Origin of the sequence: Paraburkholderia sp. (assembly GCF_004298475.1) — a bacterium.
Lineage (GTDB): Bacteria > Pseudomonadota > Gammaproteobacteria > Burkholderiales > Burkholderiaceae > Paraburkholderia > Paraburkholderia denitrificans.
The window spans coordinates 1-57,671 of the sequence record NZ_SCRP01000010.1 but is presented as its reverse complement, the minus strand read 5'-3'; the positions used below and the strand labels follow the sequence as shown (position 1 = coordinate 57,671).

Here is a 57,671-nt window from a genome sequence, read left to right as displayed (position 1 = left end):
GGTAGCTTAACAGCGCTGTCGCGCGGGCTGGATATGCCACATACGCTAACGTGGATAGGCGTGGATTGTGCCGGTTGCGTGTGCGTGAATGCCGTGTTCCATCACCATCCCAGAATGAACCGAGCGGCAAATCCATTTGACGGCGGAAATAGTTTGCTAAAATGCTTGGCTCTTTTGACGGAACCGCGTCGCAAATCGCTCATTGCGGTGCAGCAGAGCGCACGCATGGGCGGGTTCCGGAGCGCGCAGGCGGCCTTGGTCGCGCGTGCGTGTGAAAGGCGGCGCGGGGTTGCCAGCGGGAGTTGCCAGCATTAGGCGCAGAAGCACCTGCAAGCGGCGCAACGAGGCGCAGGTGCTGCCGGTGCTATAGGTCGCCTCACAGCGTGCCCGATAGGGCGGCGGACCGCGGCACAGCAAAGATTACTGATTCACTCGAATAAATTTTAGGACGATTGAAGCCATGGCTAACGTTGTTGAAAACCTCGGCAAGCTCGAACGCCGCGTGACGATTTCCCTGCCGAAGGATGCCGTGCAGAAAGAAGTGGATTCGCGCATCCGCCAACTCGCGAAGAACGTGCGCATGCCGGGTTTCCGCCCGGGCAAGGTGCCGCTCAAGATGGTCACGCAGCAGTACTCGGGCCAGGTCGAAGCCGAAGTCCTGAGCGACAAGATCGGCAAGGAATTCTTCGACATCAGCCGCGCCGAAAACCTGCGCGTTGCCGGCCAGCCGAGCTTCGCCCCGAAGACCGAGGTCGCTGAAGGCGCCTACGCGTTCGACGCGACCTTCGAGGTCTATCCCGAAGTCAAGATCGGTGACGTCGCAACCGCCGAAATCGAGCGCACGACCACGTCGATCGCCGATACCGAAATCGATCGCACGCTCGACATCCTGCGCAAGCAGCGCGTGCATTTCCACGCGCGCGGCGACGCGGGCGAGCACGGTGACGGCGGCGCCGACACCGCAGCGAAGAGCGGCGACCGCGTGACGGTCGACTTCGTCGGCAAGATCGACGACGTCGCATTCCCGGGCGGCACGGCAGAAGGCTTCACGTTCGTGCTGGGCGAAGGCCGCATGCTGCCGGAATTCGAAACGGCTGCGCTCGGCCTGAAGCAAGGCGAGTCGCGCGAATTCGACCTGAGCTTCCCGGCGGACTATCACGGCAAGGACGTCGCGGGCAAGACCGCGAAGTTCACGATCACGATGCACAAGATCGAGTGGCCGCACCTGCCGGAGATCGACGCGGAATTCGCGAAGTCGCTCGGCATCGCCGACGGCGACCTCGTCAAGATGCGCGCCGAGATCAAGGACAACCTGGAGCGTGAAGCAAAGCGCCGCACCCAGGCCATCGTCAAGAACCAGGTGATGGATGCGCTCCTGAAGATCTCCGAACTCGACGTGCCGAACGCACTCGTCGAGCAGGACCAGCAGCGCCTCGTCGAAATGGCGCGCGCGGACCTCGTGCAGCGCGGCGTTCCGAACGCCAAGGACGCGCCGATTCCGGCCGAGATGTTCAAGGACCAGGCTGAGCGCCGCGTCAAGCTGGGCCTCGTGCTGGCCGAGCTCGTGAAGGCGAACAGCCTTGAGGCGAAGCCGGAGCAGATCCGCGCCGAAGTCGACGAATTCGCGAAAAGTTACGAAGACCCGAAGGAAGTCGTGCGCTGGTATTATTCGAACCAGCAGCGTCTCGCCGAAATGGAAGCCTTCGTCGTCGAATCGAACGTTGTGGATTTCGTGCTCGACAAGGCCAGGGTGACGGACAAGCTCGTGAGCTTCGAAGAACTGGCAAGCGCAACGGCGCAGGCTTAAGGCGACCGCGCAGCGGCGTGCCGGCTGTCGGGGCTTCCGATGGCGAGCACGCCGTTTTTGCGTCCGCGTAATTTTCCCATTCGGCGAGTGTGGTTGAATTACGCGGGGTCCGCCTCCATACGGGGTAATCAGAAGAGATCTTCCAGACAAGGATGCACCGCATGACCATTCGCGCTCAATCGCTGGATACGTTGACCTCCCACGCATCGCGGGATCTCGAACCGCAAGCGCTCGGGCTCGTGCCGATCGTCGTGGAGACGAGCGGCCGCGGCGAGCGTTCGTACGACATCTACTCGCGCCTGCTCAAGGAGCGTGTGGTGTTCATGGTCGGCGAAGTGAACGACCAGACTGCGAACCTCGTTGTCGCGCAACTGCTGTTTCTCGAAAGCGAGAACCCGGACAAGGACATCAGCCTGTACATCAACAGCCCGGGCGGTTCTGTCTCGGCCGGCATGGCGATCTACGACACGATGCAGTTCATCAAGCCGGACGTTTCGACCCTTTGCATGGGCCTCGCGGCCAGCATGGGCGCGTTCCTGCTCGCGTCGGGTGCGAAGGGCAAGCGCTTCGCGCTGCCGAATTCGCGCGTGATGATCCACCAGCCGCTCGGCGGCGCGCGCGGCCAGGCGTCCGATATCGAAATCCAGGCGCGCGAAATCCTGTACCTGAAGGAGCGCCTGAACCAGCTGCTCGCGCACCATACCGGCCAGCCGGTCGAGCGCATCGCGCGCGACACCGACCGCGACAACTTCATGTCCGGTGAGGACGCGCAAGCGTACGGGCTCGTCGACCAGGTGCTCCACAAGCGCCCCTGATCCGGCCCGTTCTGGCGCGCCGCCCGCAATCGGCGGAGACTTCGGTCTCCGTGGAAAATGGGATTGGCGCTGCCGCGCGAACCGTGTGGAATAATCGGAAAACGCGCTCGCAGCCTGCGGCCCACACGCCGTCACAGCAAGCGGTTCATCCGCCTCCCGGTGTGGCCGGGGGAAACGGCGTATCATGTAAAAGAGTGTCCGGAGGCTCATCTATCCATGGCGGACAAAAAAGGTTCCAGCAGCGAGAAGCTGTTGTATTGCTCGTTCTGCGGCAAAAGCCAGCATGAAGTAAAGAAACTGATTGCGGGGCCGTCGGTGTTCATCTGCGATGAATGCATCGACCTGTGCAACGAGATTATTCGCGACGAAGCCGCAGGCGCTGGCGTCGACGCCGCGCTGTCGCGCTCGGACCTGCCGGGTCCGCAGGAAATTCGCGACATCCTCGACCAGTACGTGATCGGCCAGGAACGTGCGAAGAAGATTCTCGCCGTGGCGGTGTACAACCACTACAAGCGCCTGAAGCATCTCGACAAGAAGGACGACGTCGAACTTTCCAAGAGCAACATCCTGCTGATCGGGCCCACGGGCTCCGGCAAGACGTTGCTCGCGCAAACGCTCGCGCGCCTTCTGAACGTGCCGTTCGTGATCGCCGACGCCACCACGCTGACCGAAACCGGCTACGTGGGCGAGGACGTCGAGAACATCATTCAGAAGCTGCTGCAGAACTGCAACTACGAGGTTGACAAGGCGCAGCGCGGCATCGTCTATATCGACGAAATCGACAAGATCAGCCGCAAGTCGGATAACCCGTCGATCACCCGCGACGTATCGGGCGAGGGCGTGCAGCAGGCGCTCCTCAAGCTGATCGAGGGCACGATGGCGTCGGTGCCGCCGCAGGGCGGCCGCAAGCACCCGAACCAGGACTTCATCCAGGTCGATACGACCAACATCCTGTTCATCTGCGGCGGCGCGTTCGACGGCCTGGAAAAGGTCATCACCGACCGCACCGAAAAGACCGGCATCGGTTTTGGCGCGAGCGTGAAGAGCAAGCAGGAGCGCGACGCGGGCGAAGTGCTGCGCGAAGTGGAGCCGGAAGACCTGATCAAGTTCGGTCTGATTCCCGAACTGATCGGCCGCCTGCCGGTGGTCGCCACGCTCGGCAAGCTCGACGAAGCCGCGTTGATGAAGATCCTGGTCGAGCCGAAGAACGCGCTCGTCAAGCAGTATCACAAGCTCTTCAACATGGAGCGCGTGGAACTGGAAATTCGCCCGGCTGCGCTGCAATCGGTCGCGCGCAAGGCGATCCGCCGCAAGACCGGCGCACGGGGCCTGCGCTCGATCCTCGAGCAGGCGCTGCTCGACGTGATGTACGATCTACCGGCCATGAAGGGCGTGAGCAAGGTCATCATCGACGACAACGTGATCGACGGCGACGGCAAACCGCTGCTGATCTACGAAGACGCGCCGAAGGTGGCAGGATCGAACTAATGGCGGTGATCGGCTAAAGAGTTCCGGAAAGAAGCCGTTCATACAATGAGATGAACGGCTTTTTCGTTTGTCTGGTTTTGTCTGGTGGTCGATGGCGCACTATTTCTGGAGTCACTGAACTTTTCCCACACGCTCGAGGCTTGCAAACGCTGTCGCAGGCCTTACTTATCGAATGAATTGATTCCACTCATGGGGAAATGAAATGTCAGGAACCCAACTCCTCCCGCCGGAACGCACCACGCTCCCGCTGCTGCCGCTGCGAGACGTCGTAGTTTTCCCGCATATGGTGATTCCCCTCTTCGTGGGCAGGCCGAAATCGATCAAGGCCCTCGAAGCGGCGATGGAAGGCGGCAAGCACATCATGCTCGTCGCGCAAAAAACCGCCGCGAAGGATGAGCCGACCGAAAAAGACATGTACGAAGTGGGATGCGTTGCAAACATCCTGCAGATGCTGAAGTTGCCCGACGGCACGGTGAAAGTGCTCGTCGAGGGGCTGCAGCGCGCGAAGACGCTCTCGATCGAAGAGCAGGAAGCGCAGTTTTCGTGCGAGGTGATGCCGCTCGAACCCGATCATGCCGACGGCGCCGAAACCGAAGCGCTGCGCCGCGCGATCGTGTCGCAATTCGACCAGTACGTAAAGCTGAACAAGAAGATCCCGCCGGAAATCCTGACGTCGCTGTCGGGTATCGACGAAGCGGGTCGTCTTGCCGACACCATCGCGGCCCATCTGCCGCTCAAGCTCGACCAGAAGCAGCACATCCTCCAGATGTTCCCGGTCGTGGAGCGTCTCGAGCATCTGCTCGCGCAACTCGAAGCCGAGATCGACATTCTCCAGGTGGAGAAGCGTATCCGCGGCCGCGTGAAGCGCCAGATGGAGAAGAGCCAGCGCGAGTACTACCTGAACGAGCAGGTCAAGGCGATCCAGAAGGAACTGGGCGAAGGCGAAGAGGGCGCGGATCTCGAAGAGCTCGAGAAGCGCATCACCGCTGCGCGCATGCCCAAGGAAGCCAAGAAGAAGGCCGACGCCGAGCTGAAGAAGCTCAAGCTGATGTCGCCGATGTCGGCGGAAGCGACGGTCGTGCGCAACTACATCGACACGCTGATTGGCCTGCCGTGGCGCAAGAAGAGCAAGGTCAACAACGATCTCACGAACGCCGAGACCGTGCTCGACGAAGACCACTTCGGCCTCGAGAAGGTGAAGGAACGCATTCTCGAATATCTCGCAGTGCAGCAACGCGTGGACAAGGTCAAGGCGCCGATCTTGTGCCTCGTCGGGCCTCCGGGCGTCGGCAAGACCTCGCTTGGCCAGTCGATTGCGCGTGCAACGAATCGCAAGTTCGTGCGCATGGCGCTCGGCGGCGTGCGTGACGAGGCCGAGATTCGCGGTCACCGCCGCACGTATATCGGTTCGATGCCGGGCAAGATCCTGCAGAGCCTCACGAAGGTCGGCGTGCGCAATCCGCTCTTCCTGCTCGACGAAGTCGACAAGATGGGCATGGATTTCCGCGGCGATCCGTCGTCGGCGCTGCTCGAAGTCCTCGATCCGGAACAGAACCACACGTTCGCCGATCACTACATCGAAGTCGATTTCGACCTCTCCGATGTGATGTTCGTCGCTACGTCGAACTCGCTGAACATCCCGCCGCCGCTGCTCGACCGGATGGAAGTCATCCGCCTGTCGGGTTACACGGAAGACGAGAAGGTCAGCATCGCACAGCGCTACCTGCTGCCGAAGCAGAAGAAGAACAACGGCCTGAAGGCCGGCGAGGTCGAGGTCGCGGAAGGTGCAATCCGCGACATCATTCGCTATTACACGCGTGAAGCGGGCGTGCGTTCGCTCGAGCGCGAAATATCGAAGATCTGCCGCAAGGTCGTGAAGATGCTTCTGCTGAAGAAGGCGCAGGGCGCGGTGACGGTCGACGGCACGAATCTCGATACGTTCCTCGGCGTGCGCAAGTACGACTTCGGCCTGGCTGCGAAGGAAAACCAGATCGGCCAGGTCACGGGCCTTGCGTGGACCGAAGTCGGCGGCGATCTGCTGACGATCGAAGCGGCGGTCATGCCCGGCAAGGGCAACGTGATCCGCACGGGTTCGCTCGGCGACGTCATGAAGGAATCGGTCGAAGCGGCACGCTCGGTGGTGCGCTCGCGCTCGCGGCGTCTTGGCATCAAGGACGAGGCGTTCGAGAAGCAGGACATCCACATTCACGTGCCGGAAGGCGCGACGCCGAAGGACGGTCCGTCCGCCGGTATCGCGATGACGACCGCGCTGGTGTCGGTGCTCACGGGCATTCCGGTGCGCGCCAACGTCGCGATGACGGGCGAGATCACGCTGCGCGGCGAAGTGCTGCCGATCGGCGGTCTGAAGGAGAAGCTGCTCGCGGCGCATCGCGGCGGCATCAAGCTCGTGCTGATCCCGGAAGAGAACGTGAAGGATCTTTCCGAGATTCCGGACAACGTGAAGAACGCGATCGAAATCGTGCCGGTCCGCTGGATCGACAAGGTGCTCGAACTGGCGCTCGAACGTGTGCCGCAGGCGCTGCCGGAAGAGGAAGTGAAGGCGGACGTTGCAAAGGCCGCAGCGCCCGTCGCCGAACCGGCGGACGCCAGCGCGACCGAAGTGGTCAAGCACTGAGTTCGCTGCAGCAATGAGGCGGCCGGCGCGTCCTGCGCGCGGCCCGCGAAGTACCGAAAACCCGCGGTTCGGCCCGCGGGTTTTTTATTGCACGAACGAGGTGCAAACCCAGCGCAAACTCCGCCCGGACGATTGGCCGCGCCCTGGGGGAATTTCTCGAAAGTCCCGTTAAATCAGGCTGAACCCGGCTTGACACCGTCGATTCCGACCCGTTAAATGAGCGAGCCCGGCACAGCGCCGGGTCCGTCTTTTCCTGAATCCCGGCGCGCAAAGCGTCGCAATGATTACCCAAACACATTCTCGGGGGCTGGAATGAACAAAACGGATTTGATCGATCACATCGCTCAGCAAGCCGACATCTCGAAAGCGGCTGCGGGACGTGCACTCGACGCCGTGATCGGTGGCGTCAAGGGCACGCTCAAGAAAGGCGGATCGGTCACGCTGGTCGGCTTCGGCACGTTTGCCGTGGGCAAGCGCACGGCGCGCACGGGGCGCAATCCCCGCACGGGCGATGCGATCAAGATCAAGGCCGCAAAGGTCCCGAAATTCCGGCCTGGTAAAGCGCTCAAAGATGCGCTAAACTAGCGGGCTCGCTGGCCATCGTTGTGCAGTTTTCACTGTCCAGGTCGGCATTAGTGTGGTAAGTGCAGTGGAAAATGCGGTGAAAAAAAGCGTGCGCATAAATGCGCCGCGAAGCGCACCGAAAAGCACACTGAAAGAAGCACAAAAAGCAGTTCAGGAATCGCAAAGCTGGGTGCTTAGCTCAGTTGGTAGAGCGGCGCCCTTACAAGGCGTAGGTCGGGGGTTCGAACCCCTCAGCACCCACCAGTTTTCGGTTCCTCAGGCATCTGCATAAGTAGTCGCAGGATAGTTGCAGAATGCAACCGCACGGAGCGGTAGTTCAGTTGGTCAGAATACCGGCCTGTCACGCCGGGGGTCGCGGGTTCGAGCCCCGTCCGCTCCGCCAGATCTTTCTAAAGAAGGCGAACCGAAGGCAAACTGCGGTTCGCCTTTTTTATTGTCCTCTGAGGTAATATCGGGCGTTCTGTTTTTGGGCCCTCCCTTCGCTCTGTCACGCATGCTCGACTTTTTCCGCAATCACAAACGGCTGATGATGTTCCTGCTGCTCCTGGTGATCCTGCCAGGGCTCGGCTTCGTCGGCATTCAAGGTTTCCGCGGCTTCTTCGACGAAAGCGCAAATGTCGCAAGCGTCGATGGACACGACATTACGCGTGTCGAGTACGACAACGCCGCGCGTCAGCAACTCGATCAGGCTCGCCAGGTCATGGGCGCGAGCTTCGACCAGGCTCTGTTTGACACGCCGCAGCACCGCAAGGACATCCTCGACGGCATGATCCAGCAGCGCGTGCTCGCTGCCGAGACGCAGCGCCTGCACCTCAGCGCGTCGGACGATGCCGTACGCCGGGCGCTGCTGTCCGATCCGATCATCGCGTCGCTCAAGAAGCCCGACGGCTCGATGGACCTCGACCGCTACAAGGAAATGCTCGCCATGCAGGGCATGACGCCCGAGCAGTATGACGAGCGCGTGCGCTACAGCCTCGCGATGGAGCAGTTGCCCGCCGCGGTCATCAACAGCGCGTTCACGCCGAAGTCGCTCGCACAGCAGCTCATGGCGCTCTCCGAACAGCAGCGCGAAGTCCAGGCGCTTGCATTCCATGCCGCCGACTATGCGGCCAGGGTGCAGCCGACCGACGCGGAACTGCAGGCCTACTACGACGCGCACAAGAGCGATTTCGCAACGCCGGCAACGGCCCAGATCCAGTATCTGGTGCTGTCGGCGGCGGCGGTGGCGGCCACGGTTCATCCGTCAGACGCCGACCTCAAGCAGTTCTACAACGACAACCTCGCTCACTACCGCACCGACGAACAGGTGCGCGCAAGCCACATCCTGATCGCCGTGCCGAAGGATGCGAGCGCCGCCGACCGGAGCGCCGCGAAGCAGAAGGCGGAATCGATCCTCGTCGAAGTGCGGGCCCATCCCGACCAGTTCGCGCAGATCGCGCAGAAGGATTCGCAGGATCCGGGCTCGGCGTCGAAGGGCGGCGACCTCGGCTTCTTCGGCCGCGGCATGATCGCGGGCGGCGAAGCGTTCGACAATGCCGTCTTCAAGCTCAAGAAGGACGAAATCAGCGACGTGATCCAGTCGGACTTCGGCTATCACATCCTCAAGGTCACGGACATCAAGCCGTCGTCGACGAAGCCGTTCGAAGAGGTGAAGGCCGCGATCCTGAGCGACGTCAAGGCGCAACAGGCCACGAAGCTGCTCGGCGACGCTACCGAAGGCTTCACCTCGCTGGTCTATGAGCAGTCGAAGAGCCTGCAACCGGCCGCCGACAAGTTCAAGCTGACCATCCAGACCGCAACGGTCATGTCGAAGCCGAATCCGGCGCTGCCGCCGGACAGCCCGTTGAACAATCAAAAGTTCCTCGCCGCGGTGTTCGCGAACGACTCGGTGAACCAGCACAACAACACGCAGGCGATCGACGTCGGTAACAGCACGTTGATCTCGGCGCGCGTCACGAAGTTCCAGGCAGCCGCGACGCCGGAATTCGCCGCGGTCAAGGATGCCGTGCGTCAGCGCGTCAGCGCGCAGCAGGCCGCCGACCTCGCACGCAAGGACGGCCAGGCCAGGCTCGTCGATCTGCAGAAGTCGAAAGCGACCGCCGGATTCTCGGCGGTGGCGAAGGTTTCGCGCAATGATGCGCAGGGGCTGTCGCCTGCGGCGCTGTCGGCGGTCTTCAAGGCCGATGCGCAGAGTCTGCCGGTTTATGTCGGCGTCGATCTCGGCAGCGACGGTTTTGCGATCTATCGCATCAATGCCGTCACGAACGGCCCGGCCGCAGAAGGTCCGCGTCTCGCCGGTGCGCAACAGCAGCTCGCGCAGGTGAGCGGGCAATCGCAGGTGCAGGCCTATCTCGACGCGCTGCGTGATCGCTCGAAGGTGAAGTACTACGGCTCGCTCGGTCCGGCTGGCCAGTCCGGCGACGGACAACAGTAAGTCAGACGGCACGGTCCGCCGTGCCAGCAGCAAAAAAGCCCCGCAACGGGCTGCGCCGCCAGGCTGGATGCCGATCCAGCTTTGCGGTGCGGTTCGCGATTGCGGGGTTTTTGCCTTTTCAGGGCTTGCAGTGCGCGCAGCCGCTGCGATCAGAGGCAGGCGGTGATGGCGCTGGTGGCGTCGCGACCGTTTGCGACATTGGCGCCGCTACCGGCGCGGTAGCCAACCCAGGTTTTGTTATTCGGCGACCAGGACGGGCGCACTGTTGCGGCAGCGCCGTCGGGCGGCCGCTGGCCCGGCATATAAACATCGATTGCCTGGTTGTCAGCCGTCATCGTCTGCGAGATGACCTGCTGTTGCGAGCGATCAGCCCACTTTTGCGCGATGCACTGCGCAACGGCTACAGACGGATGCAGGCTCGTGCCGACCGATTCCGCACTCATCGGCAGCGGCTGGCTGGCACAGGCGTCAAGCGTCGCCACGACGAAAATAACGCACACGTACTTCACGCTTCTCTCTCCCGCCAGGGACGGACGGGTTCCGGCGAAAGCCACCGATCCCCCCAGGCTTCGTGGCCGCCCGCCCCGGGGCGCGCATGGCACAAACGGCCCTGCGTCGCACCGCGCAGCGACGCCAGCGATACCCGAGAAAAGCGAGCCGTACAGGCTAGTGCTGTGCGCCGCCAGCGAGGAGCGGTTTGAGCGTCGGCCACACGTTGTCGAGCAGCAAAGGCTGTGCCTGCTGCGTCGGATGAATCTGGTCCGACTGGAACAACTCGGGTTTGTCTGTGAGACCGGCAAGCAGGAACGGAACGAGCGGCACGTGCAATTCCTTGGACAAATGGCCATAGAGGCCATGGAATTGCTGCGTATAGTCGAGTCCATAGTTGGGCGGCACGTACATGCCGACGAGCATCGGCTTCGCGTTGCCCTTGCGGATCTGGGCGATGATGGCGCGCAGATTGCTCTCGGTCGTGGTGAGCGGGACGCCGCGCAGCGCGTCGTTGGCACCGAGCTCGACGATGACGATCGAGGGCTTGAGGCGCTGCATCACAAGCGGCAGGCGCGCAAGGCCGCCGCTCGTTGTGTCCCCGCTGATGCTCGCATTCGCAACGGTATAATCGATTCGCTTGTTCGCGAGCCGCTCGCGCATCAGCGCGACCCAACCCGTGTCGCGCGGCAGGCCGTATTCGGCGGAGAGACTGTCGCCGAGCACGACGATCACGGGCTTCGCCGTGTCGGCAGCGGCGGGCGGTGTGGCCGCGATTGCAGGCTGCGCGCCGGTGATCGGAAATAGCGCGCCGATCATGGCGACCGCGGTGACGAATCTGGCGCAGGCAATCGCGCAAGCAGTCGCCCAGGCAGCGCTGAAACCTGCGGCAAACGGCTCGCCGAGCGGCGCCTTGATGGCTAACCTGTGCTTGATCATATGCGAATGAATAGTGATCCAGTCATCGAAGTGCGCGGATTGTGCAAGCGGGTTACCGATGCCACCGGTGAGTTGACGATACTCGACGGTATCGATCTCACCGTCCACGCTGGCAGCAGCGTGGCAATCGTCGGCGCTTCGGGTTCGGGCAAGTCTACGCTGCTCGGACTGCTAGCGGGGCTGGATAGCGCGAGCGCGGGCTCCGTCCGGTTGCTTGGCGAGGAGTTGACCGGCATGGCCGAGGATCAACGCGCGGCGCTGCGCAACGGTTCCGTCGGCTTCGTGTTCCAGTCCTTCCAGTTGATGCCGCATCTCACCGCGCTCGAAAATGTCGCGCTGCCGCTTGAACTGCAGGGCGGCATGTCCACACGCGAGGCATTCGCACGCTCGCGTGCGCTGCTCGAACGCGTCGGCCTCGGACAGCGCACGGGGCACTATCCGAAACTCCTCTCAGGTGGCGAACAGCAACGCGTGGCGCTTGCGCGCGCATTCGTGACGCACCCCGCCATCCTCTTCGCCGACGAACCCACGGGCAGTCTCGACGCCGCCACGGGCCACGCGGTCATCGACCTCGTGTTCGAGATGAATCGTGCGAACGGCGCGACGCTCGTGCTGGTTACGCACGATATCGATCTTGCGCGCCGCTGCGATACGACTGTGACGATCGAAGCGGGGCGGCGCGTAATGCATGGCGAAGTGCTCGATTCCGGCAAGATCGAAGAAGCCGGGCGCTGAGTTACGTGCTCAGTGACGTGCCGCTTCTCTGGCGAAGGCCGGCGTGCGCCGCAGCGCACGCCGGCCTTCGCATCGTCAGGTACCCGCTTATTCCGCCTTATTCCGCACGCTTGAGTGCGGCGCGCGCTCGTGCGATCAACGTCGCCGTCGACGAATCGTGCTGCTTCACGTCGCCGGCAGCGGCGGTGAGATCGGCCTCGACCACCTTGCCGAGAATCTTGCCGAGTTCCACGCCCCACTGGTCGAACGGATTGATATTCCACACGGACGCCTGCACGAGCACCTTGTGCTCGTAGAGCGCGATCAGCGCGCCGAGCGTGCGCGCGTTGAGCGCATCGACCAGCAGCGTCGTGGTTGGCCGGTTGCCGGGGAACACCAGGTGCGACACGAGTTCGGGCTTGTCGGGTCCGGCCACCTTGCGCGCTTCTTCTTCGGTGCGGCCGAGCATCAGCGCTTCGCTTTGCGCGAAGCAGTTGGCGAGCAGCTTCGGATGATGGTCGGCAAGCGGATGTTCCGGCGTGAGCACCGCGATGAAGTCGATCGGCACGATCGTCGGTCCCTGGTGCAGCATCTGGAAGAACGCGTGCTGTCCGTTGGTGCCGGGCTCGCCCCAGGTGACGGCGGCGGTGGGGTAATCGACGAACCGTCCGTCGAGCCGCGCCGACTTGCCGTTGCTCTCCATTTCGAGTTGCTGGAGATAGGCGGGCAGGTAGTGCAGCGCCTCCGAGTACGGCGCGACCAGATAGCTCTGCGAGCCGAAGAAGTTGCGATACCAGACGCCGATCATCCCGAGGAGCACCGGCAGGTTGCGTTCGAGCGGCGCCTCGCGGAAGTGCTGGTCCATGTCGTGCGCGCCTGCGAGCAGTTCGTCGAATTGCGCGGATCCGATCGCGATCATGATCGAGAGGCCCACCGCCGACCACAGCGAATAGCGGCCGCCCACCCAGTCCCACATCTCGAAGACGTTCGTGGCGGCGATGCCGAACTTCACGACCTCGGCCGGATTCGCCGACACGCCCACGAAATGCTTCGCGAGCGCGCTTTCAGGGCAGCCGTTCTGCATGAACCAGTCGCGCATCGAGCGCGCGTTGGTCATCGTTTCGAGCGTGGTGAACGTCTTCGAGACGATGATGGCCAGCGTCTCTTCGGGGTCGATGTGCTCGATCACGCGCCACAGATCGGCACCATCGACGTTCGAAACGAAGTGCGAGCGGATTTCCGGCGCCGCCAGGTGTTGCAGCGCGTGCACGACCATCTTCGGCCCGAGATCCGAGCCGCCGATGCCGATGTTCACGACATGACGGATGCGCTTGCCCGTGTAGCCGGTCCATGCGCCGCTGCGCACGGCGTCGGCGAACTTCGCCATCTTCGCGCGCTCGGCGAGGATCTGGGCGTGGAACGGCGCGTCGAGCCCGGTCGCGCGCAACGCGGTATGCAGCGCCGCGCGGCCTTCGGTCGGGTTGACGATCTCGCCTGCGAACATCGCGTCGCGGCGGACTTCGACGCCCGCGTCACGCGCGAGCTGCGCGAGCAGATTCAGCGTGGCGTCGGTGATGCGGTTTTTCGACAAATCGGCCGCAAGACCGCCGCCGGTGAACGTGAAGCGTTCGGCGCGGGTCGGGGCAGTGTCGTTGGCGGGCGCGAACCAGTCGCGCAGGCGCTCATCGCGGATTTGTTCGTAGTGCGTCTGAAGCGCGGACCATGCAGGAAGCGGATTCGTCATGTTCGTCTGGCAAGGAAGCACGGTGGGAAGGCGGCGGATACCGTCCGCCGGTTGGGCGGAGGCATTTTGCGCGCGGCGCAGGTGCGCGGCCGCGCTCGATGACTGCCGGTGGCGTGGTGAGTCAGTATAGCGGGCTGTCGTGAACCTGCGCAGTCATGGTGGGGTGTGAAGGGGCGCTCCATAGACGCACGATCGTACGTTTGCGAGTTATCGCACATGCCGCGTATCCAGCAAGCGGCGTGCCGCCTCGCTTCGCTTCGCGTGAACTTAGTCGCGTGACGGATAGAACAGCCGGTTCATGAGCCGCCGCACCATCGGCGCGAGTTCGCCCGCCGCGAGACCGGCCGGTCCGCCGCCTTCCGCGCAGAGCGCCTCGGCGGCGAGGCCGTGCAGCCAGACGCCCGCGAGGGCCGCTTCGAACGGCGGCAGCCGCTGCGCGAGCAGCGCGCCGATCAGGCCGCCGAGCACGTCGCCCGTGCCGCCCGTCGCAAGTGCCGCGTTGCCGGTTGGATTGATGGCGATGCGGCCGTCGGGCGCCGCGATGATGGTGCCGCTGCCCTTGAGCACGGCCACCGCGGAGAAGCGCGCCGCCAGCGCGCGCGCAGCCGCGACGCGGTCTCGTTGCACGAAAGCCGTATCCGCAGCAAGCAGGCGGGCGGCTTCCAGCGGATGCGGCGTGATCACGCACGGCGTGCCGCGCGTGGCGATACGCGCGCCGAGCGCGTCGTCGCCCGCGACGAGATTGAGCGCGTCGGCATCGAGCAGCACGGGCACGTTCAACTGCAGGATCGCTTCGACGAGATTGTGTGCCGCAACGCTGCCGCCCATGCCGCAGCCTGCCGCAATCGCGTCCATGGCAGCGGTGTCGAGTGTGTCTGCCGCGTGCAGCATCAACTCGGGATGCGGCGGATCGTAGGGCGGCGCATCGCTGCCGACGAATCCCACATGGACCTTGCCCGCACCTGAGAGGAGCGCGGCACGGGCCGCCAGAATGGGCGCGCCGCACATGCCGGTGTCGCCGCCGATAACGGCCAGCGTGCCGAACGTGCCCTTGTGCGCCGCGTAATCGCGCGCGGGCAGCCAGGCGGCGAAGAGGGCGGGCGCATTGAGGCGCGCGGCCGATGGGTGAGCTTCCGTGTCGATGCCGATCGGTGCGACGCTCACGGCGCCCGCGTGGTCGCGGCCCGCGCCGGTATAGAGGCCGGGCTTGGCCGCGATGAACGTGACCGTGTGGGTTGCGCGCACGGCAGGCCCGCTGCCGACGACGTTGCCCGTGTCGCTGTCGAGGCCGCTCGGCACGTCGAGCGCAAGCACGTGGCCGTGGCGCCTCGCGCGTGCGGAGAGCCGTGAAGCGAGATCCGCGAATACGCCGTCGAGGCCGCGCGCGAGCCCGATGCCGAACATCCCGTCCACAAGCCAGCCATACGCGTCGAACGAGGCGGGCGGCGCGGCGGTGATGGGAACGCCCGCGGCGCGCGCAACGCTCAGCGCCCAGCGCGCGTCGTCGGGTTTGACCTCGACCGGCATGCAGACTTCGACGGCCACGCCCGCCCGATGCAGTTCCGTCGCGACGACGAGTGCATCGCCGCCGTTATTGCCGGGCCCGGCCGCGAACCAGACGGACTTGCCGGCTGCGGGCGAGGGCGCATGCGCGATCTGCTCGTTCAGGAAGCGGGCGGCGGCGGCCCCGGCGCGGGCCATGAGCGTGTGTTCGGGCAAACCAGCCTGCGCAGCGGTTTCGCAGACGCGCAATTCCTCGACGGTCAGGAGCGGCACGGGCCGGTCGTGGGGCGTGAGGAGCGTCGGCGCGGAGGAGGCGGGCAGCGGCGTGGCGGACATGGCGAGGACGGATCGTGATATCGACAGTGCAACGATACCCGAGCCATCGCGTCGTGGGGTTCCGGGTGCTTGTCGAAACCGGGGCTTACCCGCGATCCGGCCGCAGGGCGGCGACGGTGTCGTCCGGAAGATCGGGCTTGAGGCCCGTGATCTGCTGTGCGATGAGCTGTGCCGAGCCGAGCGCGAGCGCCCAGCCTGCCGGGCCGTGCCCGGCGTTGACGAAGAGCCGCGGATGACCGGCGTTGCCAACAGCAGGCAGGCCGTCCGCCGACAGCAGCTTCATGCCTTCCCACGCCAGTGCGGCGGAAATCCGCGCTGCGCCCGGCGCCCAGTCGCGCGAAGCTTCGCCGAGCAGCGTCAGCGCCTGTTCGGTGAGTGCTTCGGTGAGCGGTTCGTCGGCCTGGCGCGCGCGCAGCAGCACGCCGCCGCCCGAAATCCGCAGACGGTGATTCATGCGCGTGACCGCGACGCGCCTGGCGGTGTCGACGATCGTCGTGTGCGGCACGCATTCCTCATGCGCGACCGGCGCGTTCAATGTGTGCACGCGCAACGGATAAAGCGGCAGCTTGACGCCGAATGGCGCCACGAGGCGCGGCGTCTGCGCGCCCGCCGCCACGACCACGGCGTCGCCGGAGATGACTTCGACCTCGCGCGTGCGGGCGTCCTCGGGCAGGCGCGGCGCGAACTCGACGGCAGCGCGGCCGCTCTCGAGCCGGATCGCGCTGACTTCGCGGCCGGTCTGGAATTGCACGCCGCCGTTGTGGTCGAGCAGCTGCTTGAGCTGCTTCACGAAGAGCGGGCAATTCGCGACACGCCCCGAGTCGAAGTGCACGCCGCCCGCAAACGGGGGATCGTCGGGAATGTTGCGCTCGAACGCAACACACTCGGCTGCGCTCAATGCGTGATGCGGCACCTCGAAGCGGCGCAGCAGTTCGAGCGCCGGTTGCGTGAGCGCCCATTCGCCCGTGCTGCGCACGAGGTAGAGCAGGCCCTTGCGCTGTTCGTATTCGAGCTGGAAGTGGTTTTCGGCGTCGCCGAGCGCGCTTTCGGCTGCTTCGATCAGCGGGCGCAGCTGCGCGTAGCGGGCCGCGAAGGCTTCGGAGCCGTGCAGCGTGCGTAGCCGCTTGACGAACGCGCGTGCCTGGCCTCCAAATCCCGTCCTGCAGATTACGCCGCCCGCGCCGTGCCGTCCATCGCGCAAAAAGGTGGGGCCGAACCAGACGTCGAGCGGCGTGGGCAGCACGATGCCGCTGTGGCCATAAGTAGCGCCTTGCGCAACCGTCGCATGGCGTTCGACCACGCAGACGCGGTGACCCGCCGCGCGCAACTGGTAGGCTGTGGCGACGCCGGCGATTCCGCCGCCAATGACGATGACATCCATGACAATACGATCTGCAGGCGGACGGCGCGCCGACGGGAAAGGGGCGCCGTGCCAGGGGTGGGGCGTGCGGCGCGCGTTTTTTCGCGAGCCGATCGGGTGAAACGCGCAATCATAGCAGCCAAACGGGGCGGCTCGCCATGCGCGCAATGGGTAAGCGCTGCGTCTGCCGGGCCGGGAGAGACCTTCCGCGCTATAATTGCGGACTCCCTTTCGCCTTGCCGTCGCCGCCTTGCGCGACTCATCGCCGCCGCGCGAGGCGAATTCCATGACGCAATTTCGACGCAACCTCGACGCAACGTCCCAGTCCATGGCCCACTTCTCGTGTTTCCCCGGTGCTTCGGCCCTCTCCGACTTCCGTCAAACCCGCCTGCTCGAAACGCTTCAGCGTATCGGTGCAAACTTCGATGCCAACATCGTCGGCGTGTACGGGCAGTATCTGCATTTCGTCAATTCGGCTGCGCCGCTCGTCGCTGAGGACAGCGCGAAGATCGAGGCGCTGATGCACTACGGCGCGCCGTTCGCGGCGCCGCAGGAGCGCGGCAGCATGGTGACGTTCCTCGTCGTGCCGCGTTTCGGCACGGTTTCGCCGTGGGCGAGCAAGGCCACCGATATCGCGCATCACTGCGGCCTCGAACAGGTGCGCCGCATCGAGCGCGGCGTCGAATACACGGTGGTGCTGAAGTCGGGCATCCTCGGCGGCAAGAAAACGCTCTCCGACCAAGCGCGCGAAGCGGTTGCAGCGGCGCTGCACGATCGCATGACCGAAAGCGTGGCGGCCTCGCGCGACACGGCGTTGCACCTCTTCGACGAACTGCCCGCGAAGCCGATGCAGACCGTGGACGTGCTCGGCCACGGCCGCAAGGCGCTCGAGATCGCCAACGGCGAACTGGGCCTCGCGCTCGCCGACGACGAAATCGACTACCTCGTTGACGCATTCACGAAGCTCGAACGCAATCCCACCGACGTCGAACTGATGATGTTCGCGCAGGCCAACAGCGAGCACTGCCGCCACAAGATCTTCAACGCGAGCTGGACCATCGACGGCCAGGAGCAGGATCTGTCGCTCTTCGCGATGATCCGCAACACCGAAAAAATGAGTCCGCAGGGCACGATCGTCGCGTATTCGGACAATTCCTCGATCATGGAAGGCGCGGTTGCGGAGCGCTGGTTCCCGCGCAAGGCGGGTAGCGCGGGCGCGCCCGCCGAGCAGTACGGCCGCCACACCGAACTCACGCACACATTGATGAAGGTGGAGACGCACAACCACCCGACCGCCATCTCGCCGTTCCCGGGCGCCGCAACGGGCGCGGGCGGCGAAATCCGCGACGAAGGCGCGACGGGCCGCGGCGCGCGTCCGAAGGCCGGTCTCACGGGTTTCACGGTCTCGAACCTCGAACTGCCTGATGCGCGTGAATCCTGGGAGAACGCGCGCGACGCCGCCACGCCGCTCGCGCACCGCAATCCCGCCGACGAAGCCACCGCCTACGGCCGTCCGGACCGCATCGCATCCCCGCTGCAGATCATGATCGACGGCCCGCTCGGCGGCGCGGCGTTCAACAACGAATTCGGCCGCCCGAATCTCGGCGGCTACTTCCGCGTCTACGAGCAGAACGTTGCAGGCACCGTGCGCGGCTATCACAAGCCGATCATGATCGCGGGCGGCATCGGCAACATCAGCGCGCAGCACACGCACAAGCACGACTTGCCCGAAGGCTCGCTGCTGATCCAGATCGGCGGCCCGGGCATGCGCATCGGCATGGGCGGCGGCGCAGCCAGCTCGATGGCCACCGGCACGAATACCGCTCAGCTCGACTTCGATTCGGTCCAGCGCGGCAACCCGGAAATCGAGCGTCGCGCGCAGGAAGTCATCAACTCCTGCTGGCAACTGGGCGAGCACAACCCGATCCTGAGCATCCATGACGTCGGCGCGGGCGGTCTTTCGAACGCGTTCCCCGAACTCGTCGACGGCGCGGACAAGGGCGCGCGCTTCGAGCTGCGCAAGGTCCAGCTCGAAGAGTCGGGGCTGTCGCCGCGCGAAATCTGGTCGAACGAAGCGCAGGAGCGCTACGTCCTCGCGATCTCGCCCGCCGATCTGCCCATGTTCGAAGCGATCTGCACGCGCGAGCGCTGCCCGTTCGCCGTGGTCGGCGTGGCGAGCGCCGAGCGCGAACTGAAGCTCATCGACACCGACGAAAAGGCGCTGGCCGCGAACGGCAACCACCAGCCGGTGGACATGCCGATGGACATTCTGCTCGGCAAGCCGCCGCGCATGCACCGCGACGTCGAGCACGCGAGCACGCCGCTCGTTCCGGTCGACGTGACCGGCGTGGCGTTCGACGAAGTCGCGAAGAGCGTGCTGCGCCATCCGACTGTCGGCAGCAAGTCCTTCCTCATCACGATCGGCGACCGCTCGGTGGGCGGCACGAGCGTGCGCGACCAGATGGTCGGCCCCTGGCAGGTGCCGGTCGCCGACTGCGCGATCACGACGCTCGACTACGCGGGCTACAAGGGCGAAGCGATGACGATGGCCGAACGCACGCCGCTCGCCGTCATCAACGCGCCCGCGTCGGGCCGCATGGCCATCGGCGAGGCCATCACGAACATTGCGTGCGCACCCATCGCCTCGCTCGACAAGCTCAAGCTCTCGGCGAACTGGATGGCCGCGTGCGGCGCACCCGGCGAAGACGCCGCGCTCTACGACACCGTGAAGGCGATCGGCATGGAACTGTGCCCGGCGCTCGGCATCGGCATTCCGGTGGGCAAAGATTCGTTGTCGATGCGCACCAAGTGGAACGAGCAGGGCGTCGCGAAGGAAGTGGTCGCGCCGGTGTCGCTGATCATCTCGGCGTTCGCGCAAGTCGACGACGTGCGCCGCCATCTCACGCCGCAACTGCGCCGTGTCGACGAGGCTGGCGAATCGGTGCTGATCGTGATCGACCTCGGTCGCGGCAAGAACCGGCTCGGCGGCAGCATCTTCGCGCAGGTCACGCAGCAGGTGGGCCACGCGGTGCCCGACGTCGACAGCGCAGAAGACCTCAAGCAGTTCTTCACGGCAATCCAGCAACTCAACGCCAACGAGCAGCTGCTCGCCTACCACGACCGCTCGGATGGCGGCCTGTGGGCGACGGTGTGCGAAATGGCGTTCGCGGGTCACGTGGGCGTGTCGCTGAACGTCGACATGCTCGCGCTGGATACCGAGCACGAATCCGATTACGGCGATGCGAAGGACTGGACGCAACAGACGAGCGGCCGCCGCGAAGACCGCACGCTGCGTGCGCTGTTCGCAGAGGAACTCGGCGCCGTGATCCAGGTGCCCGCCCAGCAGCGCGATGCTGTGTTCGCGGTACTGCGCCAGCACGGCCTGTCGGTCTGTTCGCACGTGATCGGCCATCTGAACGACCGCGACGCCATCGAGATCTATCGCGACGCGAAGCGCATCTACCAGGCGCCGCGCGCCGAACTGCAGCGCGCGTGGAGCGAAGTGAGCTGGCGCATTGCGCGCCTGCGCGACAATCCGGCCTGCGCCGACGCCGAATACGACGCGCTCCTCGACGCCGCCGATCCGGGCATGACGCCGCATCTGACGTTCGATCCGTCCGACGACATCGCTGCACCGTTCGTCGCCACGGGCGCGCGTCCGCGGGTGGCGATCCTGCGCGAGCAGGGCGTGAACTCGCACCTCGAAACCGCGTACGCGTTCGACCGTGCAGGCTTCGACGCGCACGACGTCCATATGAGCGACCTGCTCGAAGGCCGCGCGACGCTCGCCGATTTCGCGGGCGCAGTCGCCTGCGGCGGCTTCTCGTACGGCGACGTGCTGGGTGCGGGCGAAGGCTGGGCGAAGACGATCCGTTTCAACTCGAAGCTCGCGGACATGTTCGCGGCCTTCTTCGCACGCGAGGATACGTTCGCACTCGGCATCTGCAACGGCTGCCAGATGATGTCGAGCCTTGCCTCGATGATTCCGGGCGCGGACGCCTGGCCGAAGTTCACGCGCAACAAGTCGGAGCAGTTCGAGGCGCGCTTCTCGCTGGTCGAGGTGCAAGGTTCGCCGTCGATCTTCTTCGCCGGCATGGAAGGCTCGCGCATTCCGGTGGCCGTTGCGCACGGCGAAGGGTTCGCGGACTTCTCGCAGCAGGGCGATCTGTCGAAGGTTGCCGTGGCGATGCGCTACGTCGATCACCACGGTCAGGCGACCGAGCGCTATCCGCTCAATCCGAACGGCTCGCCGCAGGGCATCACGTCGGTGACGACGCCCGATGGCCGCTTCACCGTCCTGATGCCGCACACCGAGCGCGTGCAGCGCACCGTGACGATGAGCTGGCATCCGCAGGCATGGGGCGAGGCGAGCCCGTGGATGCGCGCATTCCGTAATGCGCGCAAGTGGGTCGGTTAAGCCGCGCCCCGCGCGCTTGATCTACACGCGAACAAGCAGCCGGCCTTCGGGCCGGCTTTTTTACGCGCTTTTAATCGCTTGCCAGATGCGGTGCACGCGGCAAAAAACAAACCCCGCACCTTTTGCAAAGCGCGGGGTTCTCCGGCACAGCCGCGCGTAGTGCGCGTTACTGAATCTTCGCCTGCTTGGTCAGCTTCTCTTCGAACGCCTGCAGCTTTTCCTGCTGCAGTTGCTGCTTGATCTGGTCGCGCACCTGTTCGAGCGGCGGCGGCGTCATCGCGCGCGTGTCGTCGAGACGGATGATGTGCCAGCCGAACTGCGTGTGAACCGGCGTGTCGGTCATCTGGCCTTTTTGCAGATGCGTGGCCGCTTCGGCGAATTCCGGCACGTAGGCCTTCGGATCCGACCAGTCCAGATCGCCGCCGTTCTTCGCCGAGCCAGGGTCCTTCGAGTATTGTTTGGCCAGGTCTTCGAAGCTCGCGCCGCCCTTGATCTTCGCGATCAGGTCCTTCGCCTGCTGCTCGTTATCCACGAGGATGTGGTGCAGGTGGAATTCGCTGCCGCCGCCTTGCTGCGTCAACTGATCGTAGCGCGCCTTGATCTCGGCGTCGCTCGGCGGGTTGTTCTTCACGAAGTTTTCGATCAGCGCGCGCAGCACGACGGTCTGCTGCGTCATGGCGATCTGCGCCTTCACGTCCGGCCGGTTCGGGATGCCCTGGCGCAACGCTTCCTGCATCAGGATTTCGCGTCGCACGAGTTCTTCGCGCACCTGCATTTGCAGCTGCGGCGTATCCTGCTGGCCTTGTTGCACGAGCTGGTTGATCAGCGCATCGGCGCGCGACTTGGGAACCGGCGTGCCGTTGACGACGGCGATGTTCTGCGCGAAGACGGGCGCAGCGGCGCACGCAGCCAGCAACACCCAGAAGCGGGTTTTTTTCAAGGTCATCGAAAAGTCCTAACAGGGCGAACGAACCAAAAGAACGAACTAAAAGATAGGCTACCGGGGCAGCGCCGCAGCTTCTTCCGGCGTGAGCGCCGTGATTACGAGTGCGTGAATGCCGCGCTGCATCGCATCGGCCAGCGCATCATACACCATGCGATGTCTTGCCAGGCGGGCTTTCCCGGCGAATGCGGCCGCAACGATCGTGACGCTGTAGTGCCCGCCCGCGGCTGCGCCGACGTGGCCGGCATGCTGTGCGCTATCGTCGCGCACCTCGATCGACACGACCGGCGCGAGCGCCGCCGAGAGGCGCGACTCGATCAGCGCCACACGCTCAGCCGGGCTTGCATTGATGAAAACCGCGCTCATTCTTCCTCCTCCTTGATGTAACGCGAGAGCCACAGACTCTGTCCGACGATGAACACAACGAGAATGCCCGTGGCGCCGAACAGCTTGAAATCGACCCATGCGTCCGTCGAGAAGTGAAACGCCACGAAGAGGTTCAAGATGCCGAGCAGCACGAAGAAGATGGCCCAGATGAAGTTGAGCTGCGTCCAGATCCGGTGCGGCAGCGTGATCTGCTTGCCCATCATCGCTTCGATCAGGTTCTTGCCGAAGCCGATCTGCGAGACGAGCAGCGCCACGGAGAACGCCCAGTAGAGGACGGTGGGTTTCCACTTGATGAAGGTTTCGTCGTGCAGCACGAGCGTTGCGCCGCCGAACACGGTGACGATCCCGAGGGAGAGCCAGAGCATCGGATCGACCTTGCGGTGACGGAATGCGACCCATGCAATCTGCACGAGTGTCGCGACGATCGCCACGGCGGTTGCCGTAAAGATGCCCCACACCTTGAAGGCAACGAAGAACAGGATGATCGGAAACAGATCAAACAGGAATTTCATTATCGGCCTGGAAGTCCGTAAAAACAGGGCACAACGCCGTGTGCGGCGTCGCGTTTTGCTTGAGCGTCGTGACGACTGCTGCGGCGCGCATGCCACATCCGCCGCACCCGGCGCTCACTTGGGCTCGAATTGTAGCGCAGCCGAATTGATGCAATACCGAAGGCCGGTCGGCGCAGGGCCATCTTCGAATACGTGCCCCAGATGCGCGCCGCAGTGCTTGCAGCGCACTTCGATGCGCAGCATGCCGTGCGAGCGGTCGGTGCGCTCCTCGACCACCTCGCCGTTGATCGGGCGGAAATAGCTCGGCCAGCCGCATCCGGCGTCGAATTTCGTATCGGATTCGAAGAGGGGCGTGCCGCAGCATACGCAGTCGTAGACGCCGCGGTCCCAGTGATCCCAGTAGCGGCCCGTGAATGGCCGCTCCGTCGCCGCATGGCGCGCGACCTGGTATTCCATCTCCGAAAGCTGCTCGCGCCAGGCGGCATCGTCCTTGTGGCCGGGATAGGCGTCGGAATTGTGATCGTCGTGGCTCATGTGTGGGTTCCTGTCTGTCGAAATGGGCAGCGCCAGTGCGAAGAAAAACGCGAGAGTGCGGCTAAAACGCACGGCTAATGCGGATGGCTATTGCGCACAGCTATAGCGCATGGCTCACGAGGAGCAACTGAGTTCGAGCGATTGCGCCCACTCGGGCGGCTCTGCCGCATAAGCGGCGTGCTCCGGCTGTTCGTCGAACGGACGCGAGAGCACGCGCAAGAGCCGCTCCACTTCGCTGAAGTCCTTCTGCGCGGCGCGTTCGATCGCAGTCTGCGCGAGGTGATTGCGCAGCACGAACTTCGGGTTCACGCGGTTCATCGCCGTGGCCCGCGCGGCATCGTCGCGCGGTTCGAGCGCAAGGCGCGCGCGATAGTCGTTCGCCCATGCGTCGAAGGCGGCGCGGTCGAGAAAAAGATCGCGTACCGGCGCATCGTTGTCCGCGCCGTGCTTCGACAGGCGCGCGAGATGGCGAAACGTCAGCGTGAAGTCGGCCCGGTTCGCATGCATGATCTCGAAGAGACGGTTGGCCAGCGCGTCGTCGCTGTCGTGTTCCGTTTCAAGGCCGAGCTTCGCGCGCATGCGTGCTTCGAGCGCGGGCCCGAAATAGCCCTTGAAGCGTTCGAGCACGCCTTGAGCGTCCGCTACCGCACGCTCGCCGCGCGCCTTGTCGTCAGTTGCGTCGTCAACTTCATTGCGCTTCTGGCCGAAGAGCGGCAGCAGCGCCTGCGCGAGGCAGAAGAGATTCCAGTAGCCGATCTGCGGCTGCATGCTGTACGCGTAACGGCCCTGCGAATCCGAGTGATTGCAGATGTGGTTCGCGTTGAAGCCGTCCATGAAACCGAACGGGCCGTAGTCGATCGTAAGGCCGAGAATCGACATGTTGTCCGTGTTCATCACGCCATGGCAGAACCCTACCGCCTGCCATTCGACCATCAGCGCCGCCGTGCTGCGCACGGCTTCGTCGAGCAGCGCGAGATACGGATCGTCGGCTTCGCGCAGATGCGGATAAAAGCGTGTGATTACGTGATCCGCGAGCGTTTGCAGCGCGGCGAAATTATCGTTCGCGTAGAAATGCTCGAAGTGGCCGAAGCGGACGAAACTCGGCGAGACGCGCGTGACGACCGCCGACGTTTCGATCGTCTCGCGCCGCACCGGCTGATCGGAACCGACTACCGTGAGCGCGCGCGTGGTCGGAATGCCGAGGTGGTGCATCGCCTCCGAGCACAGGAACTCGCGGATCGACGAGCGCAGCACGGCGCGGCCATCGCCCATGCGGGAGTACGGTGTGCGGCCCGTGCCCTTGAGCTGAAGCTCGTAGCGCTGGCCGGCGTGCTCGATCTCGCCGAGGCCGAGCGCGCGCCCGTCACCGAGCTGACCGGCCCACACGCCGAACTGGTGGCCCGAATAGACCGACGCATACGACATCGACTGCGGCGTGCGTTCGCGCGTGCCATTGCCTGCGAAGTACGGCGCGAATGCGGGATCGTCGGCGATAGCGGCGTCGAGGCCGAGCCGCGACGCCATGTCCGCCGAGAAGCCGACGAGATACGGCGCGGGCAGCGGATCTGCCGGCAATCGTGTGAAAAAGGTGGTGCCGAGTGCGCCGAAGGCGTCGTCGCGCGCTGCGGTGAGCGCGCATTCGACTTGGGCGAGCGGACCGTCGCGGACGTCGCGCATCGCGGCGCAGTCCGCCAGGGGAGTATTGGGGCCTGGTGAAAACGACATATTGAGCGCCTGATGAATAGCCGATATTGTAAATCCGCGCCAGCGGACGTGCTGGCCGCCCGCTTGAGCCCGCCATGCGGACCGCGACGGCTCGACCATCCGATCAGACACAAGCAGATCACAGACATTCAAGGCGAGGAGACCGCAACGATGACTGCGCCGCTGTTGGGACAGATGATGGATGTACCACTGACCGTATCGTCGCTGATCGCGCACGCGGCGCGGCATCACGGCGGCACGCAGATCGTGTCGCGCCGCATCGAGGGCGACGTGCATCGCTACACGTATCGCGACTGCGAGAAGCGTTCGAAGCAGCTCGCGCAGGCGCTGATCGCGCTCGGCGTCGCGCCGGGCGAGCGCATCGGCACGCTCGCATGGAACGGTTACCGGCATCTTGAGGCGTACTTCGGCGTGCCGGCCTTCGGCGCCGTGTGCCACACGATCAACCCGCGGCTCTTTCCCGAGCAGATCGCGTACATCATCAACCACGCGCAGGATCAGTACGTCCTCTTCGATATCACGTTCGCGCCGCTCATCGACAAGCTCGCTCCGCAGTGCCCAGACGTGCGCGGCTGGATCGCGCTCACCGACGAAGTGCATCTTCCCGGGATGCGCACGCCGGTATTGAGCTACGAGACGCTCATCGAAGCCGAGGACGGCGAATACGAATGGCCGCTGCTCGACGAGCGCAGCGCCTCGAACCTTTGCTACACGTCCGGCACGACCGGCAATCCGAAAGGTGCGCTGTACGCGCACCGGTCGTCGGTGCTGCACGCCTATGGCGCATCGCTGCCCGACGCCATGGCGCTGTCCTCGCGCGACGCGATTCTGCCCGTCGTGCCGATGTTCCATGTGAACGCCTGGGGTGTTCCGTACGCGGCGGCGCTCAACGGCGCGAAGCTCGTGCTGCCGGGCAAGGATCTCGACGGCAAGTCGCTCTACGAACTCATGGAGGCCGAGCGCGTGACGTGCTCGGCGGGCGTGCCGACCGTCTGGCTCGGCCTGCTCGGGTACATGCGCGAGGCGGGTGTGCGCTTCTCCACGCTCAAGCGCACCGTGATCGGCGGGTCGGCGTGCCCGCCCGCGATGTTGCGCGCGTTCGAGGACGAATACGGCGTGGAGGTGATCCACGCGTGGGGCATGACCGAGATGTCGCCGCTCGGGACGCTCGCGAAGCTCAACTGGGAGCAGTCGCAGCGGCCGCTCGAAGCGCAGCGCGCGCTGCTCGAAAAGCAGGGGCGCGTGATCTTCGGCGTGGACATGAAAATCGTCGGATCGCAGGGTGAGGAACTGCCGTGGGACGGCGTCGCGTTCGGCGACCTGCACGTGCGCGGGCCCTGGGTGATCGACCGGTATTTTCGTCAGGAAAACGGTTCGCCGATTGTCAACGGGTGGTTTCCGACCGGCGATGTCGCCACCATCGACCCCGATGGTTTCATGCAGATCACCGACCGCAGCAAGGACGTCATCAAATCGGGCGGGGAATGGATCAGTTCGATCGACCTCGAAAATATCGCCGTGGCGCACCCGGCTGTCGCGGAAGCGGCGTGCATCGCCTGTGCGCATCCACGCTGGACCGAGCGGCCCTTGATTGTGGCGGTACTGAAACCCGGTGCGACGGTCACGCGCGAAGCACTGCTCGCCTTCTATGAAGGCAAGGTGGCGAAGTGGTGGCTGCCCGACGATGTCGTGTTCGTCAAAGAGTTGCCGCACACGGCGACCGGCAAGCTGCAAAAGCTCAAACTGCGCGAGCAGTTCCGCGATCACGTGCTGCCCACGGCGCTTGCCACCGAAAATTGTCCGCTCGGCGAGCCTGGCACCAATCGCTGATAGCGGCTGAGCGCGCGGTTTCATCCATCATCAAGGGTCCAAAGGCGCAACGCGCGGGTTGCGCCTTTTTCTTTGCGCGACGCCGTGTGTGGACCATGCGTGTACCGTGTTTGGCGCAGCGGCCCTCGGTAAAACCCTGATATGTGCGCAGCAATAAGAAATTGAACGAACGTTCTTTTTTGGGTATTCTGCCTTCTGACCGGGAATGTCGGACAATCAAACCGACGACGCACAACGCGGCCCGCACGCATGGAGGCAGCCCAATGGCAGTGGATTACACGACTCGTGACGGCGTCGCCGTCATCACGCTCAACAACCCGCCCGTCAATGGCCTCGGGCTGTCGACCCGGACCGGCATCGTCGAAGGCATCGCGCGCGCGGCGCAGGATCCGGCCGTCACGGCCATCGTGATCACGGGCGCGGGCAAGGCGTTCTCGGGCGGCGCGGACATCACGGAATTCAATACGCCTGCGGCGCTGCAGGAGCCCACGCTCCACACCGTCATCGCGGAAGTCGAGAAGAGCGCCAAGCCAATCGTGGTGGCGATTCATAGCGTCGCCATGGGCGGCGGTCTCGAACTCGCGCTTGGCGCGCACTACCGCATCGCCGCGCCCGGCGCGCAGATCGCGCTGCCCGAAGTGAAGCTCGGCCTGCTGCCGGGTGCGGGCGGCACGCAGCGTCTGCCGCGTGCAATCGGCCTCGAAGCCGCGCTCAACATGATCGTGAGCGGCGCACCGGTCCCCTCCGAAAAGCTCGCGAGTTCGGGCCTCTTCGATGCGATGGCGCAAGGCGATCTGCTCGAAGAAGCCATCGCGTTCGCGCGCAAGGTCGGCGACAAGGCCGGGCCGCATCCGCTCGTGCGCAACCGCAAGATCGCGCATCCGAATGCCGAAGGCTTCCTGCAGTTCTCGCGCAATACCGTCGCGGCGATGTCGAAGAACTATCCGGCGCCGGTGAAATGCGTCGATGCGATTGCGGCGGGCGTGAAGCAAGGCTTCGAGCGCGGCCTCGCATTCGAGCGCTCATGCTTTGTCGAACTCGTGCAGACGCCGGAAAGCCACGCGCTGCGTCATGCGTTCTTCGGCGAGCGTGCCGCAAGCAAGATTCCCGACGTGCCGTCGAGCACGCCTGTGCGCGAGATCGCCCAGGTTGCCGTGATCGGCGCGGGCACGATGGGCGGCGGCATCACGATGAACTTCCTGAACGCGGGCATCGCCGTCACGCTGCTCGAAATGAAGCAGGAAGCGCTCGATCGCGGCCTCGCGACGATCCGCAAGAATTACGAAGTGCAGGTCAAGAAGGGCAAGCTCACGATCGAGAAGCTCGAAGCGCGCATGGCGCTGATCCGCCCGACGCTGTCCTATGACGACCTCAAGTCGGCCGATCTCATCATCGAAGCCGTGTTCGAAGAGCTGGGCGTGAAGGAGCAGGTCTTCAAGCGTCTCGACGAAGTCGCGAAGGCCGGTGCGATCCTCGCATCGAACACGTCGACGCTCGATCTCGACAAGATCGCCGCATTCACGAAGCGCCCGCAGGACGTGGTCGGCATGCACTTCTTCAGCCCGGCCAACGTCATGAAGCTGCTCGAAGTCGTGCGCGGCAAGGACACGGCCAAGGACGTGCTCGCCACCGTCATGCAGATCGCGAAGAAGATCCGCAAGACTGCCGTGGTGTCGGGCGTGTGCGACGGCTTCATCGGCAATCGCATGATCGAGCAATACATCCGCCAGGCGCTTTACCTGCTCGAAGAAGGCGCGCTGCCCGCGCAGATCGACCGCGCAATCGAGAAATTCGGTTTCGCGATGGGGCCGTTCCGCATGAGCGATCTCGCCGGTAACGACATCGGCTGGGCGATCCGCAAGCGCCGCTATCAGGAAAAGCCGGACCTCAAGTACTCGAAGATCGCCGACCGCCTCTGCGAACTCGGCCGCTTCGGCCAGAAGACCGGCGCGGGCTGGTACGACTACAAGGCGGGCGAGCGCAACGCACTGCCTTCCGCGCTCGTCGATGAGATGGTGATCGGCTATTCGAAGGAAGCAGGCATCGTGCGCCGCAAGATCGCCGACGAGGAGATTGTCGAGCGTCTCGTGTTCGCCCTCGTGAACGAAGGCGCAAAGATTCTCGAAGAGGGCATCGCCTCGAAGGCGTCGGACATCGACATGGTCTACCTCACGGGCTACGGCTTCCCGCTGTGGCGCGGCGGCCCGATGCTCTACGCGGACAAGGTCGGGCTCTACAACGTGGCCCGCGCCATTCGCGGCTACGCGCAGCAGACGAATGGCGACGCGTGGCAGATCGCGCCGCTGGTGAGCGCGCTGGCCGGGAAGGGCGGCACGTTCAACTGACCGCGCACGCATTCGGACGCACAAACGGACGCACGAACGGACGGACATCATGAGAAGCGCAGACGACGTGTTGCTGCTGGTCGATCTCCAGTACGACTTCATGCCGGGCGGGGCGCTGGCCGTCGCGCACGGCGACGAAGTCGTGCCGGTGGCGAACCGGCTCGCGAAAGGCTTCAGCCATGTGGTGCTCACGCAGGACTGGCACCCCGCGCAGCACGTGTCGTTTGCGGCCAATCACGCGGGTCGTCAGCCGTTCGAGACGATTGCGCTGCCGTCCGGCGAGCAGGTGCTGTGGCCGACGCATTGCGTGCAGGGCACCAATGGTGCCGCGCTGCATCGCGGGCTCGATGTGCCGCATGCACGCGCGATCATCCGCAAGGGGCATCACGCGGACGTCGACAGCTACTCGGCGTTCCTCGAAGCCGACCGCACGACACCCACGGGCCTTGCAGGCTATCTGCGCGACACCGGCGTGAAGCGCGTGTATTGCTGCGGCCTCGCGACCGACTACTGCGTCGCGTGGTCCGCGCTCGATGCGCGGGCCGCCGGGTTCGAGGTCGTGCTGATCGAGGACGCTTCGCGCGCGATCGATCTGCAAGGCTCGCTCGCTGCCGCGTGGACGCAACTGGCCGCTGCGGGCGTGACGCGCGCGCAGTCAGCCGACGTCGAGCGCGGCGCGGTGTGATTGGCATACTGCGCGGCACCCACGAGCCGTCCGTTTTATTCGGGAAATTTTCGCAGGATCAACGCATTCGCTTGGGATCGCAGCCAGCGCTGAAGCGCCGGCCGCGATCGACACTCAGGAGACACGCATGACCGATGCCGTAATCGTTTCGACCGCCCGCACGGGCCTCGCCAAATCGTGGAAAGGCGCCTTCAACATGACCCATGGCGCCACGCTCGGCGGCCATGTGACGAAAGCCGCCGTCGAGCGCGCCAGGATCGACCCGGCGCGCGTCGAGGACGTGCTCATGGGCTGTGCCAACCCGGAAGGCGCGACGGGCGGCAACATCGCGCGCCAGATCGCCCTGCGCGCCGGACTGCCCGTCACGGTGCCGGGCATGACCGTGAACCGGTTCTGTTCCTCCGGACTGCAGACCATCGCGCTCGCCGCGCAACGCGTGATTGCCGGTGAGGGCGAGGTGTTCGTCGCGGGCGGCGTGGAGTCGATCTCGTGCGTGCAGAACGAGATGAACCGCCACATGATGATGGAAGGCTGGCTCTCGCAGAACAAGCCCGAGATTTACTGGAGCATGCTGCAAACTGCCGAGAACGTTGCGAAGCGCTACGAAATCGCGAAGGATCGCCAGGACGAATACGGCGTGCAGTCGCAGCAACGCGCGGCGGCGGCGCAGGCGGCAGGTCTTTTCAACGCGGAAATCGTGCCGATAACGGTGCTCGCGGGCATCGCCGACAAGGCGAGCGGCCAGCTCGTCACGCGCGAAGTCACGATCGCCGCCGACGAAGGCATTCGCGCCGACACGACGCTCGAAGGCGTGTCGAAGATCCGCACCGCGCTGCCGGGCGGCGTTGTCACGGCGGGCAATGCGAGCCAGTTTTCGGACGGCGCGAGCGCGTGCGTCGTGATGAACGCGAAGGTCGCGGAGCGCGAAGGGCTCGCGCCGCTCGGCATTTTCCGGGGCTTTGCCGTGGCGGGGTGCGAGCCGGATGAGATGGGCATCGGCCCGGTGTTCGCCGTGCCGAAGCTGCTGAAGCAGGCCGGCCTGAAGGTCGAGGATATCGGCCTGTGGGAGCTGAACGAAGCGTTCGCGGTGCAGGTGCTGTACTGCCGCGACAAGCTCGGCATTCCCAACGACCGTCTGAACGTGAACGGCGGCGCCATTGCGGTCGGGCACCCGTACGGCGTGTCGGGTGCGCGCCTGACCGGCCACGCGCTCATCGAAGGCAAGCGCCGCGGCGCGAAATTCGTCGTGGTGACGATGTGCATCGGCGGTGGACAGGGCGCAGCGGGTCTGTTCGAAGTCGTCTGACCCTTGCGCGATGGTGCGCTAGTCGCGCCATCGCCGCGCGCCACACATCGAGAGAAGCGCCGCTCGCGCCGGATGCAGGACAGGTATCATGACGCCTGTCGGTGCGCACCCGGTGCGGCACCCGTTCAATGCAGACTGAAAAGGTGAATACGGTGATTCGTCATATCGTGATGTGGAAGCTCAAAGAGTCGGCCGAGGGCGCAACGCGCGAAGAAAACCTCGTGAAATTCAAGGCTTTGCTCGAAGGCTGCCGCAATCTCGTACCGGGCACGCTGCATCTGGAAGTGGGTCTTGCGCAGCCGGGCCTCGCTTCGACGTTCGACATCGCGCTCGTCTCCGATTTCACCGACAAAGCCGCACTGGACGCCTACCAGGATCACCCCGATCACGTCGTCGTGAAGAAGTTCGCCGGGGCGGTGTCCGAAGGCCGCCAGTGCGTCGATTACGTACTGTGAGTTCGTCCATGACCGATCAGGCGCAGACGCCGCCCGCCATCCTCGAAAGCCCGTTTGTCGATCATCTGGGCGCCCGGCTCGTGAGTGCGACCGACGGTGCGAGTGAAGTGGTGCTGCCGCTGGCCGAGTGGCATCTCAACACCTGGGATATCGCGCACGGTGGCGTGACGATGACGCTGGCCGACATCGCACTCGCCATGGCTGCGCGCAGCGTCGCGGGGGACGGCGTCGGCGTCGTCACCGTCGAGATGAAAGTGAATTTCATGCAGCCCGGGCGCGGCGAGTTGCGCGCGTACGGCCGCGTACTGCACCGCTCGACGACGATGGCCTATTGCGAAGGCGAGATCCGCGACAGCGCGGGCCACTTCGTCGCGAAGGCGCTCGGCACCTTCAAATACATGCGCAGGCTTGCCGTGGGGCGTGAAGTGACGCGCCAGCGGCTGCGCAGCGATCCCACCGCGAAACCGGGACCGAGCGACGGCTGACGCCGCGCGCATCTTCGCTAATTGCCCCGCAAATCGCATCCACCCTACGCGGCCTCGCGCCGCAAAGCGAACGCCATGACCCAGACCAATCGTCAGATTCTGCTCGCGTCACGCCCGCAAGGCGCGGCGGGCGTCGACAACTTCCGTCTCGTCGAGACGCCGCTCGCACCGCTTGCACAAGGCCAGGTGCGCGTGCGCAATCATTACCTGTCGCTCGATCCGTACATGCGTGGCCGCATGAACGACGCGAAGTCGTATGCCACGCCGCAGCCGCTCAATGAAGTGATGATCGGCGGCACAGTCGGCGAAGTCGTCGAGTCGCTCAATCCGAAGTTCAAGGCCGGCGACAAAGTGATCGGCATGTTCGGCTGGCAGGAATTCGGCACGTCGGACGGCTCGGGCCTGAATATCGTCGATACCACGCACGTTCCGCTTTCCGCGTATCTCGGTCCCGTCGGCATGCCGGGCGTCACCGCCTGGTACGGGCTGAACCGCATCATCGCGCCGAAGGCCGGTGAAACGATTGTCGTGAGCGCGGCGAGCGGCGCGGTCGGCAGCGTGGTCGGCCAGCTCGCGAAGCGCGCGGGGTGCCGCGCGGTCGGCATCGCGGGCGGCGAGCAGAAGTGCCGCTATGTGGTCGAAACGCTGGGCTTCGATGCGTGCGTCGACTACAAGGCCGGCAATCTTTATGAGGCGCTCAAGGCGGCGACGCCCGATGGCGTCGACGGCTACTTCGAGAATGTCGGCGGCGAGGTGCTCGACGCGACGCTCGCGCGCATGAACGCATTCGGCCGCATTGCGTTGTGCGGCTTTATCTCGGGCTACGACGGCCAGCCGCAACCGCTGAAATATCCCGCGCTGCTGCTCACGCAGCGCTTGCTCGTGCAGGGTTTCATCGTCAGCGAGCACATGGAGCTGTGGCCGCAGGCGCTCAAGGAACTCGGCACGCTCGTCGCGCAGAAGCAGCTTGTGTATCGCGAGACGGTGGCGGACGGACTCGAAAACGCGCCCGCCGCATTCCTCGGCATGCTCAAGGGCCAGAATTTCGGCAAGCAGCTCGTCAAGCTGATCTAACGCGCTGATTTACAGTCTGATTTACAGCCTGATTCATCGCTTGGTCTGACCCGGCCGGGCCGGCGCGAGGCGCGCTGGCCCGTTTCGTTGACGCTCCCTACCGCAGGATACGCAATGCCTGATCCGTTCCAGTTCGACGGCCGCGTGGCCGTCATCACCGGCGCGGCGAGCGGCTTCGGCCGCGCGTTCGCCGAAAAGGCCGCCGCGCTCGGCATGAAGCTCGTGCTCGCCGATGTCGACAAGACGCCGCTCGATGAGACGGTCGCCGCAATGCGTGCGGCAGGCGCCGAAGCGATCGGCGTGCCGACCGACGTGCGCGACCCGGCAGCCGTCGATGCGCTCGCGAAGGCCGCGCTCGACGCTTTCGGCAAGGTGCATCTGCTCTTCAACAATGCGGGCGTCGGCACCGGCGGCTTCGTGTGGGAGAGCAGCGCGAAGGACTGGGATTGGGTGTTCGGCGTCAACGTGATGGGCGTCGCCAACGGCGTGCGCGCCTTCACGCCGATCATGCTCGCGCAGGGCGAACCGGCGCATATCGTCAATACGGCGTCGGTGGCGGGACTCCTGTCGCCGCCCGCGATGGGCGTCTATAACGCGTCGAAGCACGCCGTCGTCTCGCTCACCGAGACGCTTTATCACGACCTGAAGAGCGTTGGCGCGACGGTCGGCTGCTCGCTCTTGTGCCCGGCGTTCGTGCCCACCGGCATCGCCAATGCCGAGCGCTCCCGTCCCGACGATCTGCGCAACGACGCGCCGCTCACGCGCTCCCAGCAGGCTGCGGATCTGCAACTGCAGCGCGCGGTGCGCTCGGGCCGCCTGACGCCCGCGGACGTCGCGGCGCAGACGTTCGAGGCCGTGCGCGAAGGGCGCTTCTATATCCTCACGCATCCGGGGATTCTCGCGTCGGTGAAAATGCGCCATGAGGATATCGAAACATTGCGCAACCCCATTGATCCGCTTTCGCTGAAACCGGAAGTGAAGCACGCTTCCTGATTTGAACGACCATGACGTTGAACGCGAAGATTGCGTTGGTACTTGAAATGGTGGCCCGCGCACGACGGGCGCCGTATCACACGCTCGCGCCGCACGAGGCCCGTGCGTCGTATGAGAAGAGTGCCTCGGTGCTGGAGATCCCTTCCGCGCCGATGCATTCGGTAGAAGACCTCGATGTGCCGGTGCGCGACGGCGCAACGATCCGGGCACGTCTGTATTACCCGGTCGAACCGCACTGGGCCGAACCGCTGCCCGCGCTCGTGTATCTGCACGGCGGCGGCTTTACGGTGGGCAGTGTGGATACGCACGACGCGCTATGCCGCATGTTCGCGCGCGACGCGCACTGCGCGGTCTTGTCGGTCGATTACCGGCTTGCGCCGGAGCATCTGTTTCCGACTGCGGTCCACGACAGCTTCGACGCCTATAGCTGGCTGCACGCGCACGCGGCCGAATACGCGATCGCTCCAGCGCGTCTCGCGGTGGGCGGCGACAGCGCAGGCGGCACGCTCGCCGCGGTATGTACGGTGCTCGCGCGCGATGCGGGCAGGGCGCCCGTGCTGCAACTGCTGATCTATCCGGGCACGTGCGGGTACCAGGACACGGATTCGCATGCGCGTCTGGCCGATGGCCATCTGCTCACGGCCGAAACGATCCAGTGGTTCTTCAATCACTATGTGCGCGACGCAAACGATCGCGACGACTGGCGCTTCGCGCCGCTCGACGGCACGCGCGAGGCGCCTAGTTTCGCGGGGCTCGCGCCCGCCTGGATTGCGGTCGCGCAATACGATCCGCTAGTCGATGAAGGCGAAGCCTATGCGCAGAAACTGCGCGACGCGGGCAACGCCGTGACGCTCGCGCACTACCCGGGCATGATCCACGAGTTCTTCAAGATGGGCGGTTTCGTGGAGGATGCGCGGCGCGCGCATGCCGAGGCGGCGCAGGCGCTGCGCGAGGCGTTCGGCACGGGCGACTGAGCGCGTCCGGCGGCGAGGGCGGTGTTGAGACCGGCGACAAGGCCGTTAGGGCAGAACGATCGAGAACGCTTCGTGGCGCTCGAAGTGGCCGGGCCGCTCGATGCGGTGCGAGCCGTTGTCGTCGCTGCGTTCGAGTGCTTCGACTTCGATACGCTCGTCCTCTACGCTCACGCGTAGCGCGGTCGTGCCGCGCGTGCCGTAATCGGGTGTGTCGATGAAGGCCGCCGAGAGCGCGCGTTCGCGTGCGAGCGGGATGCCGGTGGCGGGCAGTTCGTCGTCGCGGGCGACTTGCGGATCGCGCATCATCTCGACGAGCCGTTCGAGCGGCGCGGGCTTTGCCGGGCCAGTTTCCGTTACATCCATCGCGCCATTGATGAGTTGCGCGAGTTCGGTGCGCTTCCTCACAAGCTTGGGCCACGGTGTATCGAGCACGGCGTTCGAAATGCCGTGCGTGCCCTCGGGCAGCAGCGCGGGCGCGAGATCGCCGCGATTGCAGTACCAGGCCAGTTCGCGCCGCGTCCAGTCGCCCACCACCAGATTAAAACCGTTGTACAGGCTGCCATCGCGCGCCACTTCGGCGAGATAGCCGAGCGGCGTGTCCGGCTGCCCCTCGGCGCCCGTGAGCCACGCCGAAACGAGCGTGCCGCGCGTGGGCGCATCGGGGCGCATCTCGTGCGGCGCGCGGTAATTCGTGAGCGCGGCGAAGCGGCCGCCGCGCGTCATGCCGAGCCACGTTCCGCCGCCCACCAGATCGCGCCCCGCGAGCACGCCGGGCGCTGCTTGCCACCAGTGCAGCGGATCGGCGGTACGGCGCAGGAATTCGTCGCGATTCGCGGCGAGCGTGAAGAGCGCACCGTCGCGCGCGTGAGGACGCCAGTCGAAGACGATCAGGCACACGGCGTCAGATCCCGCGCGTGCGCCAGCCTATTTGGCACAACCGCGGGCACAAGCGTTGGCACACCCGTTGGCACAAGCGCGGACACAACCGCCTGCGCGCCCGTCACGCCACGCGCGAGCTGACGAAGCAGCGCCAACGCGTCAGGCCTCGGCGGGCAGGGCGTACGGCAGCGGCAGGAAGCGCAGCGCCGGACCATCCGCCGCGCCCAGATGCACGCTGCCCGATTCGAGCGCGGCGAGCTTGATCTCGACGAGCACGTCGACGCCGCCATCGGGCGCCGCAGCCGCGTTGACGATCATCCCGCACGGCTGGCCCGGATCGTCCGAGTGAAAGAGTTCGACGCCCGCACGCGCAACATCGAGGCCCGCCGCAACGCTCGCGAGCGACGTGCGGCGCTTGATCGTGCCGCGATACTGGCTGCGCGCGACGACCTCCTGGCCCGGATAGCAGCCCTTCTTGAAGTTCACGCCGCCGATCACGTCGTAGTTGACCATCTGCGGAACGAACTGCTCGGAGATCGGCTGCGTGATGCGCGGCTCGCCCGCGTGGATATCGAGCCAGTCCCAGACCTCGGGGGCGACGCGCTTCAACTGGCCGTCGAGCGCGGCGAGCCGTGCCTCGACCGCTTCTTTCGGGCCGATCCACAGATAGCGAAGGCGACCGGCTGCATCGGGCACGCGGATCAGCGTACCGGCCGGATCGTCCACCTTGACGTGGACGCCGTCGGGCAGCGCGTTGAACTGTGCGGCGAGCGCGTCGCGTACGTCGCCCGCGAGGCCGACCACGAGCAGTGCGCTGCTGCCATCGGTGAGCTTCGCTTTCGAGCGCAGCACGAACATCGAAAGACGTTTCTGCACGCTCGCCTGCAGGTCCTTCGACATCAGCAGGCGAATCGTGTCGCCGGTCTTCCAGGTGAGGAACGACGCGAGCAGGCGGCCCTTCGGCGAGCAGTAGCCCGCGAGGCGCGCGCCGGTCACGTCGAGATGCTGGACGTCGTTGGTGAGCTGGTTGTGCAGGAAGCTTGCGGCATCGTCGCCGTGAGCGTCGATCACGCCTAACTGCGGCAGGATCGCGTACGCGCCGCGCTTGAGCACGGCGTCAAAGTCGTCGGCAGCGGGGCGTTCGGTGGCGGTGGGCGGGAGCGTTGCAGCAGAGTCGAGCGGGGAGTTCATGGATTCGGTGAACAGTCAATCCTGACGTTGGCGAGGGCAAGCAGTTATTATATGAGGTCCACTTGAGCCGTGTTCCGCATGTCCCTCCTGAAGAAATGCCTTATCGCCGGTGCTGCGCTCGCGGTGCTCGGCGCCGGCGCGGTGGCCGGTGTCTGGTATTGGGCCACCGCGCCTGTCCCGCTCGCCTCCGCACAACTCGACGTCACCATCAAGCCGCGCAGCACCGTGCGCAGCGTCACGGCGCAGTTGCAAAGCGGCGGCGTGCCCATCCAGACCGAGCTGTTCGTGCTGATGACGCGCGCGCTCGGCCTCCAGAGCAAGCTCAAATCCGGCAACTACGAATTCAAGCTCGGCGTGACGCCGTACGAAGTGTTGCAGAAAATGGCGCTCGGCGACGTCAACGAATACGTCGCGACGATCATCGAAGGCTGGACCTTCAAGCGCATGCGGGCCGAACTCGATGCGAACCCCGCGCTGCACCACGACACCGCAGGCATGACCGACGCGCAGATACTGGCCGCGATCGGCGTGCCAGCGGCACCGACGGGCAACGCCGAAGGCCTGTTTTTCCCCGACACCTATCTGTTCGACAAAGATACGAGCGACCTCGACGTGTACCGCCGCGCCTATCGGCTCATGAACACGCGCCTCACCGATGCGTGGGCCGCGCGCGCGCCGGGGCTGCCGTTCAGGTCGCCGTATGAGGCGCTCACGCTCGCCTCGCTCATCGAGAAAGAGACGGGCCGGGCGGATGACCGGCCGCTCGTCGCCGCCGTGTTCGCGAACCGGCTGCGTGCCGGTATGCCGCTGCAGACCGATCCGGCCGTGATCTACGGCCTTGGCGAGCGCTATGGCGGCCGCCTGCACAAACGCGATCTGCAGACCGACAGTCTTTACAATACGTACCTGCGCCCCGGCCTGCCGCCGACGCCGATCTCACTGCCGGGCGCCGCATCGTTGCAGGCGGCGATGAATCCGGCGTCGACCACCGCGCTGTATTTCGTGGCGCGCGGCGATGGCAGCAGCGTTTTTTCTGACAATCTTGTCGACCACAACAAGGCCGTCGACAAATACATTCGAGGGCAGTAAATGGCGCGGGGCCGATTCATCACGTTCGAGGGCATTGACGGTGCGGGCAAGACCACGCATCTGGCCTGGTTTCGCGACAGGCTCGCCGACAAGCTCGCCCCCAGCGGGCGCACGGTGGTCATGACGCGCGAACCGGGCGGCACGCCCCTTGGCGAAACGCTGCGCGAAATCCTGCTGCACCAGTCGATGGACCTCGAAACCGAGGCGCTGCTGATGTTCGCCGCGCGCCGCGAGCATCTCGCGCAGGTCATCGAGCCGGCGCTCGTGCGGGGCGACTGGGTGCTCTCCGACCGCTTCACCGACGCCACCTTCGCCTATCAGGGCGGCGGCCGCGGGTTGCCGCGCGACAAGCTGGAGGCGCTGGAGCGCTGGGTGCAGGGTGGTTTCCAGCCCGACCGGACGGTGCTGTTCGACGTGCCGACCGATACGGCGAGCGAACGGCGCGGCGCGGCGCGCGAGCCGGACCGCTTCGAGCGCGAAACCGAGGCGTTCTTCACCCGCACGCGCGACGAATATTTGCGCCGGGCCGAAGAGGCGCCATGCCGGTTCTCGATCGTCGATTCGACGCAAAGCATCGAAGCGATTCGCAAACAACTCGAAGAAATCATTGCAGCGCTTTGATTTAAAAACGTTATTTGCAGAATTCATGGCTTGGTATTGAGTTCGCCTCAAATCCTGACTTTCTCCGCTAACCGATTGATTCAAAAATGATCTATCCGTGGCAGACCGGCGACTGGGAGCGCCTTCAGCAATTGCGCAGCCACTGGCCGCACGCGCTGCTGCTGCACGGCCAGGCCGGAATCGGCAAGCTCCGCTTTGCGCAGCACCTGGCTCAGGGTCTGCTCTGCGAAGCCCCGAAGCCCAATGGCGAGCCGTGCGATACCTGTCCCGCGTGCAAGTGGCTCATGCAGGGCAACCATCCCGACTATCGGATCGTCGTCCCCGAAGCGCTGGCCGGTGAAGCCGGAATGCCGGGCGCAGAGGACGGCGAGAAGGCTGCCGAGAAAGGCGATAAGGGCGACGATGACGGCAAGAAAAGCCGCACGCCCAGCAAAGAGATCCGCATCGAGCAGGTGCGCGCGCTGCTCGACTTCGCGGGCGTCGGCTCGCATCGCGGCGGCCTGCGCGTGGTCGTACTGTACCCAGCCGAAGCGCTCAACGTGGCTGCCGCGAATGCACTGCTGAAGACGCTGGAAGAGCCGCCCGCCGGTGTCGTGTTCCTGCTGGTGTCGGCGCGCGTCGACCGGCTCTTGCCGACCATCATCAGCCGCTGCCGCCAGTGGCCGATGACGACGCCAGCGCCCGAGGCCGCCGAATCGTGGCTCGCGGCACAAGGCGTGGCTGGAGCGTCGGGCTTGCTTGCCGAGGCGGGCGGTGCGCCGCTCGCGGCACTCGCGCTCGCGCACGACGAGAACCGCACCTTGCGCGACTGGACGATCGTGCAGCTTTCGGCGGGCGCTGCGTGCGATGCCTTTGCGTGCGGCGAAACGCTGCAGAAGCTGCCGGTGCCGCTCGTGCTCGGATGGCTGCAGCGCTGGGTCTACGATCTGCTGGCCGAGCGCACGGCGGGCCGTCCGCGTTATTTCCCGCAAGCAAACGCCGCGCTCGCGCACTGCGCCGCGAAGCTCGACGCCAGCGCGCTCGCACGGTATCTGAAGACCGTCACGCGCCAGCGCGCCGTGGAGAACCATCCGCTGAACGCCCGCCTCGTGTTCGAGGAGCTGTTTCTCGGCTATCGTGAATTGTTCGCCTGAGCCCAGGCCGGGATGGACCGGCCTGCGCGCCATCGGCAGCACGGCGAGCCGTTATCCGAATCTTGATCACCATGAGTCTTGTCTACCGCGATGCCACCCTCGACGATCTGCATGACATCGTCGCGATCTACAACTCGACCGTGCCGTCACGGCTCGTCACCGCCGATCTGGAGCCGGTCAGCGTGGAAAGCCGCCTGCCGTGGTTCCACGCGCACGGCCCCGCGAAACGGCCGCTGTGGGTGGTCGAAGAAGGCGGCCGCGTCGTCGCGTGGCTGAGCTTTTCCGACTTTTACGGGCGTCCGGCCTATCGCCACACCTCCGAAGTCAGCCTCTATCTGGACGAAGCCGCGCGCGGCAAGGGGCTCGGCCGGCAGTTGCTCGCCGCCGCCATCGAAGCCGCGCCGGGACTCGACATCCATACGGTGCTGGGTTTCGTGTTCGGCCACAATGAGCCGAGCATGCGGCTTTTCACCAGCTTCGGCTTTGCCGTGTGGGGATCGCTGCCGCGCGTCGCCGTGCTCGACGGCGTCGAGCGCGATCTCATCATCCTCGGCAAGCGGCTCGACGCCGCTTCAGCCGCCGTCTGAACCTGCGCAGGACTGTCCATGTTTGTCGATTCGCATTGCCACATCAACTTCGAGGGCCTCGGCGAGCGCCTGCCGCAGGTGCTCGAGAACATGCGCACCCACGCCGTCACGCACGCGCTATGCGTGTCCGTCGATCTCGAAACGCTGCCGTCGGTGCTCGATGTCGCCGAGCGGTTCGAGAACGTCTACGCCTCGGTCGGGGTGCACCCCGACCACGAGGACGCGAAGGAGCCGACCGTCACTGAACTGGCCGAACTGGCCGCCCATCCGAAGGTGGTGGCGATCGGCGAAACGGGGCTCGATTACTACCGTCTCGGCGAGCGCACCGTCGCCGACATGGAATGGCAGCGCGAGCGTTTCCGCACCCATATCCGCGCGGCGCACGCGACGAACAAGCCGCTGATCGTCCACACGCGCGCAGCCGCCGACGATACCCTGCGGCTCATGGAAGAGGAGCGCGCGGGCGTGCCGGGCGGCGTGATGCACTGTTTCACCGAGCCCTGGCCGGTCGCCGAGCGCGCGCTCGCGCAGAACTTCCATATTTCGTTGTCCGGTATCGTGACGTTCAAGAGCGCGACCGATGTCCAGGACGTCGCGCGCCGGGTGCCGATCGAGCGTCTTCTGATCGAAACCGACTCGCCGTACCTTGCGCCAGTACCCTATCGCGGCAAACCCAATGAACCTGCGTACGTAAGTTATGTCGGAAGATTCATTGCACAGCAGCGTGGGTTGTCTGACGCCGAACTCGGTGCGGCCACCACACAGAACTTCTTCCGGCTCTTCAAGATTCCCCAGGCCGTCGAATAAGGCATTTCCAGGCTGTCAATACTGTTTATTATCATAACGATAGCGAATAATTTTAAGGCTTGACATGAACTCCAAACCGCTACTTTCCCTCGTCTCTTCCACACGTGCGGCACGCACTGCACGCACCATCGCCGCGCGGCGCGTGGCGGCGGCGCTCGTCTTCGGCATGAGCGCGGCACTGCTGGCGAGCGCGCCCGTTCAGGCCGCATCGATCACCTCGCTCGTGAAATCCGTCAAGTTCGATGACGACAAGGGCGTCGCCAGCGATCTCGGCACGGGCCTCGATCCGAACGCTGTCGACGAGCAGGGCAACCCGCTCATCGTTTTGGCCGCGCGCGAAAAATCCGACAAGGTCGCCGCGCTGCTGCTCGACAATCCGAAGACGAAGATCGACGCGGAAGACCGCGCAGGCGAAAACGCGCTGATGCTCGCGGCGCTCAACGGCGATCTCGACCTCGTAAAGCTGCTGATCACGAAGGGTGCGCAAGTCAACAAGACAGGCTGGGCCCCGCTGCACTATGCCGCGGCCAACGGCAACGACGACATCGCAAAACTGCTGCTCGGCTATTCGGCCCAGGTCGACGCGCTGTCGCCCAACGGCACGACGCCGCTCATGATGGCCGCGCGCGGCGATCACATGTCGACGGTCAAGCTGCTGCTCGACAGCGGCGCGAACCTCAACGCGAAGAACCAGATCGGCATGAACGCGCTCGATTTCGCGAAACAGTACAAGGCGCCGGACGCGATCAAGGGATTGAGCGCGCGCATGGCGCAGCCGGACGGCCAGTCCGGCAATGCGGCGGCCCCGCAAAACGGTGCAAAATAACCGGGTTGCCGGCCGCCCGGAACGGCCTGGAACGGCCGGCAGCCTGCGGCGACTCGAAGGGCCGCCGCACTATACGTCACTAATAAGGAGAATCATGCTGCGGGCTCTGATTTGCGCCAGCGCGCTCGTCCTGCCGCTTTCGGCGTTTGCCTTCACGGCAGGCGATCTCAACCGGCTCTGCATGAAAACCGATGTCGCGTCGCGCAGCGCGTGCGCGGCCTACATCGAAGGCGCCGCAGACGGCGTGTTCAACACGATCGACGCGATCGGCGGCACGACCGGCCCGCGCGTCGGCCAGTATTTCTGCCTGCCGCCGGATGCACGCACGGCGCAGTTGACCGACGCGGTGCGCAGGTACATCGCCGACAACCCGAACATCATCGGCTACAACGCAAGCACGGCTGTTTCGCTCGGTCTCGGTAAAGCATTTCCCTGCAAGCCCGGCAGTTGAGCCTCTCATGGCAGGCTCGATGAGGCTGGCTGATGGGTAGAGGCGGGTAGCGGCGGCAGGCAAGGGGTGCTGCCTGGGTTGGATCCGTGTTTCGTGCAGGGTTTCATGTCACTTCGCGCGATGACGCTCACGACGTACCGACGCGGCGCCTGACGCTGCGCCGTTGTCCGCGGCCGTGGCGTTCGTGTCGCTCGTGCTGTTTCCACGCGTAGCCGCAAGGCTCAGGAGGAACAGGCCGCAGATGCCGAGCATCGACGATCTTTCGCGTATCGCCAACGCGCCGCTGCAAACCTGGCTCGGCACGCTCATCGTCAGTGCCGTCACGCTCGTGTTTGCCGCAGCGGTTCACTGGCTTGGTTCGCGCGTGCTGCGCCGCATCGCCGGGCCGTATCCGCGCGTGAGCGTGATCGTGCGCTACGTCCGCCAGCCCGCGCTCGCAGTCATCCTCATTCTCGCGGCCGAATTCGTCTGGTGGCAGGCGCCCGACTCCCTGCGCTTCATCTCCAGCCTGCGCGAACTCGCCGCCGTCGCGCTCATCGCAGCGATCACCTGGCTTTCCGTGCGCTGCGCAGCGGCGATCGGCGAAGCGATCATCGCGGCCCATCCGATCGACATCGTCGATAACCTCCAGGCCCGCCGCATCCACACCCAGGCACGCGTGCTCGCACGCACGGTCATGATCCTGATCATGATCGTCGGCATCGGCGCGGCGCTCATGACCTTCCCGAATGTCAGGCAGTTCGGCGCGAGCCTGCTCGCTTCGGCGGGCGTGGCCGGTCTCGTCGCCGGTATTGCGGCACGCCCCGTGCTCGGCAATCTGATCGCCGGGCTTCAGATCGCGCTCACGCAGCCCATCCGGCTCGACGACGTGGTCGTGATCCAGGGCGAGTGGGGGCGCATCGAGGAGATCACGGGCACCTACGTGTCCGTGCGTATCTGGGATCAGCGCCGGTTGATCGTGCCGCTGCAGTGGTTCATCGAAAACCCGTTTACGAACTGGACGCGCAACAGTTCGCAGATCATCGGCTCCGTTTTTTTGTGGCTCGATTTCCGCATGCCGCTTGCGCCGCTGCGCGAGGAGCTGTCACGCATCGTCGCACCCGCGCCCGAGTGGGACGGCCGGGTCCAGGTATTGCAGGTCACCGATGCCAACGAGCGGGCGATGCAACTGCGCGTGCTGGTCAGTTCGCCCAATTCAGGACTGAACTGGGATCTGCGCTGTCGCGTGCGCGAAGGGCTGCTTGCCTTCATGAATGCGCACTATCCGCAATTCTTGCCGCGTACGCGCGCGGAGGTGTCGGCGGAACCGGAAAGCAGCGCGGCCGAGATGCCGGCATGGGAGCCGCAGCCCGCGCAGCCTGCGGCATCGAGCACGGCGGCGAACACGGAAGCCGATCCGGTGACCGGCAGCGTGGTGCGCACCAATGTCGCGGGCGATGTGCTACACGCCTCAGCAGTTTTTCCAACCAGCGACGATGCGAGCGGCGCAACGCAACGCACCCGTTAACGGCTGTTATCGGCTGCTTGCGGCTGCTCGTTGCCGCTGGCTGCCATTGGAGCAGGTGCGCGCGTCACACGTGGCACGGCCCATGCTGTGATAAGCGCAAACTCATGCGCGAGCCGAACAACATCGATCGGCATTGGCCGGTGCGGTGCAGATGAACCGCACGCAGGAACGCACGAGCGGAGGAAGGCATAGATGGGCAGATTGATCGTCGTATCGAACCGCGTGGCAACACCATCGGAGGCGAAGGGCGCTGCGGGCGGCCTGGCTGTCGCCGTGTTCGGCGCACTGAAGGACGGAGGCGGTGTCTGGTTCGGCTGGAGCGGCGATGTCGTGAGCGAAGCGGTGGCGAATGCGGGGCCGATGCTCGTCGAGGAAGGCGCCGTGACGTTCGCGACGGTCGGCCTCTCGCGCAAGGACTACGACCAGTACTACCGAGGCTTTTCGAACGCCACGTTATGGCCGATTTTCCACTACCGCAACGATCTTGCGCGCTACGAACGCGACGAATACACGGGCTACCGGCGCGTGAATGCGTGGCTCGCCCACAAGCTCGTGAAGCTCATTCGTCCCGACGACAGCATCTGGGTCCACGACTATCATTTGATCCCGTTCGCCGAGGCGTTGCGCTCCGAGGACATCGAGAACCGCATCGGCTTTTTCCTGCATATTCCGTTTCCCTCGCCGCAGGTGCTGCAGACGATCCCGCCGCACGACGAACTCGTCCGTTCGCTGTGTTGCTACGATCTGCTCGGATTCCAGACCCAGAACGACCAGCAGGCCTTCCTCGACTACATCGCACGCACCGCGCGCGGCACGGTGCGTGCGCTAGGCGAAGGGGCCACGGTGGAGGCGTTCGGGCGCAAGCTGCGTACGGGCGTCTACCGCATCGGCGTGTTTCCCGACGCAATCGCCGCACAGGCCGCGCGTGACGAAGGCCGCGACGAGGTGCTCGACCTCAAGCAGAGCCTGGAAGGACGCAAGCTCGTCATGAGCGTGGACCGGCTCGATTACTCGAAAGGACTCGTCGAGCGCTTTCATGCGTTCGAGCAGTTGCTCGAACAAGTACCGGCGTGGCGCGGCAAGGTCACGCTCGTGCAGATCGCGCCGCCCACGCGCTCCGATGTCGCGAGCTACAAGCAGATTCGCGAAGAGCTGGAGCGCGAAGCCGGACGCATCAACGGCCGTTACTCGGGTCTCGATTACACGCCGATCCGCTATCTGAGCCAGCAATACGACCACGCGAAGCTGATGTCGCTCTTTCGGGAATCGCAGGTGGGCTACGTCACGCCGCTGCACGACGGCATGAATCTCGTCGCCAAGGAGTACGTGGCCGCGCAGAATCCCGACGATCCGGGCGTGCTCGTGCTGTCGATCTTCGCGGGCGCAGCCGCCGAACTCACCGGCGCGCTGCTCGTGAACCCGCACGACGCGGAGGGCATGTCGGAGGCGCTGCAGCACGCGCTGTCGATGCCGCTCGCGGAGCGCCAGGCGCGCTACGAGATCAACATGGCCGCGCTGCGGCGCAACAACCTCGGCGTCTGGCGCGACAGTTTTCTGCGCGATCTCGGCAGCGTCCCGAAGACACCCTGAGCGCACTGCACACGGCCGATGCGCGCGGCATTGGCAGATTCGGACCCCACGACATCACCGGGCACGAAGGGTGCGTCGAAGGGTACGTCGAAGCCGTGATGTATCTGCATGTAAGTCTCGACAGGATTTGAAAAAACGAGGGCGCTCGCACGTGGTGTGCAGAATAATGACCAAATTACGTGATATATGCGCGTAGCCGCTGATCCCGCCCCGGCGGCCTCGCCGTGCCGCGCACGGGCTGACTTAAAGTGAAGCGCCTCGAAGCGGCGAGGCCTGTTGCGGCACGACATACCCGAACGACACCCGATCGCCCCCGATCGCCGGAGACACCTGATGAGAATTGCGCAGATCGCCCCGCTGACCGAATCGGTTCCGCCGAAGCTCTACGGCGGCACCGAGCGCGCGGTGTCGTACATCACCGAAGCGCTGGTCGATCTCGGTCACGATGTCACGCTGTTCGCGAGCGGCGATTCCGTGACGAGCGCGAAGCTCGAACCGGTCTGGCCCCGCGCGCTGCGACTCGATCCGGGCATCCGCGACCGGATCGCACCGCACATGCTGCTCATGGAAATGGTGCGCCGCCAGGCCGATCGGTTCGACGTGTTGCACTTCCATATGGATTACTACTCGTTTTCGGTGTTCAAACGCCAGGAAACGCCATTCGTGACGACGCTGCACGGCCGCCTCGATCTGCCCGAGCAGCAGCCGGTTTTCGATACCTTCGATACCGCGCCGGTCATTTCCATTTCGAATGCGCAGCGGCAGCCGATGCCGCAGGCCAAATGGCTCACGACCGTCTATCACGGGTTGCCCGAAAACCTCTACACGCCGCAGCCCGTCGAGCAGCGCTACCTTGCATTTCTGGGCCGTATCTCGCCGGAAAAGCGCGTGGATACGGCGATTCGCATCGCGCAGCGCTGCGGGTTGCCTATCCGCATCGCCGCGAAGGTCGACGATGCCGACCGCGAGTACTTCGAGCGCGAGATCAAGCCGCTTTTCGCCATGCCGAACGTCGAGTTCGTCGGCGAGATTTCCGACGCCGAGAAGGCCGGTTTCCTCTCCGGCGCGCATGCGCTGCTCTTTCCGATCGACTGGCCGGAGCCGTTCGGCCTCGTGATGATCGAGGCGATGGCGTGCGGCACGCCAGTCATCGCGTTCAATCGCGGCGCCGTGCCGGAAGTGGTGGACGAGGGCGTGACGGGCTTCATCGTCGAGGACGAGATTGGCGCCGTGGCTGCGGTGAACCGCATTGCGAGCGTGCCGCGCACCGGGGTGCGCCGGCAGTTCGAGGCGCGCTTCACGTCCCGCCGCATGGCGCAGCAGTACGTGGAGGCGTATCAGACCGTGATTCGCGCGAACAAGCGCTCGCGCTTCAAGGTGATCGACACGTCCGCGAGCTGAAGTACGCGCACGACGCGCATGACAAGCCGTGTAGCCGCGAGCGTCACAGCGCGAGCCGCGTGATCTTCGTGCCCTCAAGCGACAAATTGCCGATAAGTCCACTGTTCGTGAGCACGAACACTTCGACCGGCCTCGTGGCCGTGACGGTATTGAGGGTACCGTTCGCGCCCACATTCACGATGGCGACCGAAGCGTCGCCGCCGACCGACCAGCCTTCCGACTGGCGGAATTTGTCGAGGGCGTCCTGGGTCATGAAGAGATAGACGACGGACTTCGACTGCACGCCGAGCGTCGCGCCCACGGACACCGACGTCGTACTGAAGTAGCCGGTCGTGCTTCCGCCGACGCGCAATGCGCCGTCGCCGTGCTCGCCGCCAATGGCGACGCCTGCCTGAACCACCGATGGAAACACCAGAATGCCGCGCGCCTGGCCGACGAATTCGCGCGCGCCGGGCACGGTCTGATAGAGCCGCGAGAGCGCGCCGTCGACTGCGGCGTCGATCGACTGGCGGCGGGCGTCGGCGGACATTTCGGCCGGCGGATGAGTGCCGGCGGTCGTGCAGCCGGTGAGGGTGGCGCTCGCGACAGCGATGGCGACGGAAGTTTTCAGAAGGAATCTGCCTGTTTGCATCCTGTCCTCCGTTGTGGTGACCGGAAACCGCCTGGAACCCGCTTTGCGGCGGCTCTGCTCCGGGTGCCGCGCTGCGTGCGGCCGTATCGGCGCTGCCTGCCGACGTTTGGCGTTCGGCGTTCGGCGTTCGCGGCGAGCACGTCGGCAGGGCGGCAGGACGGCAGGACGGCAGGACGGCCCAGTGTTCGCGCCGCATCCGGCGTGCCGCAACAGCGCAGTGGCGCACCGGGAAAAATCGCGGGTCCGATCCCGATCTGGAGGCAAGGCGAGGGCGCTGCGCGCTGCGCTCGCGGCGGCCTGTGTGCATTGAAATACGCGCGCACATAAAAAAGCGCGCTTCGGCCAGAGCCGATGCGCGCCTTGTTTCAACTGCCGATTAGCTCTTCGTCGAGAGGCACTGCTTCATGAACGCCTTGCGCTCGTCGCCTTTCTTGTCGCCGGCCTGCGCGTTGCACGCCTTCATCCGTTCCTGCTGGGTCATGGCCGGCGCCGCCGCGCCGCCCGCCGAAAGGCATTGCTTCATGAACGCCTTGCGTTCATCGCCTTTCTTGTCGCCAGCCTGCGTATTGCATGTCTTCATCTTCTGCTGCTGGGCGGTTTGAGCAGGCGTCTGTGCGAACGCCGGTGCGGCCAGAACGCCGCCGAGTACGATTGCAGCGATAGCGGATTGAATCTTCATCGATCACTCCCTTGGGGTTTCGACGTTGTCGATAGTTGGGCGAGAAGGCATCCAGCATGATTGCAGCCCATCGCCGCAACAGTTATGGCAAAGCCTTCTTGAAAACGGGGCGGTCATGTCGGCGGTTGACACGCGTGCTGAACAATGCGGCCTGTCGGCCTTGCGTGGATTTCACGAATTACGCGGATTGTGAACAGGCCAAAATTTAGGGGAGGTACACGATGCACTGGCTCTTGATGTACGAACTCGTCGACGATTATCTGGAGCGGCGCGCCGCCCACCGCGACGCGCACCTCGCGCTTGCGTGGGCCGCTGCGGCACGCGGCGAACTGCTGCTCGCGGGAGCGGTGGCGGAGCCGCACGACAGTGCGCTGCTGTTGTTCGAGGGCGATTCGCCTGCGGCCGCCGAAGCCTTCGCGCGCGCCGATCCCTATGTCACATCCGGGCTCGTCAAGCGTTGGCGCGTGAGGCCGTGGCAAACGGTTGTCGGCGAGAAGGCCGCCAATCCCGTGCGCTGAAGCGGCAGGGCGCGCGGCTTCTCAGGCGTCGCGCGCGTTGCCTGTGCCGCCTGCGGCCTGATCGAGCAGATAGCGCACCGTGTCGTCGTCGACCTGGTCGAAGTCCAGGTAGAACTGACCGACGCTGAAGAATTGAAGCGGGGTGTGAACGCACACCAGATCGTCGATGACGCCGCCCAGCCGCCCGCGTGCGCCAGCGGGTGCGACTGGCATCGCCGCGATGATGCGTGCGGGACCGAGGCTCGCCAGTGCGCGCGCGGCGGCTTTCAGGGATGCGCCCGTTGCAATGCCGTCGTCGACGATGAGCGTCACGCGGCCCGCAACCGGTTCGAGCGGACGTTCGCCGCGGTAGCGCGCCTCGCGGCGGCCCAGTTCGATGCGCGCGAGGGCCATGGCGCTCTGCAACTGCGCCGCACTCACGCCGGCTTCGCGCACCAGTTCTTCGTCGACGAACTGCGCACCGTTCGAGGACAGCGCGCCCATCGCCAGCTCGGCCTGCCAGGGCGTGCCGAGCTTGCAGACCGGCAGCACGTCGAGCGGTGCGCCAAGCGCGGCGGCCACCTCGTAGGCAACCGGCACACCGCCGCGCGGCAGGGCGAGCACGACGACGTCACGCCGCCCCGCAAATGCACCAAGACGCTGCGCGAGCATCCGGCCGGCTTCACGGCGATCGGTGAACGGACGTTCCATGACGGACTCCGAAGTGGAACGATTCGACCAGTTTGCCACGCGGCGCACGAGCCGGCGCGGGAAAAATAGCGGCGCTGGTGCCTGTGCCTGTGCCTGGGCGGGGCGCGGGCGTCATTTGCAAACACGCATTCGTCATTGGGTGCGGAGCCCGCCCGCTACTATGCCGCGTTCAGTCGAGTTCAGTCGCGAAGAGGGCGTCGAGCAGATTCGACGACTGGTCCGCGAGCCGCGTCAGCGACTCGACCATGCGCACCTGGCAGTCCGCGAGCGCCATCATGCGGATCTGCGGCGATTGCCCGAATTCCGCGTGCGCAATCACGCCGACGCCGACACCCTGCGCGATGGCTGTCTGCAGCGCCTCGCGGCCATCGACGTAGAGCACCGGTTGCACCTGCAGCCCCTTGCGTACGAGTTCGGTTTCGAGCAGTTGCTGCGTGACCGACTGTGCCTCGCGAAACACCATCGGCTCGCGCACCAGTTCCTCGTAGGTCATGCGGCGCTTCCTGGCCGCCGGGCTGTCGGCGGGCACGACCGCCGCGAGCGGTTCCTCGCGCAGCACGCGCGTCTGCAGGCGGCTGTGGACCTGGCGCGCAGCCGTGATGGCCGCATCCGCTTCACTTGCGAGCACGCGGCGCAGGCATTCGGCCGCGTTGGCGATCGACAGCCTGATCACCACGCCGGGATAGCGTCGCCGGAACCCGCCGATCAGCTTGATGGCGAGGTCGGGGGCATCGGCGATCAGCGACAGCTCGCCCGATTCGAGCGCGCCCGCGGATTCCAGCAGGCGCCGGGCGTCGCGCTCGCAATTCACCATCTGACGCGTAATGGCGAAGAGGCGCTTGCCGAGATCCGTCAATTCGACGCCGCGCGGCGCACGCTCGAAGAGTTTGACGCCGAAGCCGTGCTCGAGCCGCCGCACGTGGTCCGATACGGCGGGCTGCGTGAGCGATAGCGCCTGCGCGGCGCGCGAAAAACCACCGTGCGCGGCAACCGCGTGAAAGGCGCGTAACTGGGCGTATTGCATGGGAATCCGGTTGAAATAAGCTTGACTTATAGGCGCATCGATTATATCGATTTTACCGATGCAGCCGCTTCGGCTAGGCTATCCCGCTTCGATGTCGAACGCCAAACCGGAGCCCACCGCATGACCGCCCCCGCCGAACCGTATCTGCTGACTCCCGGCCCGCTCACGACAGCCGCCTCCACGAAAGAGGCGATGCTGCGCGACTGGGGATCGTGGGACGGCGACTTCCGCGCGATGACGGCCCGGCTGCGCCGCAGCCTGCTGGACATTGCGGGCGTTACGGGCAATGCGGGCGACATGGACGATATGGACGGCCAGTACGACTGCGTGCCGTTGCAGGGCAGCGGCAGCTATTGCGTCGAGGCGATGCTCGGCAGCTTCGTGCCGCGCGACGGCCACGCGCTCGTGCTTGCGAACGGCGCGTACGGCAAGCGCATCGCGACGACGCTGCGCTATCTGGGCCGCCGCCACACCGTGCACGACACCGGCGATTACTTGCCGCCGCGCGCAGCCGACGTCGAGCGCATCCTCGCCGCGAATGCCGATATCACCCATGTCGTCGTGGTCCACTGCGAGACCAGTTCCGGCATCCTGAACCCGATCGAGGAAATTGCCGCGGTTACGGCGCGTGCGGGCCGCCGTCTTCTGATCGATTCGATGAGCGCGTTCGGTGCGGTTGCGCTCGACGTGCGCACGCTGCCGTGCGATGCGTTCGTTTCGTCGGCGAACAAGTGCATCGAGGGCGTGCCCGGTTTCGGTTTCGTGATCGCGAAAAAGGACGTGTTGCGCGACACGAAAGGCAACAGCCATTCGCTTGCGCTCGACATCCACGACCAGTGGGAGGTGATGAACCGCACCGGCCAGTGGCGCTTCACGCCGCCCACGCATGCCGTCGCGGCCTTCATCGAGGCGCTGCGTCTATACGCGCTCGAAGGCGGCCAGCCGGGGCGCCTCGCACGCTACACGCGCAATCGCGACGTGCTCGTGGCAGGCATGGATTCGCTCGGCTTCGAGCCGCTGCTGACCGGCCAATGGCGCTCGCCGATCATCGTCACGTTCTTTTCGCCCGCCGATCCGGCCTTCGACTTCGCGCGCTTCTATGAATTGATGAAGGCGCAAGGGTTCATCATCTATCCGGGGAAGCTGACGACGGTGGAGAGTTTCCGCATTGGCTGCATCGGCGCACTCGATGAAACCGTCATGCGGCAAGTGATCGAAGCGTGCCGCAATGCGCTGGGCACACTCGGCGTGACGAGCGGGGCGCCCGCGCCCGCAGCGCTCGGCAAGCGCGAAGCGCTCGCGGCGTGAATGCCGGCCGCCAGTTGCTGATCGCTGATCGCTACTCGATCAGGCAGAAACCTCTCTACGCAGATATTTCGCAAGACACAGGGCAATGAAACACGTTAAAGCGGTGATTTTCGACTGGGCAGGCACGGTAGTCGATTACGGTTCGCGCGCGCCGATGGGCGCGTTCGTCGAGACCTTCGAAGCGTTTGGCGTACCGATCACGATCGACGAGGCGCGCGGCCCGATGGGGATGGCCAAGCGGCCGCACATTGCGGCGCTGATGGCGCTGCCGCGTGTCGCGAAAGCGTGGGAAGCGCGTCACGGACATGTGCCGGGCGAAGCCGACATCGACGCGGTCTACGACATGTTCGTGCCGAAAAATATCGCGGTCGCGGCACAGTACAGCGACGTGATCCCCGGTGTGGCCGCCGTCACCGCCGCGCTGCGCGCGGAAGGCGTACGCATCGGCACGACGACGGGCTATACGCGCGAGATTATCGACCAGATCGTGCCAGGCGCTGCAGCGCAGGGTTTCGAGCCGGACAGCATCGTCTGCACCGGCGACACGCCCGAAGGGCGGCCGTCGCCGTACATGATCTATCGCACGCTGCCGCAACTGGGCGTGTGGCTCGCACGCGAGACGATCAAGGTGGACGATACCGAGGTCGGCATCGAGGAGGGCATCAACGCCGGAACGTGGGCTGTGGGCGTCGCCGTGAGCGGCAATGCATTCGGACTCACCGAAGCAGAAGTGCGCGCGCTGCCACCCGAAGAATTCAGGCGTCGTCGCGAGGCGGCCGTCGAACGCCTGCGCGGCGCCGGAGCGCACTACGTGATCGACAGCGTGGCGGATCTGCTGCCGGTCGTGAACGACATCGAAAACCGGCTCGCGCGCGGCGAGCGTCCCTGAACGGCGCACGACGAACCGCGCGCATCAAGGAACAGGGTGCGTCAGCCGATCGTGTTGACAGTGGGGAATTTATCGCTGAACGCGCGCGGCATCGGCACGACCTTCTTTTCCTCGTAGTCGAAGAACACGAAGCCCGATTTCGCCATGGCGATCAGTGCGCCGTCCGCGGGACGGGTGATGCGGAAAATGATGTCGCCGCCGTATTTGTTGAAATCCATGATGCCGACTTCGAAGCACAACTGGTCGCGCGCATAGGCTTCGGCGCGATAGGTCGTAGCGAGATCCGTGACGATGATGCTCGTGTGGGCGCCTTTTGTGGCTTCCAGACCCGCGTCGAACAGGAATCGGGCGCGCGCCTCCGAGATCATCGAGATCATCGAATCGTTGCCGAGGTGGTTGGCTCCGTTAATGTCGGTAACGCGAACGGTGAGCTGGGTCGAGTAAAAGTACTGGTCTTCCGGAAACTGCAGCTGAATGCGGGCCATGACTGACGCTGTGGATGGGGAATCGGAGATGGCGTCCAAAATTCGTCAGGCGGGACGCATAGCCCGCTATTTTAGCGATTTGGCCAGATCGCGATGCGCTGCATCGCACGCGGACTCATTGTCGTAGTGCTGGAAGCGCGGCTCGCGCTGTGAGTGCGGCGACGTAATTTGCATCAATAAATCGGCTGAGGCGAAAATATTTAGATGCTGAAATCCATTGTCTATTGATGGGTTATATACGTCGATTGTGGGTTATATACGCTTGATAAATAAGACGCAGTTGCGTTGCTCGTGAAAATTGGAGCTAGCAATTTAGATTGCGGCGGGATTTTTGAATCGATTGCTTGTCAAACGATACTTTGCTAGCTATCACATAAACACAGTGGTACGTGACTTCCGACCTGCCGGTGGCGGTACCTTGGGCTGCCGGGAAGTACGACGCGTGTTTCCACCTTATCCATCACTCCGCTGACGTGCAACGCACCGGCGGTGCCGCGTGCTATTTAGGCCGATGAGGCCGTCGTCCCACTGTCGCTCGCCTACTGAGTTGGCGTCAACGTCGCGGCTTTCATGCACGGAGTGAATTCGTGGCTAGTTAGCGTCAAAAGAAAACGGCGCCGTTGAGAACGACGCCGTATCGCATTTACAGGAGACAAGTCCGATGATCTGACACTGACGGTGACTCTCGGGCGTTGCAGCGCTCGAGACCACAACTTCTCTTGCCCTCGAGTAGCAGTCTCGTACTTCGACACGCCGAAGTCAAGGGGAGTTGCTTTCTTTTTTATCCCTTGAACCGAGACTGCAATGACAAGATTGTCTGCATTCCCGCTTGGCGAAATCATTAGGAGACGGCGATCAGCCGCGATGGCCGTCCGCGACCAAAAGAATAAGCTTGCCAACGTGTGGCTGTTCGATTCGCCGAAAATGAACGAGCGCCTGGTGATCAGCGGGGACGTTCCGTTCATGCACGCCGTGCTACTCGAAGCCGATCCTACGGTAGCTGGCTACTTCCTTAGAGACCGAATAGCGCAGAACGGCGGACGGGCTGGCGCTCAGGATATGTGGGTCTACTATGCGGACGGTCGCCATGAAGTCTGGCGGTTCGTTGATCCCGCGCGGCAGCCGACTATGCCGAACCCGAATGACGCGGACGGAGAGCGGGGAGCCAGTGCCGAGCCGAACATCGTGCTGAAGGTGGGCGAGGCACTCGAGTCACACGCAATTAGATTCGACAATGTTCTACATCTTTGCGGATTCGTGAATCGTGCTCGCTCTTGCACGGCATGGCATGAAGCACGGCTCGCCATAGAACGCCTAGAAGCCGGGAAGCCCTTCAAACTGATCGACACACTGCAGCAAGGCGATGTCGATCCAGCTGTTATGCTGGGTTTGCTCGGACACTACATTCTCAATGGCGAACTGCAAGTGGACCTGGCTACGCAACTGCTAGGGCGACTGTCGGAACTGCGCCCTGCACAGCACGACCCGGGATGCGCCAGCGACGTTGCGCCGGCTATCGCCTTGCCTATCATCGATTCCGTCGACGCGCGTGGTTCGGAACGCCTATGTGAGGGACTAAAAATTCGTAGCGCACGCGGTCGTCCTCGTTGCATTGTTTCCGCGGAGCATCGCGACTTTACGCGCTGGCCGGACGTCGACGACCTCACGCTCTCGTTCATGAGTGAAGCCGACAGAGAAATGTTTAAGAGCCGCCGGCTCGCGGTCATGCTTGCCACCAGGGACGTCGAATACGACGAGATCTATCGAAGGACAAAGTGTACGGAACCCGCCGTACGCTACTGGACTAAGCGGTGTTTGCTCCCGGATGGCGCTGGCGGCATCGTCGGGTTTCCTGCACTGATGCGTGGCTATCGTGTCGGTTACAACCGCACGAAAAGCGTGGAGGTTGAGCAAGGCAGTGGCTCCGCCGGCTACGCGGGCGTATTCGGCCAGGTGCTGGCGCGCTTTCCGGACTTGGCGGAGTTCATTAAGGCCAGGTTGTTCCCTGACGGTAGCGAGCGATTGCCGGAGAAACGTGGGCCGTATCGCTCCATCTGGATAGATTTCAAGCTTGCGCTTCGCGAACGAGGTGTAGGTGACGGTGACTGGCCATTTAAGACCGACAATCAAGGTGAAAAGGCAGTTCGCGATTACTGTAAAGAGCTCGAGGAAAATTACCCACATCTCGCTCGTCGGGCGCGCTTGTCGGCCGATGCGGCGCGCCGTGCGGACGGGCGTGGCCCGAGCCCTCTTATCCGAGCCCAGAGGGTCTGCTCGTTCATACAGTTGGATTTCCACTTCACGGACGGTATTGGCTGCATCCTCTTCGAGGATGCGCGGAAGGTACAACACCGGATTCCCGTTGCACGCTTCTATATCGGGTTGATGTGTGACGAAAGCGGCCAATCTGTGTATGGGTTTAATGCGGTTCTTCGGCCGGCTCCCACCGCCCAGAACGTACTCGAAGTGGTCGATAGTGCGATTCGTACCGACCCCGTCGCTTCCGGGCATCCCTTTTTTAGATATGCGCCGGATGGAAGTTACCTGATCGGCTCTTTGGTGCCAGAGGTACGCCGAAGTGGCTTTACGGTGCTGAGGATGGACCGAGCATGGTGCAACACATGCGCTGATGTGACGAACAACCTGATGGATGTGCTCGGATGCGCGATCAATTTTGGTCCTGCACGTGCCTGGTGGGCACGGGCCATTATTGAGCGGATAAATGGAACGCTAACTCGCCGAGGGGTTCAGCGCGTGCCGTCGACGTTGGGCAGTGGTCCAACAGATGGACGTCGAGACGAACCCGTCGGCAAGGCCACTCGCTACGAAATTAAGGTAAGCGATCTTATAGCCATCATCGTCGGTGAAATAAGAAACCATAATATGCAGACTAACGAAGGTTTGCACAATGCCAGCCCGGAGCAACTCGTGCGCGCAGCGGTTGATTTTCCAGATCAGCCGTACCTTCCACAGCCGCTTCCACAACGAAAGGATGACTGGATGCTTTTCGCTCATCTCGAAGAGGCGCGCATCACGGGACGAGCTACCAAAGGTGAGCAGCCGTGTGTGCGGATACACGGCATTCGCTGCGCCTATCGCAGCCGGGATTTTGCCGACAAGCCTTGGCTGATTGGCAAGCCTATTAAAGTTTACATCGACCTGCGGGATATTCGCCATGCAGTTGGCTTTATACCGGACATCAAGCAATCCGTTGAGCTTGTGCCAGAACGAAAGTGGCGCGAGTACAGGGTATCCTGGTCCGATGCACTTTTGATCGCGCGCGACCGACGCATACGCCGCGGAGACGATGAATACCGCGCGGTGGTCAGTATCTATCAAGAAGAACAGATGAAGGCCCTTGCACAGGCCACGAAAACCAAGCGAGGCGCTATGAACGCCAAGAATTTGGCGCTGGATGCGGCACGACATGAACTGAACGAAAAAAAACAAGGAGAGGATCCGGAACACGCTGTTGAAGAGGGGTGGGAATCGTCGATCGACCTTGTTAAAGCCTTGGGTATTTCGATCGTCCCGCTCACCGGACGAAATTGACGCCAACTGGTATTTGCGCGCATCGGACCTCATGATTCACCATCCCACCGTTGAATAGCACAGAGATGGTTAGCGACGTAACGAGCCGAGCGTTTCAGACGATTGACAGCGGGCCAACGGGAGCAAGAGATGAATACGGTTAGTTATACTGAACCAGAAACAGTCGTCAATGGAGGAGATTCCGGCCGCGTCAAGCCATGGCTGCATCCACTGTTCATGAATGTCGATGCCCTTGGAACGCCGCCACTCGATGAAATGTACACCGTCATACGGCTTGTCATGGTGACGGGTGCGACATC

Annotated in this window: 48 protein-coding genes and 2 tRNA genes; 33 read left to right on the top strand and 17 right to left on the bottom strand. The window is 64.5% G+C overall.

Translation table 11 applies throughout. From position 1 onward, the window contains the following. The first annotated feature begins 460 nt into the window (after window positions 1-460). The 8 genes from tig to EPN59_RS05570 all read left to right on the top strand — a co-directional run bounded on the left by tig (window position 461) and on the right by EPN59_RS05570 (window position 9,764). The gene (gene tig / locus EPN59_RS05605; protein ID WP_293041817.1) at window positions 461-1,807 is read left to right on the top strand and encodes a trigger factor; all 1,347 of its coding nucleotides are present in this window, start codon (window positions 461-463) and stop codon (window positions 1,805-1,807) included. A gap of 161 nt (window positions 1,808-1,968) precedes the next feature. Then, a complete protein-coding gene (gene clpP / locus EPN59_RS05600; RefSeq protein ID WP_293041820.1) occupies window positions 1,969-2,622 on the top strand; it encodes an ATP-dependent Clp endopeptidase proteolytic subunit ClpP in 654 nt (217 codons plus the stop codon). Window positions 2,623-2,838: 216 nt separating this feature from the next. Then, window positions 2,839-4,110, top strand: coding sequence for an ATP-dependent Clp protease ATP-binding subunit ClpX (gene clpX, locus EPN59_RS05595; protein ID WP_293041823.1), 1,272 nt, complete (start codon window positions 2,839-2,841; stop codon window positions 4,108-4,110). A gap of 202 nt (window positions 4,111-4,312) precedes the next feature. Then, window positions 4,313-6,745 carry an endopeptidase La gene (gene lon, locus EPN59_RS05590; RefSeq protein WP_293041826.1) on the top strand — a complete coding sequence of 811 codons (2,433 nt, stop codon included), beginning with the start codon at window positions 4,313-4,315 and terminating at the stop codon, window positions 6,743-6,745. Between the two features lie 216 nt (window positions 6,746-6,961). After that, a complete protein-coding gene (locus tag EPN59_RS05585; protein ID WP_293041829.1) occupies window positions 6,962-7,330 on the top strand; it encodes an HU family DNA-binding protein in 369 nt (122 codons plus the stop codon). Between the two features lie 167 nt (window positions 7,331-7,497). Then, a tRNA-Val gene (locus EPN59_RS05580) sits at window positions 7,498-7,573 on the top strand. 62 nt (window positions 7,574-7,635) lie between these two features. Next, window positions 7,636-7,712, top strand: a tRNA-Asp gene (locus tag EPN59_RS05575). Window positions 7,713-7,823: 111 nt separating this feature from the next. Beyond that, entirely contained in the window at window positions 7,824-9,764 is a 1,941-nt protein-coding gene (locus tag EPN59_RS05570) for a SurA N-terminal domain-containing protein (RefSeq protein ID WP_293041832.1), read from the top strand. Between the two features lie 149 nt (window positions 9,765-9,913). On the opposite strand, the gene EPN59_RS05565 is transcribed toward EPN59_RS05570, so the two are convergent. Then, the gene (locus EPN59_RS05565) at window positions 9,914-10,273 is read right to left on the bottom strand and encodes a hypothetical protein (protein WP_293041835.1); all 360 of its coding nucleotides are present in this window, start codon (window positions 10,271-10,273) and stop codon (window positions 9,914-9,916) included. A gap of 157 nt (window positions 10,274-10,430) precedes the next feature. Continuing rightward, window positions 10,431-11,192 carry an arylesterase gene (locus EPN59_RS05560; RefSeq protein ID WP_293041838.1) on the bottom strand — a complete coding sequence of 254 codons (762 nt, stop codon included), beginning with the start codon at window positions 11,190-11,192 and terminating at the stop codon, window positions 10,431-10,433. Between EPN59_RS05560 and EPN59_RS05555 the strand changes: the two genes are divergently transcribed. Next, complete coding sequence (locus EPN59_RS05555; RefSeq protein ID WP_293041841.1) at window positions 11,193-11,927, top strand: ABC transporter ATP-binding protein; 735 nt, start codon at window positions 11,193-11,195, stop codon at window positions 11,925-11,927. It abuts the gene before it with no gap. 97 nt (window positions 11,928-12,024) lie between these two features. On the opposite strand, the gene pgi is transcribed toward EPN59_RS05555, so the two are convergent. The 3 genes from pgi to EPN59_RS05540 form a co-directional block, all read right to left on the bottom strand. Then, complete coding sequence (pgi, locus tag EPN59_RS05550; RefSeq protein ID WP_293045672.1) at window positions 12,025-13,650, bottom strand: glucose-6-phosphate isomerase; 1,626 nt, start codon at window positions 13,648-13,650, stop codon at window positions 12,025-12,027. Between the two features lie 267 nt (window positions 13,651-13,917). Continuing rightward, the gene (locus tag EPN59_RS05545) at window positions 13,918-15,489 is read right to left on the bottom strand and encodes an NAD(P)H-hydrate dehydratase (protein ID WP_293040942.1); all 1,572 of its coding nucleotides are present in this window, start codon (window positions 15,487-15,489) and stop codon (window positions 13,918-13,920) included. Window positions 15,490-15,574: 85 nt separating this feature from the next. Further along, window positions 15,575-16,870: an FAD-dependent oxidoreductase gene (locus EPN59_RS05540; protein ID WP_293040940.1), complete on the bottom strand. Its 1,296-nt coding sequence runs from the start codon at window positions 16,868-16,870 to the stop codon at window positions 15,575-15,577. A 307-nt stretch (window positions 16,871-17,177) separates the two neighbouring features. Between EPN59_RS05540 and purL the strand changes: the two genes are divergently transcribed. Beyond that, window positions 17,178-21,266, top strand: coding sequence for a phosphoribosylformylglycinamidine synthase (gene purL / locus EPN59_RS05535; RefSeq protein ID WP_293040943.1), 4,089 nt, complete (start codon window positions 17,178-17,180; stop codon window positions 21,264-21,266). Window positions 21,267-21,432: 166 nt separating this feature from the next. On the opposite strand, the gene EPN59_RS05530 is transcribed toward purL, so the two are convergent. The 5 genes from EPN59_RS05530 to EPN59_RS05510 form a co-directional block, all read right to left on the bottom strand. Continuing rightward, entirely contained in the window at window positions 21,433-22,212 is a 780-nt protein-coding gene (locus EPN59_RS05530) for a peptidylprolyl isomerase (RefSeq protein ID WP_293040939.1), read from the bottom strand. Between the two features lie 51 nt (window positions 22,213-22,263). Then, window positions 22,264-22,575 (bottom strand): BolA family protein, encoded by a 312-nt coding sequence (locus EPN59_RS05525; RefSeq protein WP_293040937.1) that lies wholly within the window; start codon window positions 22,573-22,575, stop codon window positions 22,264-22,266. Beyond that, a complete protein-coding gene (locus EPN59_RS05520; protein ID WP_293040936.1) occupies window positions 22,572-23,108 on the bottom strand; it encodes a septation protein A in 537 nt (178 codons plus the stop codon). The genes EPN59_RS05525 and EPN59_RS05520 overlap by 4 nt, the downstream gene beginning before the upstream one ends. A gap of 114 nt (window positions 23,109-23,222) precedes the next feature. Further along, window positions 23,223-23,642: a peptide-methionine (R)-S-oxide reductase MsrB gene (gene msrB / locus EPN59_RS05515; protein WP_293040934.1), complete on the bottom strand. Its 420-nt coding sequence runs from the start codon at window positions 23,640-23,642 to the stop codon at window positions 23,223-23,225. 114 nt (window positions 23,643-23,756) lie between these two features. After that, a complete protein-coding gene (locus EPN59_RS05510; protein WP_293040933.1) occupies window positions 23,757-25,319 on the bottom strand; it encodes a protein adenylyltransferase SelO in 1,563 nt (520 codons plus the stop codon). 198 nt (window positions 25,320-25,517) lie between these two features. Here EPN59_RS05510 and EPN59_RS05505 point away from each other — a divergent pair, with 198 nt between their 5' ends. From EPN59_RS05505 to EPN59_RS05465, 9 genes are all read left to right on the top strand, one after another. Continuing rightward, on the top strand, window positions 25,518-27,197 hold the full coding sequence (locus EPN59_RS05505; protein ID WP_293045669.1) for a 3-(methylthio)propionyl-CoA ligase: 1,680 nt from the start codon (window positions 25,518-25,520) through the stop codon (window positions 27,195-27,197). A gap of 263 nt (window positions 27,198-27,460) precedes the next feature. Continuing rightward, on the top strand, window positions 27,461-29,542 hold the full coding sequence (locus EPN59_RS05500; RefSeq protein ID WP_293045666.1) for a 3-hydroxyacyl-CoA dehydrogenase NAD-binding domain-containing protein: 2,082 nt from the start codon (window positions 27,461-27,463) through the stop codon (window positions 29,540-29,542). 49 nt (window positions 29,543-29,591) lie between these two features. Beyond that, window positions 29,592-30,227: a bifunctional nicotinamidase/pyrazinamidase gene (pncA, locus tag EPN59_RS05495; protein WP_293039020.1), complete on the top strand. Its 636-nt coding sequence runs from the start codon at window positions 29,592-29,594 to the stop codon at window positions 30,225-30,227. A 127-nt stretch (window positions 30,228-30,354) separates the two neighbouring features. Beyond that, complete coding sequence (locus tag EPN59_RS05490) at window positions 30,355-31,533, top strand: acetyl-CoA C-acyltransferase (protein ID WP_293039023.1); 1,179 nt, start codon at window positions 30,355-30,357, stop codon at window positions 31,531-31,533. Between the two features lie 152 nt (window positions 31,534-31,685). After that, window positions 31,686-31,988: a Dabb family protein gene (locus EPN59_RS05485; RefSeq protein WP_363928546.1), complete on the top strand. Its 303-nt coding sequence runs from the start codon at window positions 31,686-31,688 to the stop codon at window positions 31,986-31,988. Window positions 31,989-31,996: 8 nt separating this feature from the next. Continuing rightward, on the top strand, window positions 31,997-32,473 hold the full coding sequence (locus EPN59_RS05480) for a PaaI family thioesterase (protein ID WP_293039029.1): 477 nt from the start codon (window positions 31,997-31,999) through the stop codon (window positions 32,471-32,473). Between the two features lie 75 nt (window positions 32,474-32,548). Further along, on the top strand, window positions 32,549-33,547 hold the full coding sequence (locus tag EPN59_RS05475; RefSeq protein ID WP_293039032.1) for an NADP-dependent oxidoreductase: 999 nt from the start codon (window positions 32,549-32,551) through the stop codon (window positions 33,545-33,547). 114 nt (window positions 33,548-33,661) lie between these two features. Next, on the top strand, window positions 33,662-34,540 hold the full coding sequence (locus EPN59_RS05470; protein ID WP_293045663.1) for an SDR family oxidoreductase: 879 nt from the start codon (window positions 33,662-33,664) through the stop codon (window positions 34,538-34,540). Window positions 34,541-34,551: 11 nt separating this feature from the next. After that, on the top strand, window positions 34,552-35,514 hold the full coding sequence (locus tag EPN59_RS05465; RefSeq protein WP_293039038.1) for an alpha/beta hydrolase: 963 nt from the start codon (window positions 34,552-34,554) through the stop codon (window positions 35,512-35,514). A gap of 45 nt (window positions 35,515-35,559) precedes the next feature. Here EPN59_RS05465 and EPN59_RS05460 read toward each other — a convergent pair whose 3' ends face one another. Both EPN59_RS05460 and EPN59_RS05455 read right to left on the bottom strand, forming a co-directional pair. After that, complete coding sequence (locus tag EPN59_RS05460) at window positions 35,560-36,411, bottom strand: NRDE family protein (protein ID WP_293045660.1); 852 nt, start codon at window positions 36,409-36,411, stop codon at window positions 35,560-35,562. A gap of 141 nt (window positions 36,412-36,552) precedes the next feature. After that, complete coding sequence (locus tag EPN59_RS05455; RefSeq protein WP_293037282.1) at window positions 36,553-37,584, bottom strand: folate-binding protein; 1,032 nt, start codon at window positions 37,582-37,584, stop codon at window positions 36,553-36,555. 78 nt (window positions 37,585-37,662) lie between these two features. On the opposite strand from EPN59_RS05455, the gene mltG reads away from it, so the two are divergent. The 10 genes from mltG (at window position 37,663) to EPN59_RS05405 (ending at window position 47,596) form a co-directional block, all read left to right on the top strand. After that, entirely contained in the window at window positions 37,663-38,673 is a 1,011-nt protein-coding gene (gene mltG, locus EPN59_RS05450; protein ID WP_293037285.1) for an endolytic transglycosylase MltG, read from the top strand. Continuing rightward, window positions 38,674-39,294, top strand: coding sequence for a dTMP kinase (gene tmk / locus EPN59_RS05445; protein WP_293037288.1), 621 nt, complete (start codon window positions 38,674-38,676; stop codon window positions 39,292-39,294). Window positions 39,295-39,380: 86 nt separating this feature from the next. Next, complete coding sequence (locus tag EPN59_RS05440) at window positions 39,381-40,427, top strand: DNA polymerase III subunit delta' (RefSeq protein ID WP_293037291.1); 1,047 nt, start codon at window positions 39,381-39,383, stop codon at window positions 40,425-40,427. 71 nt (window positions 40,428-40,498) lie between these two features. Next, window positions 40,499-41,014 carry a GNAT family N-acetyltransferase gene (locus EPN59_RS05435; protein WP_293037294.1) on the top strand — a complete coding sequence of 172 codons (516 nt, stop codon included), beginning with the start codon at window positions 40,499-40,501 and terminating at the stop codon, window positions 41,012-41,014. Between the two features lie 18 nt (window positions 41,015-41,032). Beyond that, window positions 41,033-41,821 carry a TatD family hydrolase gene (locus EPN59_RS05430; RefSeq protein WP_293037297.1) on the top strand — a complete coding sequence of 263 codons (789 nt, stop codon included), beginning with the start codon at window positions 41,033-41,035 and terminating at the stop codon, window positions 41,819-41,821. Window positions 41,822-41,885: 64 nt separating this feature from the next. Next, window positions 41,886-42,647 (top strand): ankyrin repeat domain-containing protein, encoded by a 762-nt coding sequence (locus EPN59_RS05425; protein ID WP_293037300.1) that lies wholly within the window; start codon window positions 41,886-41,888, stop codon window positions 42,645-42,647. 94 nt (window positions 42,648-42,741) lie between these two features. Next, a complete protein-coding gene (locus EPN59_RS05420; RefSeq protein ID WP_293037303.1) occupies window positions 42,742-43,098 on the top strand; it encodes a Rap1a/Tai family immunity protein in 357 nt (118 codons plus the stop codon). 241 nt (window positions 43,099-43,339) lie between these two features. After that, entirely contained in the window at window positions 43,340-44,605 is a 1,266-nt protein-coding gene (locus EPN59_RS05415; RefSeq protein ID WP_293037306.1) for a mechanosensitive ion channel domain-containing protein, read from the top strand. 192 nt (window positions 44,606-44,797) lie between these two features. Next, window positions 44,798-46,195 (top strand): alpha,alpha-trehalose-phosphate synthase (UDP-forming), encoded by a 1,398-nt coding sequence (gene otsA, locus EPN59_RS05410; RefSeq protein ID WP_293037309.1) that lies wholly within the window; start codon window positions 44,798-44,800, stop codon window positions 46,193-46,195. Window positions 46,196-46,528: 333 nt separating this feature from the next. Then, window positions 46,529-47,596 (top strand): glycosyltransferase family 4 protein, encoded by a 1,068-nt coding sequence (locus EPN59_RS05405; RefSeq protein WP_293037311.1) that lies wholly within the window; start codon window positions 46,529-46,531, stop codon window positions 47,594-47,596. A gap of 43 nt (window positions 47,597-47,639) precedes the next feature. On the opposite strand, the gene EPN59_RS05400 is transcribed toward EPN59_RS05405, so the two are convergent. After that, a complete protein-coding gene (locus EPN59_RS05400) occupies window positions 47,640-48,227 on the bottom strand; it encodes a YSC84-related protein (RefSeq protein ID WP_293037313.1) in 588 nt (195 codons plus the stop codon). A 376-nt stretch (window positions 48,228-48,603) separates the two neighbouring features. Continuing rightward, on the bottom strand, window positions 48,604-48,906 hold the full coding sequence (locus EPN59_RS05395; RefSeq protein WP_293037316.1) for a PsiF family protein: 303 nt from the start codon (window positions 48,904-48,906) through the stop codon (window positions 48,604-48,606). 221 nt (window positions 48,907-49,127) lie between these two features. On the opposite strand from EPN59_RS05395, the gene EPN59_RS05390 reads away from it, so the two are divergent. Continuing rightward, window positions 49,128-49,424, top strand: a complete 297-nt coding sequence (locus tag EPN59_RS05390) for a YciI-like protein (protein WP_293037318.1) — start codon at window positions 49,128-49,130, stop codon at window positions 49,422-49,424. Between the two features lie 21 nt (window positions 49,425-49,445). Here the strand turns inward: EPN59_RS05390 and EPN59_RS05385 are convergent, their stop codons facing one another. Next, window positions 49,446-50,114 (bottom strand): phosphoribosyltransferase family protein, encoded by a 669-nt coding sequence (locus tag EPN59_RS05385; protein WP_293037321.1) that lies wholly within the window; start codon window positions 50,112-50,114, stop codon window positions 49,446-49,448. Window positions 50,115-50,283: 169 nt separating this feature from the next. Continuing rightward, complete coding sequence (locus tag EPN59_RS05380) at window positions 50,284-51,138, bottom strand: LysR substrate-binding domain-containing protein (protein WP_293037323.1); 855 nt, start codon at window positions 51,136-51,138, stop codon at window positions 50,284-50,286. Between the two features lie 120 nt (window positions 51,139-51,258). Here EPN59_RS05380 and EPN59_RS05375 point away from each other — a divergent pair, with 120 nt between their 5' ends. Beyond that, entirely contained in the window at window positions 51,259-52,446 is a 1,188-nt protein-coding gene (locus tag EPN59_RS05375) for a 2-aminoethylphosphonate--pyruvate transaminase (RefSeq protein WP_293037325.1), read from the top strand. 85 nt (window positions 52,447-52,531) lie between these two features. After that, entirely contained in the window at window positions 52,532-53,335 is an 804-nt protein-coding gene (phnX, locus tag EPN59_RS05370; RefSeq protein ID WP_293037328.1) for a phosphonoacetaldehyde hydrolase, read from the top strand. Between the two features lie 41 nt (window positions 53,336-53,376). Here the strand turns inward: phnX and EPN59_RS05365 are convergent, their stop codons facing one another. After that, a complete protein-coding gene (locus EPN59_RS05365; protein ID WP_293037330.1) occupies window positions 53,377-53,820 on the bottom strand; it encodes a thioesterase family protein in 444 nt (147 codons plus the stop codon). 864 nt (window positions 53,821-54,684) lie between these two features. Between EPN59_RS05365 and EPN59_RS05360 the strand changes: the two genes are divergently transcribed. Beyond that, window positions 54,685-57,372 carry a hypothetical protein gene (locus EPN59_RS05360; protein WP_293045657.1) on the top strand — a complete coding sequence of 896 codons (2,688 nt, stop codon included), beginning with the start codon at window positions 54,685-54,687 and terminating at the stop codon, window positions 57,370-57,372. The last annotated feature ends 299 nt before the right edge of the window (window positions 57,373-57,671 follow it).

What these genes read in the sequence shown, in the direction of transcription:
- tig (WP_293041817.1), top strand. Translation starts at nt 461, where the DNA reads ATGGCTAACGTTGTTGAAAACCTCGGCAAGCTCGAACGCCGCGTGACG.
- clpP (WP_293041820.1), top strand. Translation starts at nt 1,969, where the DNA reads ATGACCATTCGCGCTCAATCGCTGGATACGTTGACCTCCCACGCATCG.
- clpX (WP_293041823.1), top strand. Translation starts at nt 2,839, where the DNA reads ATGGCGGACAAAAAAGGTTCCAGCAGCGAGAAGCTGTTGTATTGCTCG.
- lon (WP_293041826.1), top strand. Translation starts at nt 4,313, where the DNA reads ATGTCAGGAACCCAACTCCTCCCGCCGGAACGCACCACGCTCCCGCTG.
- EPN59_RS05585 (WP_293041829.1), top strand. Translation starts at nt 6,962, where the DNA reads ATGAGCGAGCCCGGCACAGCGCCGGGTCCGTCTTTTCCTGAATCCCGG.
- EPN59_RS05570 (WP_293041832.1), top strand. Translation starts at nt 7,824, where the DNA reads ATGCTCGACTTTTTCCGCAATCACAAACGGCTGATGATGTTCCTGCTG.
- EPN59_RS05560 (WP_293041838.1), bottom strand. Translation starts at nt 11,192, where the DNA reads ATGATCAAGCACAGGTTAGCCATCAAGGCGCCGCTCGGCGAGCCGTTT.
- EPN59_RS05555 (WP_293041841.1), top strand. Translation starts at nt 11,193, where the DNA reads ATGCGAATGAATAGTGATCCAGTCATCGAAGTGCGCGGATTGTGCAAG.
- pgi (WP_293045672.1), bottom strand. Translation starts at nt 13,650, where the DNA reads ATGACGAATCCGCTTCCTGCATGGTCCGCGCTTCAGACGCACTACGAA.
- EPN59_RS05545 (WP_293040942.1), bottom strand. Translation starts at nt 15,489, where the DNA reads ATGTCCGCCACGCCGCTGCCCGCCTCCTCCGCGCCGACGCTCCTCACG.
- EPN59_RS05540 (WP_293040940.1), bottom strand. Translation starts at nt 16,870, where the DNA reads ATGGATGTCATCGTCATTGGCGGCGGAATCGCCGGCGTCGCCACAGCC.
- purL (WP_293040943.1), top strand. Translation starts at nt 17,178, where the DNA reads ATGGCCCACTTCTCGTGTTTCCCCGGTGCTTCGGCCCTCTCCGACTTC.
- EPN59_RS05530 (WP_293040939.1), bottom strand. Translation starts at nt 22,212, where the DNA reads ATGACCTTGAAAAAAACCCGCTTCTGGGTGTTGCTGGCTGCGTGCGCC.
- EPN59_RS05525 (WP_293040937.1), bottom strand. Translation starts at nt 22,575, where the DNA reads ATGAGCGCGGTTTTCATCAATGCAAGCCCGGCTGAGCGTGTGGCGCTG.
- EPN59_RS05520 (WP_293040936.1), bottom strand. Translation starts at nt 23,108, where the DNA reads ATGAAATTCCTGTTTGATCTGTTTCCGATCATCCTGTTCTTCGTTGCC.
- msrB (WP_293040934.1), bottom strand. Translation starts at nt 23,642, where the DNA reads ATGAGCCACGACGATCACAATTCCGACGCCTATCCCGGCCACAAGGAC.
- EPN59_RS05510 (WP_293040933.1), bottom strand. Translation starts at nt 25,319, where the DNA reads ATGCGCGACGTCCGCGACGGTCCGCTCGCCCAAGTCGAATGCGCGCTC.
- EPN59_RS05505 (WP_293045669.1), top strand. Translation starts at nt 25,518, where the DNA reads ATGACTGCGCCGCTGTTGGGACAGATGATGGATGTACCACTGACCGTA.
- EPN59_RS05500 (WP_293045666.1), top strand. Translation starts at nt 27,461, where the DNA reads ATGGCAGTGGATTACACGACTCGTGACGGCGTCGCCGTCATCACGCTC.
- pncA (WP_293039020.1), top strand. Translation starts at nt 29,592, where the DNA reads ATGAGAAGCGCAGACGACGTGTTGCTGCTGGTCGATCTCCAGTACGAC.
- EPN59_RS05490 (WP_293039023.1), top strand. Translation starts at nt 30,355, where the DNA reads ATGACCGATGCCGTAATCGTTTCGACCGCCCGCACGGGCCTCGCCAAA.
- EPN59_RS05480 (WP_293039029.1), top strand. Translation starts at nt 31,997, where the DNA reads ATGACCGATCAGGCGCAGACGCCGCCCGCCATCCTCGAAAGCCCGTTT.
- EPN59_RS05475 (WP_293039032.1), top strand. Translation starts at nt 32,549, where the DNA reads ATGACCCAGACCAATCGTCAGATTCTGCTCGCGTCACGCCCGCAAGGC.
- EPN59_RS05470 (WP_293045663.1), top strand. Translation starts at nt 33,662, where the DNA reads ATGCCTGATCCGTTCCAGTTCGACGGCCGCGTGGCCGTCATCACCGGC.
- EPN59_RS05465 (WP_293039038.1), top strand. Translation starts at nt 34,552, where the DNA reads ATGACGTTGAACGCGAAGATTGCGTTGGTACTTGAAATGGTGGCCCGC.
- EPN59_RS05455 (WP_293037282.1), bottom strand. Translation starts at nt 37,584, where the DNA reads ATGAACTCCCCGCTCGACTCTGCTGCAACGCTCCCGCCCACCGCCACC.
- mltG (WP_293037285.1), top strand. Translation starts at nt 37,663, where the DNA reads ATGTCCCTCCTGAAGAAATGCCTTATCGCCGGTGCTGCGCTCGCGGTG.
- tmk (WP_293037288.1), top strand. Translation starts at nt 38,674, where the DNA reads ATGGCGCGGGGCCGATTCATCACGTTCGAGGGCATTGACGGTGCGGGC.
- EPN59_RS05440 (WP_293037291.1), top strand. Translation starts at nt 39,381, where the DNA reads ATGATCTATCCGTGGCAGACCGGCGACTGGGAGCGCCTTCAGCAATTG.
- EPN59_RS05435 (WP_293037294.1), top strand. Translation starts at nt 40,499, where the DNA reads ATGAGTCTTGTCTACCGCGATGCCACCCTCGACGATCTGCATGACATC.
- EPN59_RS05430 (WP_293037297.1), top strand. Translation starts at nt 41,033, where the DNA reads ATGTTTGTCGATTCGCATTGCCACATCAACTTCGAGGGCCTCGGCGAG.
- EPN59_RS05425 (WP_293037300.1), top strand. Translation starts at nt 41,886, where the DNA reads ATGAACTCCAAACCGCTACTTTCCCTCGTCTCTTCCACACGTGCGGCA.
- EPN59_RS05420 (WP_293037303.1), top strand. Translation starts at nt 42,742, where the DNA reads ATGCTGCGGGCTCTGATTTGCGCCAGCGCGCTCGTCCTGCCGCTTTCG.
- EPN59_RS05415 (WP_293037306.1), top strand. Translation starts at nt 43,340, where the DNA reads ATGCCGAGCATCGACGATCTTTCGCGTATCGCCAACGCGCCGCTGCAA.
- otsA (WP_293037309.1), top strand. Translation starts at nt 44,798, where the DNA reads ATGGGCAGATTGATCGTCGTATCGAACCGCGTGGCAACACCATCGGAG.
- EPN59_RS05405 (WP_293037311.1), top strand. Translation starts at nt 46,529, where the DNA reads ATGAGAATTGCGCAGATCGCCCCGCTGACCGAATCGGTTCCGCCGAAG.
- EPN59_RS05400 (WP_293037313.1), bottom strand. Translation starts at nt 48,227, where the DNA reads ATGCAAACAGGCAGATTCCTTCTGAAAACTTCCGTCGCCATCGCTGTC.
- EPN59_RS05395 (WP_293037316.1), bottom strand. Translation starts at nt 48,906, where the DNA reads ATGAAGATTCAATCCGCTATCGCTGCAATCGTACTCGGCGGCGTTCTG.
- EPN59_RS05390 (WP_293037318.1), top strand. Translation starts at nt 49,128, where the DNA reads ATGCACTGGCTCTTGATGTACGAACTCGTCGACGATTATCTGGAGCGG.
- EPN59_RS05385 (WP_293037321.1), bottom strand. Translation starts at nt 50,114, where the DNA reads ATGGAACGTCCGTTCACCGATCGCCGTGAAGCCGGCCGGATGCTCGCG.
- EPN59_RS05380 (WP_293037323.1), bottom strand. Translation starts at nt 51,138, where the DNA reads ATGCAATACGCCCAGTTACGCGCCTTTCACGCGGTTGCCGCGCACGGT.
- EPN59_RS05375 (WP_293037325.1), top strand. Translation starts at nt 51,259, where the DNA reads ATGACCGCCCCCGCCGAACCGTATCTGCTGACTCCCGGCCCGCTCACG.
- phnX (WP_293037328.1), top strand. Translation starts at nt 52,532, where the DNA reads ATGAAACACGTTAAAGCGGTGATTTTCGACTGGGCAGGCACGGTAGTC.
- EPN59_RS05365 (WP_293037330.1), bottom strand. Translation starts at nt 53,820, where the DNA reads ATGGCCCGCATTCAGCTGCAGTTTCCGGAAGACCAGTACTTTTACTCG.
- EPN59_RS05360 (WP_293045657.1), top strand. Translation starts at nt 54,685, where the DNA reads ATGGCCGTCCGCGACCAAAAGAATAAGCTTGCCAACGTGTGGCTGTTC.